The sequence below is a fragment of the Amycolatopsis australiensis genome, assembly GCF_900119165.1.
GTDB classification, from domain to species: Bacteria; Actinomycetota; Actinomycetes; order Mycobacteriales; family Pseudonocardiaceae; genus Amycolatopsis; species Amycolatopsis australiensis.
The window spans coordinates 4,506,288-4,563,958 of sequence record NZ_FPJG01000006.1; the positions used below are offsets into that span (position 1 = coordinate 4,506,288).

The window sequence follows — 57,671 nt, forward strand, 5'->3', positions numbered from 1 at the left end:
CGGCCAGAGCGATGTTGCGGCCCAGCTCGGCGCAGCGGTCGGTGCGGGGGAGTGGCGCGGCGAAGACGTTGACCACCAACGGAACGACGGGCACCGCGAGGTCGTCGAGGAGGTACTGGATCGCGTGGGTCTGGCCGTGGTCGATCTGCAGGCGCGCCGAGATCGCCACCTCGGTGCCGCGCTCGACGAGGTCCTCGGCGAGCCGCTGCGCGAACTCCGGCGCGACCTTCTGCGGCCCCGAAGGCGTTTTCGCCTCACCCGAGCCGATGACTTCGCCGACGCCGAGGGTGAACGGCGGGATCATGTCCAGCCAGAACCCGCGGAAGTGGTTGGAGCCCACGATGATCGCGAGGTCGGGCTCGGCCGCGGCGATCTCGTCCCGCGCTTCGCGCAACGCGTCGCGGAAGCGCTCCGCGCGGTCGGTGTGCACGACCTTGTCCCAGTGGGTGTTCATCAACGTCGAGTGGGACGCCCCGACGCCGAGCACCACGCGCGCCATCAGTCCGACTCCGGGACCGGGACGGTGACGCCCTGCGCGGCCAGGCGCTCGACCCGCTCCTCGGAGGTGTCCTCGGCGAGCTTGCGCCACTTGAGCAGCGAGTCGTCGGGCCGGTAGAGCTTCTCCGGCGGGGCGTCGGTCACCTCGACCATCCACTTGTCCTGCCCGGAGAACTGGCCGTGGAACAGCCACCGGACGAACCCGAGGTACTTGGCGTAGAACGGCAACGCCTTCCAGCCGCGCTGGAAGCTCGCCAGCACGCCGACGTAGAGGTGGTTGTCCGCGTCGACCGGGACGTAGAACTCGTAGTGGATGAACGTCGGGTAGACGATCCGCAGCACGCCGGGCATGCTCACCGACGCGAAGCCCGGGAACTCCTGCGCCGCGATCACCGGATTCGTTTCGCGGTGCGTGCCGGTGTTGCCGACGTTGCCGACTTCCTTCGGCGGCTTCAGCTTGAACCACGCCTGGTTGTCCCACTTGCCGAGGCCGGGGAAGTCCGCCGTCCAGTACTGCTTGTCCTGGACGCGGTAGATCCACCGGCCGCGCTGGACGATCCGGGTCTCGTTCCACACCGGCATCGCCTTGAACAGCCGCCACAGGGCAGTGCGGTGCAGGTACTTCGCGTGGCCCTCGTCGTAGCCGTTCTCGCAGGCGAAGCGCCAGTTGCCTTCACGCGGCTGGATCCGGGAGCCGACGATGGCCTCGTTGCGCACCAGTTCCTCGGGCAGCTGCTCGTCGATCGGCGGGGCCTCTTCGCCGTCGCCGACGAACACCCACACCATGCCCAGGCGCTCCTCGACCGCGTACGTGGGCTGCTTCACCTTGCCGCAGATCGGCGACGCCGGGCCATCGGTGATCGCGGCCTTGAGGTCGCCGGTCTTCAGGTCGAACGTCCAGCCGTGGTACGGGCACGAGATCGTGCCCGGGAACTGCTGGTTGCCCTCCGACAGCGGCACGCCGCGGTGCGGGCAGCGGTCCTTCAGCGCGTACACCTCGCCGCCGTCGCGGACCAGCACGATCTTCTGCCCGAGCAGCGTGATCTGCCGGGGCTTGCCGGTGAACCGCGACGAGTACCCCACCGGGTACCAGTAGCCGCGGAACCCGGCCGCCGCGGCCTGGTAGTGCGGCCAGCTCGACCAGTCCTGCCGGCCCGGGAGCCTCGCCGGTCGCCGGCTCCGCCGGGCCGGGGTGGGGGCCGTCTCCCCGTTCTGCACGCTCATGACCGCTCCAAGTTCGTTGTGCCGAAGCCGACGCGAGTCCACCACCGCGCCGGCCGGCGGCCAACGCCTCCGGTCCGCTCACCGAACCCCGGTCCGGAATCCGGGCCACGGTCCGCTCACCGGTCCGGGATCCGGGTCCGCGCGGCGGGGCCCGCCTACTGTCCGGCGCTGTCCACTTTCGACGTCATCACGGAGGCCGACCCATGTCCCTCGACACCGACATCCTCCTGGTCGGCGCCGGACCGACCGGGCTCTACGGCGCCTACTGCGCGGGGTTCCGCGGGCTGCGCACCGTCGTGGTCGACGGGCTGCCGCAGCCCGGCGGCCAGATCACCGCCCTGTACCCCGAGAAGGAGATCCTCGACGTCGCGGGCCTGCCGCGCGTCCGGGGCCGCGACTTCGTGGCCGCCCTGCTCGACCAGGCCGGCCGTTACGAGCCTGAGTACCTGCTGGGCCGCCAAGCCGTGGCACTCGGCCGCGCCGGCGACGGCCGGCCCGAGGTCACGCTTTCCGACGGCCTGGTGGTCCGCGCCGGAGCGGTGATCCTGACGGCCGGGATCGGCACGTTCACCCCGCGCAAGCTGCCCGCCGGGGAGGACTTCCTCGGCCGGGGCCTGAGCTACTTCGTCACCGACCCGGACGCGCACACCGGCCAGAACGTCCTCGTGGTGGGCGGCGGCGACAGCGCGGTCGACTGGGCACTGGCCCTGGAACCGATCGCGAAGTCCGTCACCCTCGTGCACCGCCGGTCGGCTTTCCGCGCGCACGCGGCGAGCGTCACGGCCGTCACCGAGGGCGGCACGCGGATCGTCACGGACGCCGAAGTCGAAGCGCTCACCGGGGAAGGCACGCTGAAGCTCGCGCACGTCCGGGTGCGTGGTGAAGAGCGGCCCCGGGTGTTCGAAGTGGACAGTGTGATCGCCGCCCTCGGGTTCGTGAGCAACCTCGGCCCGCTCGCCGGGTGGGGGATGCGCCTGCGCGGCCGGTCGATCCTCGTCGACTCGCGGATGCGCACCAGCCTCGACCGCGTCTACGCCGCCGGGGACGTGACCGAGTACGAGGGCAAGGTCCGCCTGATGTCCGTCGGCTTCGGCGAAGTCGCGACGGCGGTGAACAACGCCGCGGTCGCGCTCGACCCGGAGCTGTCCCTCTTCCCCGGCCACTCGACCGAAAACTCCTGACCCGGAAGGAAAACCATGGCCTACGTCATCGGCGCCAACTGCATCGACGTCACCGACCGCGCCTGCCTGGACGTCTGCCCCGTCGACTGCATCTACGTCGGCGAGCGCAAGAGCTACATCAACACGAACGAATGCATCGAATGCGGCGCCTGCGAACCGGAGTGCCCGGTCGACGCGATCTTCGTCGACCGCAAGGCCCGCGGCGACGAGAGCAAGGCGGTGTTCGTCACCGACTCGATCGCCTTCTTCGAGCAGACGCTCCCCGGCCGGGACGCCCCGCTGGGCGACCCCGGCGGCGCCGGCACGGTCGGCGACCTCGGCGTGGACACCCCCATGGTCGCCCGGTACTGAACAGGTCGTGAGTGAGAAACAGCGTTCCAACCCTGTTTCTCACTCACGACCGCTCAGCGGCCGGTGAACCGCGGTGGGCGCTTGTCCAGGAACGCCTGCAGCCCCTCGGCGGCGTCCGCGGTCCGGGTCAGCTCCCGCACGCCCGTTTCCTCGCGCAGCAGTGCTTCCTCGATCGGCAAGCCGTGCCCCTCGTCGACGACCCGCTTCAGGATGCCGATCGCGGCGGTCGGCTTGGCGGCGAGCAGCCGGGCCTCCTCGGCGACGGCGGCGTCGAACAGCCCGGGGTCGACCACGCGATCCACCAGCCCGTGCTCCAGGGCCTGCTGGGCGGTGAGCCGGGTGCCCTCGATCATCAGCCGCTTCGCCCGGTGCGGCCCGACGAGCCGGGGCAGCCGCTGGCTGCCGCCGGCCCCGGGGAACAGGCCGAGGGCGATCTCGGGGAACCCGAAGCTCGCCGTGGCCGAAAGGATCCGCAGGTCACAGGCCAGCGACAGCTCGGCGCCACCGCCCAGCGCGTGGCCGTTCATGGCGGCGACCACCGGTTTCGGTGCCCGCTCCAGGAGCCGCTGGACCTCGATCCAGCCGCGCATCTCGGCCTGGTTCGCGTCGGACAGGTCCCGCATGACCGCGATGTCGGCGCCGGCGACGAAGAACTTCCCGGTGCCGGTGACGACGAGGCACCGCACGCCGGGGTCCTCGGCCAGCGGCGGCAGCACCTCGAGGAACTCCGCGATCAGGGCCGGGTTCACGGCGTTGGCCGGCGGCCGGTCGATCCGGATCGTCGCGACTCCCGCGTCCCGGGTGGTGGTCAGGACCGGCATGCGTGTTCCTCTCATTCGGTGATCCCGGCGGCGCGCAGGGCCGCCAGGCGGTCGTCGTCGAAGCCCAGCAGCTCGCGCAGGACCGGTTCGGTGTGCTGGCCCAGCAGGGGCGCGGGCGAGGTGAGCGCGCCCGGTGTCGCCGTCAGCCGCGCGACGATCCCCTCGTGCAGCACCGGCCCCGCGATCGGGTGGTCCAGGCGCTCGTAGAAGCCGCGCGCGGCCAGGTGCCGGTCCTCGACGAGGTCGCGGCCGGTCGCCACGACGGCGGCGGCGACCCCGGCGGCCTGCAGGCGGTCCGCGAGTTCGCCGGCGTCCTGTTCCCGGGTCCACGCGGCGAGGGCGGCGTCGATTTCGTCCTCGGCCCGGCGCCGATCCTCGTAGGACGGCAAGCCCGTCAGGTCCCGGAGCGCGGCCCACTGGCTGTCGTCCCGGGCGGTGATGGCGACCCACCGGTCGGCTCCGGCCGCCGGGTAGACGCCGTGCGGCACGGCGTGCCGCGACCGGTTCGGGTGCTCGGCGGTGCGCGGGTCGCCGGTTCCCGGGTCGAGCACCGCGGGACCCATCGTGGCGGCCATCGCCTCCAGCTGGGACAGTTCGACGTGCCCGCCGTGCCCGCGGATCAGCAGGTCCAGCGCGCCGAGCACCGCGGCGTTCGCGGCGACCATGTCGCCCAGGCCGAACGCCAGGCCCTGCGGTGGCCCGCCCGGATCGGCCGTTTCGGCGGACAGCCCGGCCATCGCGGCGAGCGTGTCGGCGAAGGTGACGGCCGTCCGCCACGGCCCGGTGTGCCCGACCCCGGACATCGACACGAGGATCGCGCGCGGGTTGATCTCGCGCAGCGACGCGTAGTCCAGGCCCCACTTCGCCAGCACGCCCGGACTGAAGTTCTCGACGATGACGTCGCAGCGGGCGGCCAGCTCCCGCAGGACGGCCTGCCCTTCCTCGGTGCGGAGGTTGAGGGCGATGCTGCGCTTGCCGCGGTTGAAGTTCAGGAAGTAACCCGAGTCGTCCGGCCCGGCGTCCGGGCGCAGCCGCATGGACGGCGAGAAGCGGGTCGGGTCGTGCCGGTGCTTCGACTCGACCTTGATGACGTCGGCGCCGTGCTCGGCCAGGATCTTGGTCGCGTACGGCCCGGCCAGCACCCAGGTCAGGTCCAGCACCCGGACGCCGTCGAGGGCCCGGGGCTTCGCGGGCCGCCGTCCACTCCGGACACCGCGCCACCGGCCTTCCGTGAGCGGGGACAGCGTCACCGGCCGGGGCAGGCCCGGTGCGTCCCAGGGGAAACCGGCGTCTTCGGTGCCGCCGACCGACACGAAGAACTGCCGGTCGCGCAGCTGCGGATTGCGGGTCAGCTCCGCCGGCGAGGTCACCTCGGCCCAGGGCAGGGCGCGGGCGCGGCCCTGCTCGGCGACCTCCGACGCCGGGCGCTTGGCGACGAACCGGGCGATCACGTCGTCGACGTGCGGCCGCTCGGCCCAGCGCACCACCTGGTCGGCGAACCGCTCGTCGAGCAGGTCACCGGCCTCGCCCGCCTCGGCCAGCCAGCTCAGCAGGCCGGTCCACATGCGCTCGCTGCCCGAGTAGCCGCCCGCGACGTACCCGTCGGCGGCCGCGAAGATCCGGTGCGCGACGTGCTCGTAGACGCCGCCGGTGCGGACCGGGAACCGGCCGGCGTGGATCCAGGAGATCGCGCCCGTCTCCAGCGTCGCGGCGACCGCTTCCTGGGCCGAGACGTCGATCAGCTGCCCGGTCCCGGCGAGGACGCCGAGCAGGGCGGCGATGGCGCCGTGCGCTCCGGCGAGCTGGCAGGCCTGTTCGCGCGGCGGCGGTTGCGGCTGGCCGCCCGGCTTCCCGCCGAGCCAGGTCATGCCGCCGGCGGAGGCGAGCACGAGGTCGCCGCCGAGCCAGCCGCGGCGCGGGCCGGTGAGCCCGAAGGGCGTCACGACCACGTGGACCGCGTGCGGCCAGCGCGAGGTCCCGTCGGCGTGCAGCCCGCGCAGCTTGGCGACCGGACCGCTTTCCAGGACGACATCGGCCTCCCGGGCCAGTGCGTCGAGGCCGGCCGGCGTGGCCAGGGTTTTCCCGGCGTGCCAATGGATCCGCTCGTGCCGGGGCAGGTCGTCGTCGGGGTCGACGCGCACGACGTCGGCGCCGAGCCCGACCAGCAGCCGGGCGCCCTGCCGGGCCAGTTCGTCGGTGAGGTCGAGTACGCGCAACGGTGCCCTCCTGCGGAACGGGGATGTCGTGGCGACCGTAGGCAGCGCCGGCACCCGCGCGGTCGGCCGCGGTTCACTGGGCGGACCGGGCCTCGGCGTCCCAGGTCGACTCGTCCACGGTGGACGGCAGCAGCGACTTGACGACCTTGCCGCTGCCGTTGCGCGGCAGCTCGCGGGCGATGCGCACGTACCGCGGCTGGGCGTGCCGCGGCAGCCGGGTGCGGCACCAGTCCCGGACCGCCGGTCCGTCGAGGGCGTGGTCGGCGGTGGCGAGCACGACGAGGAGTTCCTGCTCGGTGAGGTCCGACTCGACCCCGACGACGGCCGCGTCCACCACGCCGGGCAGGGCCCGCAGCACCTGCTCGACCTCCCAGGTCGCGATGTTCTCGCCCCGCCGCCGGACCACGTCGCCGCGTCGCCCGGCGAAGGTCAGGTAGCCGTCGGCGTCGAGACGGCCGCGGTCACCGGTGCGGAACCAGCCGTCCCGCAGCACCGCGGCGGTGGCGGCGGGGTCGCCGGCGTAGCCGCGGAACCGCATGTCCGGCAGCTTCGCCCGCGCGGCGATCTGCCCGGTCTCGCCGCGAGGCAGCGGCCGTCCGGTGTCGTCGAGGATCGCGACCTCGTACTCGGGCACCACGCGGCCCGCCGTGCCCGGCCGCCAGTCGTCCGGGGTGTTCGCGGCGACGTCCCCGAGCTCGGTGCTCGCGTACGCCTCGAGGGCTTTCACGCCGAAACGGCGGAGGAACCGGGCCGCCAGTTCGGCGGGCGCCGGGGCGCCGTAGGCCAGCCGGACGGCGTGGTCGTGGTCGGTGCCCGGCCGCCGGTCCAGGATGGCCAGCATCGCGCCCATGAAGTTGAACGCCGTGACGCCTTCGCCGCGGCAGACGTCCCAGAAGCGGGACGCCGAGAACCGGCGGTGCGCGACCAGCCGTGCCCCGGTCAGCAGCGCGGGCAGCAGAGCGGTGTGCCGGACGTTGACGTGGTTCCACGGGAACACGTTGAGCAGCACGTCCCCGGGGCCGTAGCCCATCGTCGCCGCCACCCGGCGCGCGTGTCGCACGGCCGCGAAGTGCGGCAGCTCCGCGGCCTTGGGCCGGCCGGTGGTGCCGGAAGTCGAGAGCACCACGAGCACGTCACCGGGCGCCGGGCGGTGCTCCCGGACCCCCGTCACGGGCAGCTCGTCGAGGAGCGGGTGGCCCGGGGGCGCGGGATCGTCCTCGGGGACCAGCACCACGCGTCCGACCCGGTCCAGCAGGGTGGCCAGGGCCGGGTTGCCGGTCAACGCCGACGTCCCGGCGACCAGCACGGTGGCGCCGGTGGACCGCCGGACCGACTCGGCGGCCGGGAACGTGACGTCGAGGGCCAGCGGCACCTCCACCGCCCCTTGCCGCGCGAGGCCGAAGAGCAGGTCCACGGCGCTACGGCCGGGCCGCACGCAGGTCAGCACGCGCGTGCCGGGCGGGACCGGCAGGCGTGCGGCGAGCGCCCGGGAGCCCTCGTCGGCGTCCCCGACCCGCATCCGGGTGCCGTCGTCGAACCGGACCAGCTCGCGGTCCGGATCCGTTCGTGACCGGCTGGTCAGCAGGTCGACCGGGGTGCCCGGCTGAGGTTCGCTCACCCGGGTGATCGTCGGACCGGCTCCGGACCGGGCCCAAGCGGGCGGTCCGTTGAGCGGACCGGTCAGGTTCCATCAGGTTCCCGTGTGGTCGTGAGTGGGAAACAGTGCTCCAACCCGGTTCCACTCACGACGGCCGCGGCGGACTGGTCAGCCGGCTGCCCGTTTCACCGGGGCGGCGGCGAAGGGCTCGTTGCGCACCTCGGAGGCGGTCAGCAGCGCGCGGTCGAGCGCCCGCGCGATGGTGGCCGCGGCCGTGCGCAGCTCCGGCAGCAGGCGCCGGGGGACCAGGCGGGCCACCGGGGCGGTCGTCGACACCGCCGCGTGGACCGTGCCGTCCGCGCCGGTCACGGGCACCGCGAGGCTGCCGACGCCCGGCATCGTCTCCTCGATCTCCAGCGCGAAGCCCTTGGCCCGCACCACCGTCAGCTGCTTGCGCAGGTCGTCCACGGAGGACACCGTGCGCGAGGTCAGGTGGGTCAGCCCGGCCTCGCGCAGGCGGGCCAGGCGCTCGTCGGGGTCGGGGGCCGTCGCCAGCAGCACCTTGCCCGTCGCCGTCCCCGGCGCGGGCAGCCGCCCGCCGATCCGCGAGTGCGAGTGGATGTTCGCCTCGCCGGCGACCTTCTCCAGGAAGAGCACGTGCACGCCGTCGAGCACGGCCAGGTGGATCGTCGCGCGGGTGGCGGCGAACAGGTCGGCCAGCGCGGGCCGGGCGACCGCCCGCAGCACCGCGGAAGCGGGCACCCGCTGCCCGAGCTCGAACATCCGCAGGCCGAGCTGGTAGCACTCGCCGCGGCGTTCCAGCAGTCCCCACTCGACCAGCTCCTGCGCCAGCCGGTAGGCCGACGCCTTCGGCACGCCGGACCGGCGGCTCAGCTCGGTGAGCCCCAGCTGGTAGGCGCCGGATTCGAAGGCGCCGAGCAGGAGCTGCGCCTTGCCGAGCACCGAGCTGGGGCGGCCCGCCTCCTCTGCTGACACAGCGCCTCCTCACCGGCCGGGAACGAGCCGTGATTATCACCATCCGGCAAGATCCAAGTCCAGCCGGCGCCACCGTCCGTTACCTGCGTGTTTCCGGCCGTCGTGGTCGGAAACGGTCCGGTGACGCGGTTCGCTGGGCGGACCGCGGGCGTAGGCCGATCGGCCGTGAGGGCGAACACTCCCGGCACGTCCCACCGACCACGCGAGGAGCCGCATGACCACGATGGAGTACGGCTACGTCAGGGTTCCCGGCGGCCAGGTGCACTACGCGGAGCAGGGGAGCGGCCCGGCCGTCCTCCTGCTCCACCAGACCCCGCGCTCGCTCGACGAGTTCCGGGAGCTGCAGCCGCTCCTGGCCGCCGGCCACCGCGTGCTCGCCCTCGACATGCCGGGCTTCGGCAACAGCATGGCGTTACCCGCTCCGCAGCGCATCGAGGACTACGTCCGCGGCACGCTGGCGGCGCTGGACGCGCTCGGGATCGGCCGCACGGCGGTGCTCGGCCACCACACCGGCGGCGTGGTGGCGGTCGAGCTGGCCGCCGCGGCGCCCGGCCGCGTCACGGCGGCGGTGCTGTCGTCGACACCGTGGGCCGGCCCGGCGTACCGGGCGTCGCATGCGGCGGGTCCCGGGGTGGACGACGCCGTCCGCGAGCCCGGTGGCGGCCACCTGCTCGCGTGGTGGGCGCAGCGGCGGCCCCACTACCCGCGCGGGGCGACCGGCCTGCTGGACCGGTTCGTCCGGGACGCCTTGGCTCCCGGCGTCGACCCGCGCGAAGGCCATCTGGCGTGCGCGCGGTACGAAATGGAACGGCGGATCGGGCACGTACGCGCCCCGGTCCTGCTCCTCGCCGGGGCCGGCGACCCGTTCGCGCTGCCCGCACTGGAGCCCTTGGCGCGGCACCTGACCGCGGCCGCCGTCGTGGAGCGGGCCGTGATCGACGGCGGGACCGTCGCGCTCATGGAGGACAAGGCCGCCGACGTCGCCGGCGTGGTGGTGCCGTTCCTGCGCCGCTTCGCCCGATGACCGCGGTCCGCTGATCGAACCCCGGCGTTGCCGGCGTCCCGGCACGCAGACGAAAGTACCGCAACTCAACCGGCTCTTCCGGAGGCAGCTATGTCCGCTGGTACACGACCACATCGGCAACAGGCCAGGGCCGCGTTGGCCGGGTGGTTCGGCACCACCGTCGAATTCTACGACTTCTTCGTCTACGGCCTGGCGGCGTCGCTGCTGTTCCCGAAGGTCTTCTTCCCCGCCGCCGATCCGGTGGTGGGCACGCTGATCTCCCTTTCCAGCTTCGGGGTCGGCTACGTCGCGCGGCCGTTCGGCGCCCTGCTGTTCGGGCACCTCGGCGACCGGATGGGCCGCAAGTCCATCCTCGTCACCACCCTGATGATGATGGGCGTCGCGACCACCGCGATCGGGCTGCTCCCGTCGTACGGCACCTGGGGCATCACCGCGCCGGTGCTGCTGGTCGCGCTCAGGATCGTGCAGGGCGTGTCCCTCGGCGGTGAGTCCAGCGGCGCCGTCCTGCTCACCGTCGAGCACGCCGAGAAGCGCCGGCGCGGGTTCTTCGGCGGCATCCTCAACACCGGCACGGCGGTCGGGACCATCCTGGCCAACGCGATGTTCCTGCTGGTGGCGCGGCTGCCCGAGGCGGACCTGCTCGCCTGGGGCTGGCGGATCCCGTTCCTGGTGAGCGTGCTGCTCGTCGTCGCCGGGCTGGTGATCCGGCTCGGCCTGCGGGAGAGCCCGGAGTTCGCGGACGTCAAGGGCAGCGGCGCGGTGCACCGGCTGCCGCTCGTGGACGTCCTGCGCAGGTGCGGCGGCACGGTCGCCCTGGTGACGCTGGCGACCCTCGGGGCCGGCGTCATGATCACGGTGACGTCGGTGTACGTGCTGACGTACGGCAAGACCGCGCTGGGCCTGAGCACGTCGGCGATGCTCGACGTCCTGCTGCCCGGCCTGGTCGTGGTCGTGATCGGCGCGCCGCTGTTCGGCAGGCTGGCCGACCGGATCGGGCCGCGGGCGGTCTTCGTGGCCACCGCCGCGTCGATGGTCGTGCTCCCGTTCGTCTGGTTCCCGTTGCTGAACACGAAGAACCCGTGGCTGATGCTGCTCGGCTTCGCCGTGCTGTACATCGGCTACGCGGGCAACTTCGCGATGTTCCCGGTCTACTTTTCGCAGGCGTTCCCGGTTTCGCTGCGGTTCAGCGGGATGGCGATCGGGTTCACCTTCGGGACGATCTTCGGCAACGCCTTCGCGCCGGCGATCAGCGCGTCCCTGCTGGCGTCGACCGGCACCTGGGTGCCCATCGCCGGGTACATGGCCGCGGCCTCGGCGGTGAGCCTGGTCGCCGGGCTGCTGCTGCGGGAAGCACGGTCCGGGCAGCCGGAGGTCCTGCGCGAGGAGACCGGGGCACCGGCGGCATGAGGATCGGGGTCCGGGTCCCGCCGTGCGTTCCCGTGCCGGAGGTGGTGGCCTTCGTCCGCGAGGCCGAGCGCCTCGGCTTCGACGACGTGTGGTTCCCGGACTCGCAGCTGCTGTGGCGAGACGTCTTCGCCACCGCGGCCGCGGCCGCGGCCGGCACGTCGAGGATCGGCCTGGGCACGGCAGTCACGAACGTGGTGACCCGGCACCCGTCGGTGGTGGCGGGGGCGGCGCGGACCGTGGCGGAACTCGCGCCCGGCCGGTTCGTGCTCGGTGTCGGCGTGGGCAACAGCTCGGTCGTCCCGGCCGGGCTCGCCCCGTCGACCCGCACCGGGCTCCGCGCCGGGCTGGACGTGATCCGGTCGCTGCTGGCCGGCGCGGAGGTCGAGTTCGGCGGCGTGCGGTCGCGGCTGCGCGACCCGGTGGCCGTGCCCCTCCACCTGGCGGCGAGCGGTCCGCGGAACCTCCGCCTGGCCGGCGAGGCCGCGGACGGCGCGATCCTGCTGTCCGGCGTGGCGCCCGAGCCCCTGCAAGCCGCGCTGCGGCAGGTGGCGGCGGGTGCGGCCGGACGCGATCCGGTGCCGATCACGGTGTCGGCGTTCTGCCGCGTCACGGACTCGGTGCGACGGGACGCGCGGGAGCTCAAGCCGGTGTGCTCGAGCATCGCGGCCAACGGCGGCGCGGCGTTCCTCGCGGAAGCCGGGATCCGGGTGCGCGTGCCCGAGCGGTGGCCGGAGCTTCGCCCGGATCTGCTGCACGCCGAGTCGTGGGAAGCCGCGATCCGGGCCTGCGAGTCCGGTGTGGACGACGACGCGGCCGAGGCGTTCGCCCGCCGGTTCTGCCTGTTCGGCACCGCGGACGAGATCGCGGCGCGGCTGACCGAGCTGAGCCGGTCCGGCGTGTCGGCGGTGCTGCTGCAGCACGTCGGTTCCTACGACCTGCCACGGCAGCTGATCACCGACTTCGCCGGCCGGGTCCTGCCCGTGCTGAGGCGCTAGGACCGGTCAGGCGCGCGAACCGGCGCCCGACCGTCCTCCGCCACGCCGGCGATCCACCCGCGGTCCGGTCAGAAGACCGCGATCCGGTTTCGGGACTGCGTACGGTCGCGCCTGCCATTCGGGAGAGGCTCCTGCAGAAGACTCAAAACACCCGGCCCGGGGTGCCAACGACCAGAAGCAGCAGCACACCTAGGAGCTGTCCTGTGAGTCATCGGAGCCAGAGCACGATGGCGGCGATGGTGAGTTCTGCCTGGTAGCAGGCGGCGCGTTTGGCGTAGCGGGTGGCCAGGTCTCGAAACTGCCTGAGGTGGTCGAAGCAGCGTTCGACCACGTTGCGCTGCGTGTAGACCTCGGGATCGAACGCGGGTGGCCGCCCGCCGCAGGAGCCGTTGGCCGCGCGGCGGGCGATCTGGTCATCCCGTTCAGGACTGACGAAGGTGATCTGCCGGTCCCGCATCGCCCGACGGGTCGAGGGGTGCGAATACGCCTAGTCCGCGATCACCGTCTCCGGCCGGCATCGCGGACGACCTCGCCCGAGGCGGGCGAGGCTGATGCCGTCCAGCAGCGGAACCAGCCGCGGATTGTCGCCCGCCTGCCCCGGGTGTGAGCAGAAACCGCATCGGCAGGCCTCGCCCGTCGACAGCGAGTGGATCTTGGTGCATAGCCCGCCGCGGGATCGCCCGAGTCCTTCGCCGTCGCAGGCGAGGGCTTCGGCTCCGTCGCTGCATCCCCCTTTTTCCGGCACCAGCCGATTGCTGATGGGCCCGGACCACGCTGGAATCCACCGAGATGATCCATTCGAGGTCGCCGACGGCGTTCGGGCAGGTCACGCCACGGTGCGCCGGTGCGGAGTTTCCACAAGGTCGCGTTAATGACTTGGCGGTGATCACGCCACCACCGCCCACCGCCTTGCCGCGGTGGCAGCAGCGGCTCGATCACCGCCCATGCCCTATCCGTCGACTCACCACGACCTACCACGTCCGCATCCAACCGGACCGCAGCCAGATCACTTCCAGGACACGCCCTGACCCGCGAGGTCGAGCGCGATGTCGGTGATCATGTCCTCCTGGCCGCCGACCATGCCGCGGCGGCCGGCTTCGACGAGGATCGCGCGGGTGTCCAGCCCGTACGTCGAGGCGGCCGCCTCGGCGTGGCGCAGGAAGCTCGAATACACCCCCGCGTACCCGAGGCTCAGGGTTTCGCGGTCGACGCGGACCTCGCGGTCCTGCAACGGACGCACGAGGTCGTCCGCCGCGTCCATCAGCGGGAACAGCTCGCAGCCGTGGTCCCAGCCCATCAGGTCGGCCACCGCGATGAACGCTTCCAGCGGGCAGTTGCCCGCGCCGGCGCCTTGGCCGGCCAGGGAGGCGTCGACCCGCACCACGCCGTTCTCCACCGCCACCACGCTGTTGGCCACGCCGAGGGCGAGGTTGTGGTGGGCGTGGATGCCGATCTGCGTGTCCGGCTCGAGGACGTCCCGGTAGGCGCGGACCCGGTCCCGCACGCCGTCCATGGTCAGGCGGCCGCCGGAGTCGGTGACGTAGACGCACGCCGCGCCGTAGGACTCCATCAGTTTCGCCTGCCCGGCCAGCTCTTCCGGCCCGGCCATGTGCGACATCATCAGGAACCCGGCGACGTCCATGCCGAGCTCGCGGGCGGCGCCGATGTGCTGGGCGGCGATGTCGGCCTCGGTGCAGTGCGTCGCGATCCGGACCGAACGGACGCCGAGCCGGTGCGCCTGGCGCAGGTCGTGCAGCGTGCCGATCCCGGGCAGCAGCAGGGTGGTGGGGACGGCGTGGCGGGTGACGTCGCAGACTGCCTCGATCCATTCCCAGTCGGTGTGCGCGCCGACGCCGTAGTTGATGCTGGACCCGGACAGCCCGTCGCCGTGGGCGATTTCGACGGCGGCGACGCCGGCCGCGTCGAGCGCGCCGGCGATGGCCCGGGCCTGCTCGACGGTGTAGCGGTGCCGGATGGCGTGCATGCCGTCCCGCAGGGTGACGTCCTGGACGTACAGGTCGGTCATCGGACTGCCTCCTGGTGCGCGGCCATGCGTTCGGCGGTCCGCAGCGCCGCCGAGGTCATGATGTCGAGGTTCCCGGCGTAGGCCGGCAGGTAGTGCGCGGCGCCCTCGACCTCGAGGAACACCGAGACCTTGACCGCGTCGCCCGCCGGGACCAGCCGGTGCAGGGGATCGTCGGCGGCGACGCGGGCGAACTGGACCTTCTGCTTGAGCCGGTAACCGGGAACGTAGGCCTGCACCCGCCCGACCATCTCTTCGATCGACGCGGTGACAGCGCCGGTGTCCAGAGCGTCCATGTCGGACACCAGGCAGTGCACGGTGTCGCGCATGATCAGCGGCGGTTCGGCGGGGTTGAGGATGATGATGGCCTTGCCGCGGGCGGCACCGCCGACCTGCTCGATCGCGGCCGCGGTGGTTTCGGTGAATTCGTCGATGTTGGCGCGCGTTCCCGGGCCGGCCGAGCGGGAGGAGATGGACGCGATGATCTCGCCGTAGTGCACGGGGGTCACCGCGCCGACGGCGGCCACGATCGGGATGGTGGCCTGGCCGCCGCAGGTGACCATGTTGACGTTGGCGGCGCCGAGGTGCGCGCCGAGGTTGACCGGCGGCACGACGTACGGTCCCAGTGCCGCGGGCGTGAGGTCGACGACCGTGCGGCCGAGGGCACGCAGGACCTCGTCGTGGCGGCGGTGCGCGCCCGCGGACGTGGCGTCGAAGACGTACCGGACGTCGGCGAACTCGTCGAGCCGGACGAGCCCGTCGACGCCGTCGTGGGTGGTGGCGACCTTGAGGCGGCGGGCGCGGGCGAGGCCGTCGGAATCGGGGTCGATCCCGGCCATGGCCACGACGTCGAGGTGGTCCGACAGCCGCAGCAGCTTGATCATCAGGTCGGTGCCGATGTTGCCGGAGCCGATGATCGCGACTTTCGTGCTCATGCGGCTGCCCCTTCGAAGCTGACCGTGACGTCGCCGAGCCCGGAGATCCGGGCGGTGAAGACGTCGCCGGGGACGGCGGCGACCATGGGGCCCAGCGCGCCGGTGAGGACGATGTCGCCGGCGCGCAGCGGTTCGCCGCGGCGGGCCAGTGCCGAGGCGAGCCAGGCCGCGGCGTTCAGCGGGTCACCCAGGCAGTCCCGGCCGGTGCCTTGCGAGACGAGTTCGTCCCCGCGCAGCAGCCGCATCTCGACGTCGGCCGGCTCGACGGCGTCGGGCGACTCGCGGGTGTCGCCGAGGACGAACAGCCCGGAGGAAGCGTTGTCGGCGACCGTGTCGACGATGGTGATGTCCCAGCCGGCGATCCGGCTGTCGACGATCTCCAGCGCGGGGGCGAGAAACGCCGTGGCCGCGCGGACGTCGGCGGCCGAGCAGTCCGGACCCGGCAGGCCGGCGCCGAGGACCAGCGCGATCTCCGCCTCCACCTTGGGCTGCAGCACCCTTCCGGCCGGGACGGTGCCGCCGTCGCCGAGCGCCATGTCGGCGAACAATGCCCCGAAGTCGGGCTGGTCGACACCCAGCTGCCGTTGCACGGCCGGCGAGGTCAGGCCGATCTTGCGCCCGACGAGCCGGTGCCCGGCCGCGAGCCGGCGTTGCGTGGCGAGCCGCTGCACGGCGTAGGCGGCGTCGATGTCGCCGTCGGCGAACAGATCACGGATCGGCGGGCACGGCGTGGCGCGGGCGGCCGCGGCCGCCAGCGCCTCCGCGGCTCGGGGGACGGCGTCGTTCATCGGGACCTCCGCAGCAGGGATTGTGACCTGCCAGGTATAGGTCCCGCCGCGACGGTGTGCCAAAGTTCGTACCGTGACACGGAACAGCCAGAGCGGCAACATGCTCGACAAAGCGGCTGCCGTCCTGGATGTCTACCGGCCGGACGGCGGTTCGTTCCGTCTGACGGAACTCGCGGCGCGGGCGGGGCTGACCAAGACGACGGCGTTCCGCCTGGTGGGCGACCTCGTCCGGCTGGGCCTCCTGGAACGCGCGGGGGAGCGGTACCGGCTGGGCGGCACGCTGTTCGAGCTGGGTTCCCTCGTGCCCCGCCGGCACGACCTCCGCGAGGCCGCGCTGCCGTTCCTGCAGGACCTGTTCGAGAGCACCCGCCAGACCGTCCATTTCGGAATCCGGGACGACCGCGAAGTCGTGTACCTGGAACGGATCCACGGCCACGACGCGGTGCCGCTGCCCTCCCGCATCGGCGGCAGGCTCCCGCTCACGTGCACGGCGATCGGCAAGGCGCTGCTGGCGTTCTCCGAGCCCGGGCTGGCGGCGGCGATCCTCGCGGACCCGCTGCCGCGGCTGACGCCGTCCTCGATCACCGACCCGGTCCGGCTGCGCACGGCTCTGGAGCAGACGCAGGTGTCCGGCCTGGCGTACGAGGAGCAGGAGGCCACGCCCGGCGTGAGCTGCATCGCCGCACCGGTGTTCAGCGGCGCGGTCGCCGTGGCGGCGTTGTCGGTGGCGGTCCCGCGCGAGCAGTTCCGCCCGGCGCACCTGGCCCCGGCGGTCCGGACGGCCGCGCTGGGCCTGTCGCGGACGCTGCGCCGCACCGCCGAGCCGGCCTGAACGAAGACCGTTCGCCCCGGTCGTCTCCGCCGCGGCCACCGCTGGTGCCGTCGCCCCGGCACTACGCCGCCAACAGCCTGCCCAGCGGGCACCCGGCCATCGCGCTGACCGCCCTGCTGGTGGCGTCCCACCGCCGGCGGGGCGTGGTCCTCTTCCTCCTGCTGTCCGGACGTCGCTCCGCGGCGCGGGCGCGATCACCGGCCGGGCCGTGGCGGTGGCCTGGGTGACGCCCGCCTGGCGGCCCCGGTCAGGGTTCGGTGCCCCAGCTGAGGGTGCCGGACTGGTAGGCCGTGGCGGTGGCGAGGTCGGTGAACGACGCCGCCGTGCGGTAGCTGTAGTCGTCGGCCTGGTTGAACGCCGACCAGTCGGCCTTGGCGACCCGGATCTGGACTTCGCCGGTGCCGGCGCCGGCGGCCAGAGACCCGCCGCTGAAGCCGACCTCGACGTAGGCGTCCGCTCCCGGGCGCGGCGTACTCAGCTTCACCACGCGCACGGTGACGTTCCCGCAGCCGGGAACCGCGTAGTCGCACCAAACCTGGTAGCCCGGGTTGGTGGCGTCGCCGGTGAACCAGTAGCGCGCGGTGACGGTGTTCAGCGCGACGGACGTGCTGCCGCGGTTGACGATCTGCAGGCTGGTGCGGATCTGGTTGTCGGTGACGCCGCTGCCGGCGCGCTGCTGCACGGCGAGCGAGCCGGTGCCGGTGGTGCCGCCGCCGGTCGTCGTGGTGACCGACACCGGGCTGCTGGCGGGCGACTGGTTGCCGGCGGCGTCCCGGGCGCGGACCGAGAACGTGTACGCGGTGCCGGGGGTGAGGCCGGTGACCTGGTAGCTGGTGCTCGTGGTGCTGCCGACCGTCGCGCCGGCCGAGTTCAGCACGTCGTACCCGGCGACGCCGACGTCGTCGGTGGCCGCGGTCCAGGTGAGACCGACGCTGGTGCTGCCGGCCGCCGCGGTGACGCCCGTCGGCGGGGTCGGCGGGGTCGTGTCCCCTGTGGACTGTCCCGGCTGGCTGCCCCACAGCACCGCGGACCCCTGCGTGAGCACGAGTTTCGCGTCGTCGGCGGGCGCGGTCCCGGCGGGGGCGAGGCCGGTGTGCGACCAGTCGTTCGCCGGGTCCCAGGTTCCGGTGCTGGTGATCCGGAACTGCACTTCCTTGCGGTAGCGGGACTGGCCGCCGGGGGCGACACCGCCGGAGCACGGCACCTCGACGTAGTAGACCGGCCCGGAGAACTGGTGCAGGGCCGGCGCGTCACACTGGTTGTACGCCGAGGTGACCGAGATCTGGCCGGGCGTGGTCGCGCCGTCGAGCGTGAAGTAGTAGCGCAGCGAGCCGGTGAACGTGCGCGCCGGCCACGCCGACTTGTTGATGACGTACGCCTTCACCTCGGTGAACGTCCCGCCGTCCGGCTGGTTGAGCGCGCCCTGCGCCAGGATCTCCGGGCCGTCCGGGGTTTCCCGCGGAGGGAAGCTCGCCAGCGGCGTGCCGCCGTACTCGCCGTAGAGGCGGGCCAGCGCACCGGTGAAGCCGGCGTTGTAGTCGAGGGCCACCTCGTTCATGGTGTAGTTGGTGCGGTCGTCGGTGTAGGCGTCGTTGGTCGTGGTGGGCCCGCCGACGAGCGCGCCGTACAGGATGTGCCGGCTCTGCGCGGGCTCGTTGATGTTGTCGGCCCAGGAGCCGTGCGCGGTGCGGTGGTGCGGGTTGCGGGGCGGGTTGACGCCGAGCCCGACCTCGAAGCTCGCGCCGCGCGGGTTGTCGCCGAGCGCGTAGTTGATCTGCCGCACGGCGAAGTCGTGGTAGGTGGCCGCGCGGGCGGGATCGTTGGTGCGTAACCAGTCCGCGTAGGTGAGGGCCACGAACGCGGTGTTCGCCGCGTACCGCAGCGAGCCCCACTGGTCGAGCACGGCCTGGCCGCCGGGGGAGTAGGGCACGTGCTGGCCGTTGACGCCGGTGGTCCACCAGTCCAGCCAGCGGTTGGCGTCGGTGACGTACTCGGGGTCGCCGGTGAGCTGGGCGAGCAGGACGTAGGTGCCGTAGGACTTGTCGTCCCAGGCGAGCGTCCAGCGGTAGGAGCGGGTGGTGGTCTGCGGTTCGGTGGACAGCTTCTCGTACTCGGCGCGCGCCTTGGTCAGGTAGCTGCTGTCGCCGGTGGCCTTGTAGAGCCAGATCGCGCCCCACACCAGCTCGTCCTGGTAGCCGCTCCAGGACTTGTAGAAGTTCTGGGCGTCGGTGATGCAGTTGGAGTAGACGCCGCGGTGGTTGTCGGCGAAGGAGTACAGCTGCTTGGCGTGGGTGAGCAGGGTGGCCGCGTAGGCGGGATCGCCGGACTGGAACACCATCGAGCCGGCGGCCATCTGCGCGGCGGCCTCGCCGGCGAGGTCGGAACCCGGGCAGGAGTCGTCGATGCGGTAGGCGGGCCGGGCCATGGCCATCGTCTCGGCCGGGCCCCACCACTTGTGGTCGTCGTCGCCCTTGCCGACCTGGCCGTAGAGCACGTCGGGCTGCGGGTGCGCCTTGATCAGCCAGTCGTCGCCCCAGCGCAGGTTGGACAGCAGGTACTGCCACTGCCCGGAACTCTGGTAAGCGGCGCGGTTCTCCAGCGCGCCCCAGGCGAGCATGGTCATGCTGAACTCGAAGGGCAGCCCGAACTTGACGTGGTCACCGGCGTCGTAGAACCCACCGGTGAGGTCGAGCCCGGCGTCCTTGCCGTCGTCCAGCGCGGACGGCCCGCGCCAGGAAACCCGGTTGTCGGCGGGCAGGGCGCCGGAGCGCTGCGCGTCGTAGAACCAGACGGCCTTCTGCAGCGCCTCGCCGTAGTTGAACTTCCCGGTGGCGGCGCCGGCCCTGGCGGACAGCGCCGGGACCACGAGGGCCAGCCCGAGCACGAGCAGCGCCACGACCGCCCGGGACATCGCGTTCGTCGTTGAACCGCGCACGCCGCCTCCTCGATTCTGGGAGCGCTTCCAGGGTGGAAGAGTAAGGACGGCCATGGGTCATGTAAAGGATCGACATTTTCGCTAGCCGGTTTGGCGGCGCTTGCCGAGGCCGTCCGTCGTAACCCGCCGGGACGGACTGGACAGAGCTGTTGGGAGCGCTCTCAGGATAGGCTGCCGCCGCGAGGTACTGCGGCGTGTCCGGCCCGGGCTGCTCCGACCGGGTGTACCGCCGTGTCAGACTGCCGGGCGATGCACACCCCAGCCGATCTCGCCGACCTGCTCGAATGCGAACACCGCAGCCTGCTCAACCTGGCCGCGGACCTGCCGGGCGCGCCGCGGCCCGCGCCCGACCCCGCCGCCGGCCGGCGCCGGCGCGCCGCCGCCCGGGTCATGCTCGCCCGCCTGCGCCGGGAAGGCCACGACGTCTTCGAGATCGACACCCGGGACCGCGTCGCCGCCGCCGAGGCCACCGCGGCGGCGCTGTGGTCGGGCGCGGCCGTGATCCACCCGGCCGTCCTCCACGACGAGGATTTCTCCGGCGTCGCGGACTTCCTGATCCAAGACGGCGAAGGCCGCTACGAGGTCCACGACGCGGAACCGGCCCGGCAGGCCAAGCCCGCGGCGGTGGTCCGCCTGATCGCGTTCGCCGACGCGCTGCGCCGGGCGGGCTGGCCGACCGGCCCGCACGTGTACCTGCGCCTGGGTGACGGCAGTGCCCGCACCTTCCGCAGCGAGGACTTCCGGCCCCTGGTGGACCGGCTGCGAGCCCGGCTGCGCGGCCGCACACCGGCGTTGCCGGCGCCGTTGTGGGCCGACGAACGCCCGGCCTGCGCCGGCTGCGGGTACGCCCGCCACTGCGCGTCGGGCCGGGAAGCCGACCGCGACCTCATGCTCGTCGCCGGGATGCGCGGCGACCAGCGCCGCAAGCTCGTCGCCGCGGGGCTGGGCTCCGTCGAGGCGCTCGCGGCGGCCACGCCGGGCGACCGGCCGCGGGACCTGTCCGTCACCGCGTTCACCGCCCTGCGCGCGCAGGCCGCACTGCAGCTGCGGCAGGACACCACGGGCGAGGTCAGCTACGAGATCGTCGATCCTGACGCGCTGGCCGCCCTGCCGGCCCCCGCGCCGGGCGACGTCTTCGCCGATCTCGCCGGTGACCCGCACGCGCTGGCGGGCGAAGGGCTGGAGTTCCTCTTCGGCGCCCTGACCCCGGGCGGTGACCAGCGGTTCACGCCGTTCTGGGCGCACAGCCGCGCCGAGGAGAAGCGCGCCTTCGAGCAGTTCGTCGACTTCGCCGCCGCGCGGGTCGCCGAGCACCCCGGCTCGCACGTCTACCACTACGGGCCGTACGAAGTCACGGCGATCAAGCGGCTCGCCGCCGTGCACGGCACCCGCGAGGAAACCGTCGACCAGCTGCTGCGCGGGGGCGCGCTGGTGGATCTGCACACGGTGGTCCGCAAGGCGTTGCGGGTCTCGCAGCGGTCGTATTCGATCCGCCACCTCGAGCCGCTCTACCGGCCGGGCACCCGCGAAGGCGACGCGAAGACCGCGCTCTCGGACGTCGAGGCCTACGAGGAGTACCTGCTGGTCACGCGGTCCGCCGAGCCGGACCGCGCGGAGGAGGTCCTGCGCGGCATCGTCGGGGACAGCGAGGAGGACTGCGTCTCGGCGCTGCGGCTGTTCGAGTTCCTGCACCAGGTCCGGGCCGACGCCGGCATCGAGCCCGGGTCCGCGGCGGAGGAGCCGCCCGAGGACGCGCTGCTGCGCGCGGCGGAGGAGGACGTCGCCGCCGAGCGCCGGGCCGAACGCGCCGCGCGGCTGGCCGCGCTCGTCGACCCGCTGCTCGACGGCCTGCCGGACGACCCGGACGAGTTCACCGCCGACGAGCGGGCCCGCGCGCTGCTCGCGGCGGCGGTCGGCTACCACCGCCGCGAGACCAACCCCGCGTGGTGGGAGTACTTCCGCCAGCTGGCCGCCCCGCTCGGCGACCTCGAGGTCGACACGTCGTGCACCGTGCCGGTGTCGGTCGAGGCGGGGGAATGGGTCCCGCCGGCCGGGCGTGTCCGCACCGCGAAGCGGACGCTGGTCCTGGCGTGCGACCCGGACCGGCCGCACCCGTTCGCGTCCGGCGACGAAGTCCGGCTGCGCTACGACGGCGTCACCCGCGACGCGAAGGTCGCGGCCGCGTCGGCGGTGGAGCTGACCTTGGAGGAGAGCAGCCCGCCCGACGCCACCTCGGCCGACCGGCCGTCCGCCGTGCTGCCGGGCAGCCCGGTGCGGCCCTCGCCCAAGGACGACGCGGTCGCCGACCTGGCGCAGCTGGTCGTCGACGCGCTCCCCGCGCTGCCGCGGCACCCCGGCGTCGACCTGCTCCGGCGGACGCCGCCGCGGCTGCGCGGTGGAGCGCCCCTGCCCGAGCCGGGGACCGACTTGATCGCCACGGTGATCGACGCGGTCGAAGCCCTCGACGGCTCGACGCTCGCGGTGCAGGGACCGCCGGGGGCGGGCAAGACGTTCCTGGCCGGGAAGCTGATCGCCCGCCTCGTGCGAGCCGGGCGCACCGTCGCCGTCACCTCCACCAGCCACAAGGCCGTGGAAAACGTCCTGAGCGCGGCGAAGAAGAGCGCGCCGGAACTGCCCTGCGCCAAGCGGGCGAAGCGGGCGCCGGACCCGGACGCGCCGTGGGAGCAGCCGAAGAGCAATCCGGCGCTGGTGAAGTGGCGGCAGGAGCACGACACGGGCCACCTGGTCGGCGGCACGGCGTGGACGTTCGCCAACGCCGCGGTCCGCGAGGAGCCCTTCGATCTGCTGATCATCGACGAGGCGGGCCAGTTCGCCCTGGCCGACGCGCTCGCCGTGTCGACGTGCGCGAAGAACCTGCTGCTGCTGGGCGACCCGCAGCAGCTGCCGCAGGTGGTGCAGGGAACCCACCCGGCGGGCGCGGAGGCGTCGGCGCTGGGCCACCTGATCGGCGAGGCCGACATCATGCCGGCGGCGCTGGGCTACTTCCTCGACGAGACGCGGCGCATGCACCCCGCGGTGTGCGAGCCGGTGTCGAAGCTGTCCTACGCGGGACGCCTGCGCGCGCACCCGTCGGCCGCCGAGCGCGTCCTTTCCGGCGTCCCCGCCGGGCTCTACCTGGCCGAGGTCGACCACCACGGCAACACGACGCGTTCGGTGGAGGAAGCCGCGGCGGTCGTCGACGTCGTGGCGGCGCTGATCGGTCGCATGTGGACGGACCACGGCCCGGCCCGCCCCTTGGCCGACACGGACGTCCTCGTGGTGGCCCCGTACAACCTGCAGGCGCGGACGGTGACGCGGGCGCTGGCGGACGCCGGCTTCCCGGGCGTGCGGGTGGGCACGGTCGACCGCTTCCAGGGCCAGGAAGCCCCGGTGGTGATCACCACGATGACGTCGTCCTCGGCGGTCGACCTGCCTCGCGGCCTCGACTTCCTGTTGTCCCGCAACCGGTTGAACGTCGCCCTGTCGCGGGCCCAGGTCCTGGCGGTCCTGGTGTGCTCGGCCAAGCTGGTGGAGGCCGACATCCGCACGGTGGACCAGATGCGCCTGGTGGCGGGCATGATCGGCTTGCTGGGCGAGGCCCGGCGCTGGCCTCCCGCGTAGCGGGGCCAGCCGTCCGTGGGGGCCGGCGCAGCGCCGCCACTGGTCGCTGCCGCGGACGCCGGTCGTCGCGTGGATCGGCGTCCGCGATGTGGGAAGACCGGTCCCGGCCGTCGGAGCGGCTTACGCTGCAACGCCGTGCGGCACTACCGGATCGGTGTCAGTCCTGCGGGATGTACCCGATGAGGTGAATGTCGTCGCAACCGCTGAGGTCCAGGGACGTCGCGTCGTAGTTCTGCTCGCCCTCGTCCGGGGTGCGCAGTGTCACGACGCGGGCCTTGCTGTGGGCCGTCGAATGCCGCTTCCACAACGAGCGGAACGTCCAGTCGCGGCTCAGCCTGCTCACCAGGTCGGCCAGTTCGGCGTCGTCCGGCTCGGTTCCGGCGCGGATGCGCAGGCTGCCGACGAAGCATTCGGCGACCTCGTCCCAGTTCACGTAGATGTCGCGATAACGCCGGTCCAGGAAGAACAGTTCCAGGAAGTTCTCCGAGTCCTCGTCCAGCCGGATGATCCGGGCGGCCGGCGGGTTCGCGTACAGGATGTCCCAGTACTTGTCGACGATGAACGCCGGATGGCGTACCGCCCGCGCGAAGTGCTCGAGCACGCGTCGCTCGCTTTCCGTCGCGGAGAATTCGATCTTCGGTGGATTCATCTCAGCCAGGTTGTAGAGGTGGACCCGATCGACCGGGTCGAGCGCGAGCGCCGAGGAAATCGAGTCGAGTACCGCTGCCGAAACGCGGATGTTACGTCCCTGTTCGAGCCAGGTGTACCAGGAGGCGCTTACTCCGGCCAGTAATGCGACTTCTTCCCGGCGCAGGCCGGGAGTATTGCGGCGCCCTCCTTCGGGGAGGCCGACGTCCGCCGGTTTCACCCGCGCCCGCCTTGCCCTGAGGAATTCGCTGAGCTGTTCCCTGCGGTCCGCAACACGCTGTTTCGACGTCATCAAGGCCCCCGGTTGATGTCCATGCCGAACTCGGGCAAGACAACATCGGAGGCTAGCGGCCGTTTGCGGAGAACGTCAACCGACCAATGGATCGGCTTTGATCCGAACTTCGCAAAACGGGTCGCCTTGTTTGTGAAAAGCGTCACCGTCTCACTGTCGCAATCGCGGCTTCCACACCGTGCGCCAGGCGCAGACCGCACCCAGCAGGTAGGCGATGGTGATCGCGGCGAATGCGACCGAGGCGCGTGCGTACCAATCGTGGTTCACGCTGATCGCGACGCCCATCGCGGCGATGCCGAACAGAGAACCGAACTGGCGGTTGGCGTTCAGCACCGAACCTGCTATGGCGGCGTGTTCGACCCCGGCCGCGTCGACGAGAACGGCGGTCATCGCCGGGGAAATGATGCCCGCCCCGATGTTCGCCAGGCCCATCGCCAGCGCCAGCTGCCAATACGACGTCGCGGGCGAGATGAACACCAGGCTGACCGTCGAAGCCGCGGCGATGCCGAGGAAAACCGTCAGCAGTAGTCCGTTGGAGTACCGGCCGGAGATCTTCGAGTAAACGATGTTCGAAATGGGGAAGAACACCGTCATCGGCAGCAGCTGCAGCCCGGCCGTGAACGGCGCGACGCCGCGCGCTTGCTGCAGGAACAACCCGAGGACGAAAATCCCGCCGAAAAGCGCGAAGTTGAACAGGAACCCGATCACGTTGCCGCCGGCGAACGGCGGCAGCCGGAACAGCTCCCACGGGATGACGTGCGACGACGTCTTCCGCTCCCGCAGTACCAGCGCCGCGGCGGAGGCGATCGCGACCGCGTAGGCGATGAGGACGGCCGGGGCGAGCCAACCCTGCTCGGGGCCTTCGATGAGCGCGAAGCACATCGCGGCGACCATGGCGATGGCCAGCGCGTGCCCGCCGAACGGTACCGGAGCGCCCTTGCGTGCCGTGGGCGTGATGTACCGCCACGTCAGCACCGCGCCGAGCAGCCCGATCGGCAGGTTGATCAGGAAGATGCTCGGCCAGCCGAACGCCGAGACCATGAGGCCGCCGACCGTCGGGCCGATGCCCGACGCCGTGGCGACGATGGCCGACCACAGGCCCAGGATCCGGGTCCGCTGCCGCGTGTCGGGGAACGACCGCACGAGCAACGCGAGCGAGCTGGGCATGAACAGGGCGGCGCCGGCGCCCTGCACCAGCCGCGCGCCGATCAGGAACGCGCCGTCCGGCGCCACCGCGCAGGCGAGGGACGCGGCGACGAACACGGCCATGCCCCACATGTAGACGCGCAGGCTGCCCAGCCGGTTCGCCATGCCGCCGGCGAGCAGCAGCAGGGCGGCGAAGGTCAGCACGTACCCGTCCACAATCCAGGTCAGCTCGGTGACCGACACGGCCAGGTCCTGCTGGATGCGCGCACCGGCGACGTTCACGACGGTGGTGTCGAGCGAAGCCATGACGAAGCCGGCGGCCAGCGCGGCGATCTTCACCGCGGTCCGGCCGGCCGCGGCGGGCGCCGCCAGATCCGACGTCACGGGACTGCCCATTTCGATGAAACCCCCTGGGAGCTCGGTGGTCCGTACCGGACCGGCGTGCCCGCTCAGGAGACCACATACGTTGATGGCTGTCAAACGATGATGGTGATCAACGTATGATCGGCATCGAAATTTGACGGCGATCAAAGTACGATGGCGGTGGTAGCATCGTGCGGGGAAGGAGCCGACTGTGCAGATCGCCACCGAGGAGCGCGTCACCGACCACATCGAGGTGGACGAGATCACCGCGCAAGGCTTGCTCGACGCTCTCGTCGACCCGGTCCGGCGCAGCATCGTCCGCCAGCTGTTCGCCTCCGACACGGACATCGCGTGCGGCCACTTCGACATCAACGTCAGCCGATCCACCGGCACGCACCACTTCAAGGTGCTCCGGCAGGCCGGCGTCATCCGCCAGTACTACGTCGGCACGTCGAAGATGAACACCCTGCGGCGAGCGGATCTGGAGTCCGTCGCCCCCGGCCTGATCGAAGCGATCATGGCCATGCCGGAGACCGCCCGCCGGCCGGCCGGGGCGGACTCCGGCCGGCACTGACTGTCGTGCCCACTGAGGTTGCCGGCGCGGGGCACGGGCGGCAGCCGGTGTGGGCTCGGTGCTGTGAACCGGCGAAAGGCTCCGCGAAGGCTCATTCTCCGGCGAGGGTGCGGTCGAAGCGTTCGCCGGTGCCGACTGTCTGCGGCCGATAACGGCGGGTGAAGCGGGCTTCGGCGGGCTGCGGCCGGGCATTGGGTGGGGAAAACGAAGACCTCCGTTGTGTTCGGTGCCGGCGTCGGGCACCAGCACCACACACGGAGGTCTTCGCCGTGATCGACCCGGCGCGCCGCTCAATCGCCGGCAACGTCCATGGTCCACACAACCATCGCCGCCGCGGCGGGTCAGCCCGCCGGGCGCGACCGGATCGGGAACACCAGCGGGTTCACGTCGTCGTGACTCGTCGAGGTCAGGACGGGCAGCGTGACCAGCCAGTGGTCGCCGACCTCGCTCGTGGTGCCCAGCCGGCACCGGTAGTGCAGCGCGGCGCCGAGCACGTGCACCGCGGTTCCGTCGGCCGCCACGACGACCGGGATGTCGTTGAGCCGTTCCGCGGCCGGCCGCCGGGCGATCCGGAAAGCCACGTCGTCCTGCAGGTCGGACAGCACGCTGACGCCCACCGTCTCCGCCGTGCGCAGCAGCGGCCACGTCGTCGATTCCTTGCGGATCGCCACCGACATGATCGGTGGCGACAGCGACACCGCGTTCAGGGACGTGCACACCATCGCCTGCCCGGTCCCGCCGACCACCGCGGCGACCACCGCCACCGCGGCCGGGTGCCGGGCGTAGCAGTGCCTGGTCACCTCGGCCGCGGCCGGTGCGCTGGTCATGTCCCGGCCTCCGCCCCGGCGGTTTCGCCGAGCTGCCGGACCGCCATCGCCAGGCGTTGCGACCGGTCGCCCTTGACGCGGATCACCGGCACGCCGAGGTTCCCGGCCACCGACAGCATCCGGCTGTCGAGCAGTTCCCGGAACGCCTCGCTGATGGGCGGCGGCTCGTCCGCGAGCGGGCGTTCGTTCGGCACGTGGACGAAGGCGTGATACGTCTGCGCCGCATACCGGCCGGCCTCCACCGAAACACGCTCGATGATCTCAGCTTCCCTGGGCAGCTCGGGCCGCGCCTCGGCATCCACCGAACGCGGATGCAAGCCATGACGGAACCGCGTTGCCGCGTAGACGAATTCGTGCAGCACCGAGCCGTCGGAGACGAAGCCGTCGCCGGCCGCGGCCTCCGCGCCGACCCGTTCGACGAGCCGTCGCGCGACCAGCTGGACCAGCTCGAGGTCCGTGCATTCTTCGAGCGAGGTGCGCAGCGCGCCCTCCTGCAGGGCCATCGGGGTGGCGTGCACGCGCGGCACCCCGAGTTCCGCCGACAACGACTCGGACAGCGTCGACTTGCCGTTCCCGTAGGCCCCGATCACCGCGATCTTCACGAGGCACCGCCCGGGTTCGCCGGTTGCGGCACGACCGAGCTGTCCGTGACGGAGGCGGCGATGTGCGCGCCCGCGGCCCCGACCGTTCCCCATTCGGCGAGCTGCGCGTCGGTGACCACGACCCGCAGCTCGCGCTCGACCAGCAGGGCGAGCTCGACGAGGTTGATGGAGTCCAGGCCCAGGTCTTCGAACGCGCTGTCGCCCGTGACCGGGTCCGCGGGCAGGTCGACGTTCTCCAGCCGGGTGGTGATCGCCTCGACGAGGTAGCCGACGACCGCTTGTGTCGCTTGATCGTTCATCACAGTTCCTGTCCGTTGGTCAGGTCGGGATCAGATCGGCGGGCTCGGCCTTCACCTCGGGCCACACCAAGGTGGCCGACCCCCAGGTCGTGCCGCCGCCGAACGCGGTGAGCAGCAGCCGGTCGCCGCCGGCGAGCAGGCCCGACGTGACGGCGTCGAGCAAGGCGAGCGGAATCGAGGCGGCCGAGGTGTTGCCCACCCGGTCGAGGTTCATGATCAGCTTCGACCGGTCGGCCGCCAGCCGATCGGCGACCGCGCCGAGGATCCGCTCGTTCGCCTGGTGCCCGACGATCCAGTCGAGGTCCGCGGTCGTCCACCCCGATCGCCGCAGCACCGCTTCCGAGGACTGGGCCATCCGGGTCACCGCGGTGCGGAACACCTCCCGGCCGAGCATCGCGAAGCGGGTGCTGCGGTCGGCGCCGGGATGGGTGCGCTCGTACGAACCCCCGCCGGGAACCCAGACCAGCTGCCGGTCCTCGCCGTTGCTGCCCAGGTCGATGTGCTCCAGGGACGCCGGGGTGCCCGGCTCGGCCGCGCACAGCACGACGGCGCCCGCGCCGTCGCCGAAGATCACCGCCGTGGACCGGTCCTCGCGGTCGAGGATGGTCGAGTACGTCTCGGCGCCGATCACCAGCGCGGACCGCGCGAGCCCACCGGCGAGGAAACCCTTCGCCACCGCGAGCGCGTAGACGAAGCCACTGCACACCGCGGCGACGTCGAACGCCCCGACCGGCCCGAGGCCCAGCCGGGCGGCCACCGCGGGCGCGGTGGCCGGGCAGGGGTGGTCGGGCGTGGTGGTGGCGAGCACGACCAGGTCGACCTCGTCGCGCTGGGCCGAGTCGAGGGCGCGCCGCCCGGCGGCCACCGCCAGGTCGCCGGTGGAGGTCGTGCGCGACCAGTACCGGCCGGCGATGCCGGTCCGGCCGCGGATCCACTCGTCCGAGGTGTCCATCAGCCCGGCGAGATCGGCGTTGCTGACGTGGTTGTCGGGCAGTGCTCCGCCGATCCCGGTGAGCACCACCCCGGTCATCGCACCGCCCCGGCCGGGGCCCGCTGCGCTTCCGGGGTCGTGTCGATCCGCGCGTAGTCGGCCTGGGCCCGCTCGATGGCTTCGTCGATCGACATCCGCGGGGCGAACCCGTAGATGTCGAGGATCTTCTGCAGCCGCTGCGGGATGGTCCCGCCGACGATGTGCACCGGAATACCGAGCTCTTCGAGGTTTTCCAGCAGCATCCGGTCGGCCAGCGCGCGGAACCGTTCGTTGACCGGCCGGTGGCCGTCCTCGACGAGCGGGAACTCGATGGGCAGGTGCACGAACGAGTCGTAGGACTGCTTGGCGTGCTGCTTCGCCGGCACTCCGATCTGCCGCATCACCTCGGCGTAGAAGGACAGCTCGTCGGTCAGCTCGACGTTCTCCAGGTCGACCGACTCGTTGGGGTTGATCCCGACCAGGACGCGCACGGTGCCGTAGCACCACTCGTGCAGCGACGAGCCGTCCGAGACGAACCCGTCCGGCAGGTGGCTCTCGTTGACCGCGCGGCCCTGGTTGCGGCGGGTGATCAGCATGATGATCTCCGCCGCGGTGCACTCCTCGAGCGTCTTGCCCGGTACCGAGATCGGCAGCAGCTCGCGCATGGTGAGCGCCGCGCTGCGCGGCAGCCCGGTCAGGTGCGAAACCGCCATCGTGGTGAGGGTCTTGCCGACGGAATAGGTGCCCGAAATCGCCAGTCGCATGAGGACTCCTTGCTGAGTGCTGGGGGAACGCGGGTCAGGGAACGAGGTGAGCGATCGCGCAGTGGACGGCGACGCCGTAGACGTCGCCGCGGATGTCGGCCACCCGCCAGCGGCCGGTGCCCCGGTCGAGCAGCCGCGGGCGGACGAGCCGGGTCGTCGCGGCCGGGAGGCCGGCCACGTCCCGGGGCCGGGTGGGCCACCGGATCTCCGTCTGCCGCATCCACAGCGTGTTGCTGTCGGCGCGGTCGAACCGGTCCAGCTCGTAGAGCAGGATCTGGCCGAGCTGCAGGGTCACGACGAACGCGTCGACGACCAGGTCCTGCGGACGGACCGGGCCGGACGGCGCCGGGCCGAACCGCGCCCGTGCCGACGCGGTCAGGGTGTCGCGGTCGACGACCACGTCGGACGCGGTGTTGGCACGCTCCGCCCAGCCGGTCGCGAATGGACGCCGTCCGCTCGGCGGCCCGGTCACGTCCGGTACCGGGGCCGTCGTGTCCCGCCGCTCGCCCGGGGGATGCCGCAGGGAAACGACCAGGCGGAGATTGGCGATGGCGCAGTCGAATGTGGTGCACACGACCGACGGCGTGCCGAGGTCCATTGTGGACGCCGCCCGCGCCTCGACCCGGAAGCCGGCCAGCTCTTCTTCGACCGGGGACGATCCGGCGGAGATCCGGATCGTCCCCAGCGCCTCGACGCGCGGGTCGCCGGCGGAAACACCGAACGCCGCCTGCAGGTACAGCGCGGCAAGCCGTTCGCCGAGCACGATGACGTCGACGGTGCTCAAGTGCGGCGGCTGGTCGGCCGTTCCCTTGCGGGACCAGTCTTTCGGGTATTCGACGGCCGCGACGCCCGAGATGACGCCGGTGCCGTCCGGGTGCGCGGTGACCGAAACCGCGGAAAGGGAGTGCCGGGGGCGCCGGTAGCCCGCGCCGAAGAAGCGCTTGTCCGCCGGTCCGAGGTATTCGTCGAGCGACGGCAACAACAGTCTCGTGGATTCTGCCATGACGACCTCGATTCGTCCGGGTCAGTGCAACGCGTGCAGCATGGCCGCGTCGAAGGGGCGGGTCGGGTGGCCGCTGCGGATGCGGCGCGGCCAGTCGGGATCGGCGATCAGGGCACGCCCGACCGCGACCAGGTCGAACTCGCCCGCGGCGAGCCGGGCGCACACCTCGTCGACGTCGGCGGTGGCGGCGCCCTTGCCTTCGAGGTAGCCGAGGAAGTCGCTGTCGGCCAGGCCGACCGAGCCGACGGTGATGGCCGGCCTGCCGGTGAGCTTCTTCGCCCAGCCGGCCAGGTTGAGGCGCGACCCCGCGAACTCGGGCCGCCAGAACCGCCGCTGCGAGCAGTGGAAGACGTCGGCGCCGGCCTCGGCGAGCGGTTCCAGGAGCTCGGCCAGCTCCGCCGGGTCGTCCGCGAGGCGGGCCTGGTAGTGCCCGACCTTCCACTGGGAAAGGCGGACCACGACCGGGAAATCCGGTCCGGTCGCTTCCCGGCAGGCGGTGACGACGTCGGCGGCGAAGCGCGCCCGGTCCCGGATCGCCGGGCCGCCGTACCGGTCGGTCCGGCGGTTCGTCGTCTTCCACAGGAACTGGTCGATCAGGTAGCCGTGCGCCGCGTGCAGTTCGATGCCGTCGAACCCGATCCGGCGGGCGGACCGTGCGGCGCCGGCGAACGCGGCGATCACATCTCCGATGTCCGCGAGCGTCATCGGCGGAACCCGGTTCCCGCTGTCCGGGTCGATGCCGGACGGGCTGCTCGGGGCGGGCCGGGGCGGCCCGTCCGCGTCCCGTCCCCAGTGCAGCGGGTCCCAGCCGACGTGCCACAGCTGCGGGATGATCGCGGCTCCCTCGGCGTGCACCGCCTCGGCGACCGCCTGCCAGCCGGCGAGAGCGTCACCGTGGAAGCGGGGGATGTCGTCCCGGCTGCTCGAAGTGGGGTGATCGACGACGGTGCCCTCGGTGACGATCAGGCCGACCCCGCCGGCGGCACGGCGCGCGTAGTACGCGGCGACGTCCGGACCGGGGATCCCGCCCGGCGACATGGCACGGGTCATCGGCGCCATGACGATCCGGTTGCGCAGGTGCAGGCCCGCGCCGTCGAACCGGCTGTGCAACGGCGCGGTTCTCGCCGCCGGCGCGAGCTCCTGCCGCGTCGCCCCGGTCACCGGGCGGCCACCGGTGTCCGGGCGCCGACGGCTCGGGCGAGGTCGGCGGGGGTGAACATGTGCGGGAACAGCACGCCGCCGGGGTCGAGGGGCCGGGACTCGGCGAGCGACCCGATGTCGACCGGCGTGAACCCGGCGTCGCGGACCAGTGCGGCGACGGTGTCCTTGCTCCGGGGGTCGTCCCCGGCGAGTGCCATGCCCCAGAAGTGCCGCTGGCCGGTACCGCGTGGCCACAGCAGTTCCTCCATGACGTGGCTGAACGCTCGCACGACGTGGCTGTGCGGCAACCGTTTCGCCGTCGCTTCCCCCGAAGTGAGGGCGGTGCCGAGGGTGGAGATGATGTGGCCTTCCTCGGACAGGCCCATGGGGTTGGTCGCGTCGATGACGATCTTGCCGGCCAGGGCGGGACCGACCTGATCGAGCACCTCGTCCAGTGCGGGGTAGGGGACGGCGAGCAGCACGACGTCGGCCGCGGCGGCGGCCTCGACGAGCGTGGTCACCTCACCCGTGATCCGGTGCGGCGCGATCCGCGCGCGGAGCCGTCCGGGCTCGCGCGAGCCGAGCGCGATCTCGTGTCCCGCCGCGGACCAGAGGCGGGCGATGGGCACGCCGATCCCGCCCACCCCGAGGATGGCCGGTACCGGCGAACTCGGCGGCTGCACGGTGTTTCCCCTTTCCCCGGTCATCGCAGATCCCGGATGTTGCGGTTGCCGTCGGCCCACAGCAGCTTCATCGTGAGGCCGTCGATCAGCCAGGTGCCGTCCGCGTCGACGAACGAGTAGGCGTATTCGCCGCCGAGCGTCCAGAGCGGCCCGCCCTGGTCGTTGGGCAGCAGGTGGGTGGCCTGGAACATCGCGGTGGCGACCGCGGTGGTTTCCCCGGTCCGCGTGACCAGGTGGTTGCCGAGGAGGTGCTGGGTGGCTTTCAGCGGAGTCCGGTTGGTGCGCCACTTCGCGATCATGTCGGCGCGCGGAACGAGCGTGGGTGCGCCGCCGTTGAGGCTGGTGTAGTCGAGCAGCACCCGCTCGGTGAAGAGCTCCGGCAGTTCGTCCCACTGCTCGTGGTCGAGGTGCCAGGCCAGCGAAACGGTGAGGTCGACCAGTTCCTGCCGGGTTTCGGCGGTCAGCTTCGGGATGGTCGGGGTGGTCGTCATTCGCGTCTCCGTGAGGTTTTCCGCGGGGTCAGGGGGTGAGCTGGCCGAAGGTGTGCCGGTTCTCCTTGAACCACTCGATCGACTCGGTCAGCCGCCGGGTCGAGCCGGTGAAGTGCGGCGCGACGTACCGGGCGAGCCGCTCGTAGCTGCGCTTGGTCTTGTCCCAGTCGGCCCAGTCCTGCGCGTAGACCAGCAGCGTGCCGAAACCGCCGGTGACCTCCTGCAGGTGGCGGATGCCGGCCACGACGTCCTCGACGGACCCGACGAGCACCCCGCCGAGGTCGATCGAGCGGTCGAGCAGCCGGTCGTCGGGCACGCCGTCGACGCTGATGTCCAGCCCGCGCACGTCGCGCCAGTACTCCTGCGTCCAGCGGTCGTAGCCGGCGCGGACGTCCTCGATGGCCTGACGGCGGGTTTCGCCCACGTACACCGGCAGCGTGATCCGCCACCGGCGGCGGTCCATCGTGTTGCCGTGCTCCGCCGCGGACTCCTCCGCGTACGCCCACTGCTTGCGCAGATCCACCGGCGGGTGGCCGGGCCGCGGCGCGCCGAAGGACACCACGCTGGTTCCGTACCGGCCGGCCAGGCGCATGCTGTTCGGCGAGCCGACGCTGGCCGCGACGATCTCGATCGGGTCGCGGTAGGGCGCGAGCTGCATGCGCGCGTCGTTGAGCGTGAACCACGAAGTCTTCTTCGTGACCCGCTCTTCGCTGTTGATCAGCCGCACGACCGCGTCGAGCGACTCGCCCATCATGGACCGGATGTCGCTCATCTCGACCCCGAGTGTCCGGGCGTCGACCGGGATGGACCCGGCGCCGACACCGAGGACGAACCGCCCGCGGGTGAGGTGGTCGAGGTGCAGGGCCCGGCTGGCCACCATGAAGGGGTGGTGATAGGGCAGCGTGGCCACGCCGGTGGCCAGCGTCAGCCGCGAGGTGCGCTGCGCCGCGGCGGCGATGAGCAGTTCCGGCGCGCCGATGGTGTTCCAGCCCATGGAATGGTGCTCGCCGAGCCAGTATTCGCGGTAACCGAGCCGGTCGAGCAGTTCGGCCAGCTCGAGGTCGCGTTCGTAAAGAAGTGTGAGATCTTCGCCGACCGGGTGCATCGGCGACATGAAGACGCCGAAATCGATACGATCAGGTTTCATCTACTTTCGACCCTTTCTCGGTGAACCGCAGAAGAACAGGTGCGTCGATGGTTATCGCGCCAGAGCCGCGGGCTCAGCGAAGAATTCGGTGATCCGGCGGACGAATCCGGGATCCCGGTGGAAGTAATGGTCGCCGTCGACGGTCTCGGCGGTGCAGATGTCCGTGGTGTACCGGCTCCATCGCTGCGCGGCGGCCGGATGGCACAGCGGATCGCGGGTTCCCGTGAAGACGTGGATCGGGAAGCCGGCCGGTTCCCGCAAAACGCGGACGCAGTAGCGCCGCAGGGCATCCAGTATCCGCAGGTCGTCGGTGAGCCGCCGCCGGTTCAGCTCGGCGACCGACGAGCCGGCCGCCGGCCGGCCGGAACCGGCGATGAGCCGCACGATCGAGCCGTCGATCGGTGCATCCGGTGCCGCGGCCGCGCCCACCAGCAGCTCCCGGGGCGCGGTCAGGCCGTGGCCGAGCCGGTACAGGCTGACGGCCAGCCCGACGGTGGCCCCCATGCTGTGCCCGTAGACGCTGTACGGCGCCGAAGTCAACGGTCCGATTTGTGCACTGATCCGGGAAACGAGGAGTTCGGTTTCCTCGTCGGTCCGGCACGCGTATCCGGAATGGCGTGGCCAGGTCGCCGGCACCAATCGAACCAGCGGGGCGAGCGCTTTCCGCCAGGGAAGAAACGTCGCCGCCGAGCCGCCGGCGTGGTGAAAGGCGATCAGGGTGTGCGGGCTGCGCGAATGCATGGACGTGAACCCCCAGGCGGCTGGCCGGCGAAGTCGGATGGAGCTTGGCCTTCGGCGGCGCTGCCTGACTGCACACTACGGCCGAGCTGATCCGGACCGGAAGTGAGAAGCTGACCTAGGAGCATTACCACCAGTCGCGCGGTGGCGTCACGGCTAGCTCGCGGCGGCGGTCAGGCTCGCTCGGTGGGCGCGGTTGACGGCGATGAGCTCGTCGAGCGAGTCGCGGGTGCGGATCAGTTCGGCGATGTGGCGGGTGAGCCGGTCGCGTTCCCGCAGCATCCGCTCCTCGGCCGCATCGGAGGTTTCCCTGCCGGGCGAATCGACGCAGGGGAGCAGCTCGGCGATGGTGCGACTGGTGAGGCCGGCGGCGAACATGCGCTGGATGAACCCGACGCGTTCGACCTCGCTCTCGGTGTAGGTCCGTTGCCCGCCGGCGCTGCGGGTGCTGGTGAGCAGGCCTTGCTGCTCGTAGTAGCGCAGCGACCGGACGCTCGCCCCGGTCCGGGCCGCCAGTTCGCCGATCCGCACGTGACCTCCCTGTGAGCCGTGCCACGAACGCTTTCCTCTGACACTGATGTCAGATTTTAGCGTGGTGGCGTGCCCGGTGCGGGCGCATCCGCTGACGAAGGAGCTCGACGTGACTTCCCTTTTCGACCGCCACGAGGTCGGCGGCCTGGTCCTGCCCAACCGCGTGGTGATGGCCCCGATGACCCGGGTCCGCGCCGCCGCCGGCGGGCTCGCGACGCCGTCGATGGCGACCTACTACGCCCAGCGCGCGACGGCAGGCCTGATCGTCACCGAGGGAGTGCAGCCGAGTCTCGTCGGGCAGTCCAACCCGGGCACGCCGGGCCTGTACACCGACGAGCAGGTCGCGTCCTGGCGTCCGGTGACGGCCGCGGTGCACGCCAACGGCGGGCGGCTCTTCGCGCAGATCATGCACGGCGGCCGGGTTTCGCACCCCGGCACGACCGGCCTGCAGCCGGTCGGCCCGTCGGCCGTGCCGGCGACCGGGGACGTGTTCACCCCGGCCGGGCCGCAGCCCGCGCCGGTGCCGCGGGCCCTGGAGACCGCCGAGGTCCCGGAGCACGCGCGGTCCTACGCCGACGCCGCCCGCCGGGCCGTCGACGCCGGGTTCGACGGCGTGGAACTACACGGCGCCAACGGATATCTCATTTCGCAGTTCCTGTCGTCGAACGCGAACCTGCGCACCGACCGCTACGGCGGTTCGGTGGCCAACCGGGTCCGGTTCGCCGTCGAGGCGGCCGCGGCGACGGCGGAAGCCATCGGCGGCCGCCGGACCGGCATCCGGCTCTCCCCCGGTGCCACCTTCTGGGGCGTCGAGGAGACCGACGTCCTCGAGCTGTACACGACGCTGCTGGGTGAACTGGCCCGGCTCGAGCTCGCCTACGTCCACCTCGAGGCCACTGTGGACGAAGACGTCCTGCTGCGGCTGCGCCGGACCTGGCCGGGCACGCTGATCGTCAACCCGACGCTGCCGATGGGGCCGAAGCAGACCGGCCGCAGCGAGGCCGACCACTGGCTCGCGCTCGGCGCGGACCTCATCAGCTTCGGCCGCGCGTACATCGCCAACCCCGACCTCGTCGAGCGGCTGCGGACCGGGCTGCCGCTGGCCCCGGTCGACGAGGCGACGTACTACCAGGGTGGCGACGCCGGCTACCTCACCTACCCGGCGTATCAGCACACCGCGTGACGGGTCACGGGCGCGGGCTCCTCCGGGTAAGTTTCACCCGGGGGATCCCGCCGGTGAACTTTGCGTGACAACCCGGAATGTTAGCGCTAACTTGAGTCTTCCTTGCATGCTCGAGGGAAGGAAGATCCCGGTGTCCCCATCCTTCACCCGCCGTCGGCTGCTGCAAGCCGCCGGAGCCACCGCCCTCGCCTCCGCCGCCGGCCCCGTCCTCGGCCGGCTGCCCGCCGACGCGGCCACCGCCCCGGTCCGCGGCGAGGCCGGGGTGTCCGCGTTCCCCTTCGACCTCGGCCAAGTCCGGCTGACCGCGAGCCGGTGGCTGGACAACCAGAACCGGACGCAGAACTACCTGCGGTTCGTCGACCCCGACCGGCTGCTGTACGTCTTCCGGGCCAACCACCGGCTCTCCACCAGCGGCGCCGCGGCCAACGGCGGCTGGGACGCGCCGGACTTCCCGTTCCGCAGCCACGTCCAGGGCCACTTCCTCACGGCGTGGGCGCAGCTGTGGGCGGTCGCCGGGGACACGACGTGCCGGGACAAGGCCACGTACCTGGTGGCCGAGCTGGCCAAGTGCCAGGCCAACAACGGCGCGGCCGGGTTCGCCGCCGGCTACCTGTCCGGCTTCCCGGAGTCGGACTTCGACAACCTCGAGGCCGGGCGGCTGTCCAACGGCAACGTGCCGTACTACTGCGTCCACAAGACGCTGGCCGGCCTGCTCGACGTCTGGCGGTACATCGGCAGCACCCAGGCCCGTGACGTGCTGCTGAACCTCGCCGGGTGGGTCGACCGGCGGACCGCCCGGCTCAGCGCCACGCAGATGCAGTCGGTGCTGAACACCGAGTTCGGCGGCATGAACGCGGTGCTGACCGACCTCTACCAGTACACCGGCGACGCGCGCTGGCTGACCGCCGCGCAGCGGTTCGACCACGCCGCCGTGTTCGACCCGCTGGCGGCGAACCGGGACCAGCTCGACGGGCTGCACGCCAACACGCAGGTCCCCAAGTGGATCGGCGCCGCGCGCGAGTACAAGGCGACGGGCACCACGCGCTACCGCGACATCGCCACCAACGCGTGGGCCATCACCGTCGGCGCGCACACCTACGCCATCGGCGGCAACAGCCAGGCCGAGCACTTCCGCGCGCCCAACGCCATCGCCGCGTACCTCACCCAGGACACGTGCGAAAGCTGCAACACCTACAACATGCTCAAGCTGACCCGGGAGCTGTTCACGCTGTACCCGGACCGCGCCGACCTGGCCGACTACTACGAGCGGGCGCTGCTCAACCAGATGATCGGGCAGCAGAACCCCGCCGACAGCCACGGCCACGTCACGTACTTCAGCTCGCTCAACCCCGGCGGCCGCCGCGGCCTCGGCCCGGCCTGGGGCGGCGGCACGTGGAGCACGGACTACGGCTCGTTCTGGTGCTGCCAGGGCACCGGCCTGGAAACCCAGACGAAACTGGCGGATTCGATCTACTTCCGCAGCGACACGACGCTGATCGTGAACCTGTTCCTGCCTTCGGTCCTGAACTGGACCGAGCGCGGCATCACCGTCACCCAGAGCACGGCCTACCCGGCAGGCGACACCACCACGCTGACGGTCACCGGGAACGTGAACGGCACCTGGGCCATGCGCATCCGCATCCCGGGCTGGACGAGCGGGCCGACGGTCAGCGTCAACGGCGTCGCGCAGAACGTCACGGCCGCTCCGGGCAGCTACGCCACCTTGACCCGGTCCTGGGTATCCGGCGACACGGTCACCGTCCGGCTGCCGATGAAGGTGGTGCTGCGGCCGGCCAACGACAACGCGAACGTCTCCGCGGTCACCTACGGGCCGGTCGTCCTGGCCGGCAACTACGGCACCAGCTCGCTGAGCGCGTTGCCCACCCTGGATCCGACCTCGGTCAGCCGGACCAGCACCAGCTCGCTCACCTTCAGCGCGAAGGCCAACGGCTCCTCGGTCGGCCTGGTGCCCTTCTACGACGCGCAGGGCTTCAACTACACCGTCTACTGGAACACCGGCGGGCCGACGTCACGGCTGGTGAACGTGGGCAGCGGGCTGCTGCTGGGCATCGAGAACATGTCCACCGCCGACGGCGGCCGCGCGCTGCAGTGGTCGGACAACGGGACCGCCGACCACAACTGGGAGCTCGTCACCGACGGGACCGCCGTGAAGTTCCGCAACGCCAACAGCGGCAAGGTGCTCGGGGTCCGTGACGTGTCGACCGCCGACAACGCCCAGGTCCTCCAGTGGTCGGACAACGGGACGGCCGACCACCGGTGGACCGTCGCCGACCAGGGCGACGGGACGGTGAAGATCCGCAACGTCAACAGCGGCAAGCTGCTGACCATCGAGAACGGCTCGGCCGCCGCGGGCGCGTTCGCCGTCCAGGGACCCGACAGCGGGGCCGCCGCCACCCGGTGGCGGATCGTGCGCAACGGCTGACGCGCGCTCGTTCCGCCGGCGTTCCCGCCGGCGGGACGAGTGGCCGCGTCAGCCGATGGCGACGGTGAAGATGTGCATCGCCGCCGTTCCGGAGTTCGCGCCGTCGCTGACGTCCGGGAGCGTCAGGGACCGCACGGTTTTGCCCGGCTGCAACGGGATCGGGGCGTAGTACAGGCTCACCGGCTGGGTCAGCTGCCCGCCGCTGTTGTTGAGGTAGGGCAGCGTGGTGAGGATGTCGCCGCCGGTCGCCGCGTTGGCCCACCAGTCCGCGAAGCTGACGGAACGGGACTCGGTGGTGCCGTCGGTGTAGGTGACCGTCGCGGTCCCGCTCGGGCTGCCGTAGTCGCCGGCCCCGATCAGGCCGAGGGTGTGCCCGGAGCCGGAGAGCGTGATGGTCTGGCCGCCGGCCACGCCGCCGGCGACCACGTTGTCCGGGCTGCCGGGCTTGGCGTCCGGCCAGGTGAACGTCAACCCGTCGTGGGTGAAGGTGGCGCCCGGCGTGAGGCTGGGCGTCGCGGCCGCCAGCGCCTGCGCGGAGAAGCTCGCGTTGCCGCCGTCGAAGTTGCCGCCGCCGGGATCGACGTCGTCGCTGATGCCCACGTTGTTGTAGGCGGCGGCCAAGGACGGGTACGGCGGGTGCGGCAGCAGCACGGTCGTCGCGTCCGCGGAAGTGCCCGGCCCGTCGGCCGAGGTGAAGGTGGCCTGCGCCGACACCTCGAACTTCCCGGGCTGCGCCGTGGCCGGCACCCCGACCTGCCAGGTGGTGCCGGCGGTCTGCCCGGCGGCCACGGTGGGGAAGGTGGCCGGCGAGGTCGCCTGCGCGGTCCAGCCGGCGGGCACGCTGAGGCTCAAGGTCACGTCACGCAGCGGCCGCGCCCCGGCCGGGTTGGGCAGCGTGGTCGTCACGGTGTAGGCCGTGCCCGGTGCCACCTGGGCCGGCGCGGTGAGCGTGAACGGCTGCTTGACCACGACCGGCGTCGAGCCGGTGACGCCGTCGACCGTGACGCCGATCGTCGCCACGCCGGGCGCGATCAGCGTCACCCGGCCGGTCCGGCTCACCTGCGCCACGCGCGGATTGCTGCTGTGGTAACCGATCCGCGCGTGCGCGAGGTCGGCGAACGACTGGTCGTCGCGGACCGCCTCGACGACGTGGTCGGCCGGGACGTGCCGGGCGGCCTGCGCGGTGTCGTCGGCGATCCACGGGTTGCGGCCGGTCAGGTCGAGGCTCTGGCCCGGCGCGAACACCACCTGGCCGGGCTGCACGGTGACGTACCGCGTCTTCGGCGCGCGGGCACCGGTGACGGCCACCGTGGCGGCACCGGCGAGGTGGCCGGCGTCGGCGCCGACGCCGAACCGGTAGGGCCCGTCGTACACCACTTCCCGCTGCTTGCCTTCGTCCCAGAGCGCCAGGTCGGCGATCCGGACCGGGATGGCCAGGTGCTGGGTCCGGCCGGGGGCCAGCACGTCGGTCTTCCGGAAGCCGGCCAGCCGTTGCCGCGGCAGCTCGACCCCGGGCACGCCGAACGCCGTCGCGGCGTACAGCTGGGCGACGGTGGCGCCGGGCGTGCGGCCGGTGTTGGTCACGTCGACGTGCACGGTCACCTGCCCGTCCGCGTCGACGGCCTTCGTGTCGGCGGAGACGTGCGAGTAGGCGAACCGGGTGTAGGAGAGGCCGTAGCCGAAGGGGTAGGCCGGGGTGCCGGTGAAGTACTGGTAGGTGCGGCCGATGCCGCCGGTCTGCGACGGCGTCAGGCCGTAGTCCTTGATGCCGGGCAGCTGCGTGTCGCACGCGCGTACCAGGTGAAGTTCAGGTGCCCGCTGGGATTCTGCTTGCCGAAGAGCACGTCGGCGAGCGCGGTGCCCTGGCTTTCCCCGTTGTAGGCGCTGAACACGATGCCCGGGATGGTCCCGGCGTGGCCCAGGGAAACGGCGCCCGCCGCCTGCACGGCCAGCACGGTACGGGGGTTGCCGGCGGCCTTGACCTGGTCGATCAGCGAGTCGTAGTTGCCCGGCATCGCGATGCTGCCGCGATCGCGGCCCTCGGTGGCCACGTTCGTGTCGGTTCCGGCGAACACCACGACCAGGTCGGCCGTCCGGATCGCGGCCAGCGTTTCCGCCGAGCAGCTCGCCGCGGTGGTCGCGCCGGTGGACGTGCCGCACGCGTCGAAGGTGACCGTGGCGTCCGGGCGGGCCGCCTTGACCGCGGCCGTGATGCCCTGCACCGCGTTCACCTGCAGCGCGGGTTCGCCGGAGTAGCCACCGAGAGTGACCTTGCCGGCGAGGTCGCCGACGACGACCACGCGCCCGAGCTTCGCCGGGTCGGCGGGCAGCAGCGGCGCGCCGGCCACCGGGTCGTTCTTCAGCAGCACCAGCGAGTTCGCGGCGACCTTCTCGGCCAGTGCCTGGTGCTCGGTGCTCTGGATCCGGTCCTTGGTGATCTTCGTGTAGGCCACCCGGTCCGGCGGGTCGAACTCGCCGGTCTGCATGCGGATGGTGAACACGTGCACGAGCGCGGTGTCGAGGACGCCTTCGGACAGCACGCCCGCCTCGATGGCCTCCTGGACGCCGGCCACGGTGGCTTCCGAGCCGGTGCAGTTGAGCTGGGTGCCGGCGCGCAGCGCGTACGCCTGGCCGCCGGCGGCGCCGGACACCCGCTGCCCGGTCGCGGTGTTCGTCCACTGCGTCGCTCCGCTGCCGGTGGCGGTGGTCCAGCCCGGTGGCGCCCAGTTGTGGCTGCCGGGCGCGTAGACGTCGCCGACCGCGCCGCAGTCGGAGGTGAGGTAGCCGTCGAAGCCGTAGGTGCGCTGGGCCAGCTCGTTCGCCGTGTAGGTGTCGGCGGGCGACGGCGTGCCGTTGATCGCGTTGTAGGAGGTCATCAGGCCGGACACGTGCGCGTCCTGGATCAGGTGCCGGAACTGCGCGGTGTAATAGTCCCGGATGTTCGCCTCGGTGGTGTCCGAGGAGTCCGCGTGCCGGTCGTTCTCGACGTTGTTGAGCGCGTAGTGCTTGGCGGTGGCCGCGACCTTGAGGTAGGGCGTCAGCGGCCGGCCGTCCGGGGTCTGGCCCTGGTAGCCGTTGACGAACGCGCCGGCCATCTTCGACACCAGGTACGGGTCCTCGCCGAACCCTTCGTCGGTCCGGCCCCACCGGGGGTCGCGGTCCAGGTTCACCGTCGGCGCCCAGTAGGTCAGCGAGCCGTAGCCGGCGCGGTCCGGGCCGATGTTGTTCTGCGCGACGCCCCACAGCGACTTGTCCAGCATGCCGCGGGCTTCGTCGGAGATCGCCGTGGTCTCCTGGTAGATCAGGTCCGGGTCCCACGACATGGTGCTCGCCAGGTTGGTCGGGAAGCTCGTGGCGTGCACCCCGCCGGTCGCCGTGCCGTGGTTCGTGTTCGCGCCGAGCGTGTTGAGGCCGTGCTGGCCCTCGCTCCAGTAGGTGTACTGCTGCACGCCGAGCCGCGGGATGGCGGGCGCGCTGTTGGTGTGCAGCTGCAGCACCTTCTCGGGCAGCGTCATGCGGGAGACGAGGTCGGCGGCCCGCTCGGCGAAGCTGTAGTGGGGGTCGCGGTAGACCGGCAGCGTGTCCGGCGGCGTGGCAGCGGCCGCGCACGGCACGAGCGCGGCCGCGGTCATCGTCGCGGCGAGCAGCGAAACGGCGGTGCGCCGCGCCCGTCGCCGGCCGGGGAGGAGCAAGGACATCGGATCTCCCGCACAGAGGGTCGGGGCTGGCGGTGGCCCAGCCGGAACCGCCATCGTGCGCGGAAACCCGTTGCGTGACAAGCGATCCGCGACGGCGCGCGAGGTCGTCCCTCGTCGGGGCCGGATCGCGGATGTAACTTTCACCGTGACCGGAGATCCGCCAGGAGACCGTCGAGAGCCTGCGTGAGGGCTTCGACGTTGGCCGGGGTGAACCAGGTGGTGCGGATGCGCTCGTTGTTGCCCTGCGGTGTCTCGTGGTCGGCCGCGAGCCGGGCGAGCGAACGCGTCTCGTCGCCCAGGGAGCGGCCGACGCCTTGGAAGAGCCCGCGGACGTAGCGGTCGGCGTCGCCGGGCGAGATGCCGTGGCCGGTGGCCCAGGAGGCGAGCGCGGCGAGGTACGCGTAGTGCGTGGTCAACGTCCCGGTCAGTGCGGAGAGGACGTCGAAGGCGGCCTCGTCGGCAACGGGCAGCGCTCCGCCCAGCCGGGCGAAGAACGCGTCCACCTCCGGATGCGACGGGTGCACCACCGTGACGGAGCGGCGCTCCCGGACGGTGGGCAGCGGGATGGCCCTGACCAGCGTGGTGCCGGCGCCGAGCGTCCGGCGCAGGTCGTCGTGGCCGACGCCGGCCATCACGTTGACCACGATCTTGCCGTCCACGCGCACACCGGCCAGTGCGTCGCGCCAATCCCGGCGGCGCACCGCGAGGATCACCAGCTCGGCCCGGTCCACGACTTCCTGGTTGCCGGCGCACACCTCGACACCCTCGTGACGCTCGGCCAGCTCCGCGGCCGTGCGGGCGCCGCGAGGGGAGAGGAAACACCACCGGCCGTCCCCGTGGCGCAAGCCCGCCACGACGGCCCGGCCGATCTCGCCGACTCCGATGATGCCGACGCTTTCACGGGTGGTGCCTCCTCGGTGCGTGCCGTGTCCGCAGCAGGACGATCGCCAGGGCGAGGCGGGCAACCACCGCGGACGTGGTCGGCCGGCGGGTTCGTGGTGCGCATCCGTCACCCGGCCAGTGCCGCGCGGAGGAACTCGCGGATCTCCGTCCGGGCCGCTTCGGCCTGTGGTTCCACGCCGGGCATGGCGAGGAACGCGTGCCGCGCTTCCGGGTATTCGGTGAGCCGCACCGGCGTCCCGGCCTCGCGCAACCGCTCCGCGTAGCGGCGGCCGTGGTCGGCGATCGCGTCCCGGGCCGGGACCACCACCAACGCGGGTGCGAGCCCGGCCAGATCTTCCGCGTACAGCGGTGAAAACGCGCGCGCGTCGATTCCCGGGGGCACCGCCAGCCGCCGCAGGAGCCGCAGTTGCTCCATGGTGAGTGACGGTTCACCGGCGTGCTCGGTGATGGACGGGTAGCCGGCCATCGCCTCCGTGACGTCGACGACCGGGTTGACCAGCACCTGAGCCGTCAACCGCAGGCCGGCTTCCCGGGCCCGGACAGCCGTCAGCGCGCTGATCAACGCGCCGAAGCTCTCGCCGAAGACGGCCGTGCGCGCCGGGTCGACGCCCCAGTCCGCGGCGTGCTGCGTCACGTGCCGCAGGACGTCCCAGGCGTCGTCGGCGGCGTTCGGGAGCGGGCTGTCCGGGGCGACGAGGCGATGCTCGACCGAGACGACGAGCGCCGGCAGCTGCGCGGCCAGGTGGCTGTTGGCCCAGTCGCACTGCGTCGCCGTGCCCACGAAAGCACCGCCGTGCACATGGACCACCAGGGGGAGGTCGCCGTCGCCGGCCGCGGACGGCCGGTACACCCGGACCGCGAGGTCGCGGTCCGGCAGCGCCGGCTCCCGCCACTCGATGGCCGCCGCCGGGTCCGGTTCCCCGAGGATCGCCCGCGCGGCGCCGGAGGCCCGCCAGTCGTTCTCTGCGTCGCGGTAGGCGATCAGCTCGTCGTTCGTGATCGTCGAAAAGTCCGGCTTCGGTGGCCGTTGCCGCACAGTCATCTGTCCCCGCTCTCTTCCGCTCCAGCGATGCACACACCGTTGCACGCACCGCGTGCATTGGCAAGTGCATAATAGGCTGCGTCCGGACGAGAGGGGTGAGATGGCGGGCCGAAGGCGCTGGTCGGGCGAGGAGATCCTGGACACGGCGGCCGAGCTGCTGCGCACGAGCGACGCCGAGTCCTTCAGCGTGCGCAAGCTCGCCGCGGCGCTCGGGACCGACTCGTCCAGCCTCTACCGGCACTTCCGCACCAAGACGGAGCTGCTGCGCGCGGTCGCCGACCGGGTGCTGGCGGCCGCGATGGACGGCTACCGGCCCGAGGGTGACTGGAAGCAGCGCATCACGGCGACCGCGCTGCGCCTGCGCGCCGCGTTCGGCGAGCACCCGCAGCTCGCCGTGGTCTGGGGACGCTACGCCTCCGGCGGCACAGGCGCCCGGCTGGTCATGGAGGAGATGCTGCAGGCCCTGCGCGCCGCCGGCCTGCCCGACGCGGAGATTCCGCGTCGATACCACCGGATCGTGGTTCTCCTGGCCGCGCTGATCAGCTCCGACGCGGGCATCGGCACCCTCACCGCCGAGGAATACGAACAGGGCGTGGAGCAGTTCCGGGTCGCGGTGCTGGGTGCCGACCCGGACCGGTTCCCCGCCCTGGCGCACTTCGCCCGCGAGGTCCGTCCCCTCGGGGCCGACCGCCGCGCCGCGTTCGAGGAGATCCTCGCCGCCCACCTGGCGCGGCTCGAGGCCGCGATTCCGTGACTCGCCGGGCTTACACGCGGGGCTCGACGAGCGCGAGCGGACGGATGGGTGCCCCGGTGGCGCCGACCACGGGCAGGGGAGCGCCGACGAACACGAACTCCGTGGCCCCCGTCCGCGCCAGTGGCTCGAGGTTCATCACCTCGATGAGGTTGATGCCGTTGTCCTGCAGGAGAATCCGGTGCACGGGCAGGCGGGCCAGGCCGGCCCCGGCGGGAATGTGCTCCAAGGCGATCGTGTCGGCGCCGACCGCGCGGACACCCGCCGCGGCCAGCTGCCGGGCGCCGTCGGCGGCCAGGCCCGGCACGCCGCTGTCGGTACCCACGTAGGCGTCGCGGTCGTGCCACAGCTGGGCCCACCCGGTCCGGATCAGCACGACGTCGCCCGGGCGCACGTCGGCGTCCCGCAGGTCGGCGGTGGTGACGGGGTCGCCCGGCGGCAGGCGGTCGACGCCGCGTCGCGCGGGGACGTCGATCAGCACGCCCCGGCAGACCATGGGCGCCACCTCGTCGATCCCGTGGCTGGCGTAGCGGCCGTCCCGCACGGTGACCGGCGTCCCGCCGTGGAAGCGGCCGTCCACCGCGACGTGCGCCAGTGCGTCCATGTGGGTGCCGACGTGCCCGCCGAGCACGAGCAGCTCGTGCGACCCGGTCATCCCGTCCGGCCTGGCCGTGTCGCCGTGGCGGCGGGTCAGGGCCAGGTGGAACCCGGGGTGCGTGGGTGAGCAGGGCATGCCTTCCCGCAGCGGCTGGGCGAGGTCGACGATCCGGGCGGCTTCGAGCGCGCCGAGCAGGGAAGTGCTCACGTGAGGTCCTTTCCGCGGGTCTCCGGCATCCGGGCGATCACCAGCCCGGACACGAGGAGCAGCAATACCACGTACCCGGTGTAGGCCGAGCGGCCCAGCTCCGCGCCGATCCAGGTCTGCAGGTAGGGCGCCGTCCCGCCGAAGGCCGCCACGGCGATGGAGTACGGGACCGCCAGGCCGACGGCCCGGATGCCGGTCGGGAACATCTCCGCGTACACCGCGGGCAGGATCGCCACCCCGGCGGAGATGAACACCGCGGCGACCACCATGCCCGCGAACAGCTGCCAGGCGTCGTCCCGCACGAGCCACTGCACCGGGTACAGCGCGGCCGCGGAGCCGAGCGCGGAAACCAGCAGGACGGGCTTGCGCCCGATCCGGTCGGAAAGCCGGCCCCAGAACGGCATCGCGGCCATCAGCACGACACTCGACGCCACTCCGGCCCACAGCGCCCCGGACGAGGACACGTGGAGGGAGCTGATGGCGTACGCGGGCGCGGCCACGACCCACGAGTAGTAGACGACGGTGAACCCGACGGACAGGCCGACGACGCGCAGGGCTTCCCCGCGGTGCCGGAGGAGCTCCGGCCACAGCCGGGTCCGCTCGCGGCCGTGCCGGGTGAACGCCTCCGTCTCGGGCATCTTCCGTCGCATGTAGACGGCCACCAACCCGAACACGCCGCCGAGCAGGAACGGGATCCGCCACCCGAACGCGTGCATCGCGCTCGACGAAAGCGTGAGCGTCAGGACGACGCCGAGCAGCACGCCAACGGTGTTGCCGAAGACGCTGGCGATGTAGATCAGGCTGGACCAGAAGCCGCGCTTGCCCGCCGGAGCGATTTCCGAGAGGTAGGTCTGCGCCGACGGCAGCTCGCCACCGCAGGCGAGTCCCTGCACGACGCGGGCTGCCACGAGGATCACCGAAGCCCAGGCGCCGATGACGGTGTAGGTCGGGGAGACGCCGATGGCGAAGCTCGCCGCGGCGATGGTCGCCACGGTCGCGGACATCGCGGTCCGGCGGCCGATGCGGTCGGCCAGCCTGCCGAACACGAACCCGCCGACCGGGCGCGCGACGAACCCCACCGCGAAGACGGCGAGACTCGACAGCACGGCCGAAAGCTGGTCGGCCTGCGGGAAGAACTGGGTGGCGAAGAACGGCACGAAGATCGCGTAGATGCCCCAGTCGTACCACTCCAGGGCATGGCCCACCGCGGTACCGACGAGCTGGGGTGCGCGCTTGGCGGACAGGGACGTGCGGAGCTGCGCTGTCTGGGTCATTCGCGGCCTTTCCGGGTCGGGCGGGCGAGCCGGCGGCGGGCCAGCTCGGTGAACAGGGCGGCGCCGCCGGGCAGGACGGAGTCGTCGAAGACGGCGCGGGGACTGTGGTTGAAGGGCGCCTTGCCCGGATCCGTCCCGGGCGGCAGCGCGCCCAGCGCGACGAAGCATCCCGGCACCTCGGCCAGCACCCGCGCGAAGTCCTCGGCGCCGGTGAACGGGTCGGCCAGCGTCGAGTACCGGTCGTCACCGAACGTTTCGGTGATCACCGCGCGGGTGAACTCGGTCTCGCCGGGGTCGTTGAGCGTGGGCGGGCGGCCCTCGGCGTAGTCCGCTTCGACGTCCACGCCGTGCGCCTGCGCGATGCCGGACACCAGGCGCAGAGCCACTTCCCGGATCCGCCGTCCCGAGGCGGGCGAAAACGTGCGGATGGTGGCTTCGAACGTCGCGGTGTCCGGGATGACGTTGCTGCGCGTGCCCGCGCTCAGCACCCCGACGGTCAGCACCACGGGGTCGAACACGTCGAACCGGCGGGTGACGGCGGCCTGCAGCGCGGTGACCATCTCCGCGAGGACGGGAACCGGATCCTTGGCCTGGTGCGGCGTCGAGCCGTGGCCGCCCTCGCCCCGCACGGTGACCCGCAGCGTCGCGGACGCCGCGAGCATGACGCCAGGACGGCTGGAAAACCGGCCGGCCGGGCCGAGGGTGGAGAACACGTGCAGCGCGTAGGCGGCGTCGGGCCGTCGGCCGGCCGCGTCCAGCACTCCTTCGCGGATCATCGTCCGCGCGCCTTCCCAGCCTTCCTCGCCGGGCTGGAACATGAACACCACGTCGCCGTCGAGCGTGTCGCGTCGCGCGGCGAGGAGGTGGGCGGCGCCGACGAGCATGGCGGTGTGCAGGTCGTGCCCGCACCCGTGCATCGCCCCGGCCGTCCGGGAGGCGAACTCGAGCCCGGTCTCCTCCTGCACGGGCAGCGCGTCCATGTCCGCGCGCAGGAGCACCACGCCGGGGCCCCGGCCCCGGAGCACCGCGGTCACCGAAGTGCAGTCGCGTCCGGTGGTGATCTCCAGCGGCAGCCCGTCGAGCGCGCGCAGCACGCGCTCCTGGGTGCGGGGCAGGTGCAGGCCGATCTCGGGCTCCTGGTGCATCGCGCGCCGGAGGCGGACGAGGTCGTCCGCCAGCTCCCGCGCGTCCGCGACCAGCGACATCGTGGCTCTCCCTTCGTTGGGCGAAGTTGCCGCGTAGTGTCGTTGTCAGTGCGGTGAACACGGCGGAAAACGCTCGGTTCGTGCATCAAGACGCTGGCTGAGGAGGTTTTCGTGCATTCCGGCGGGGTGACGGAGTTCGATCTCGAGCTGTTGCACGGCCTGCAGATCGCGCCCCGCGTGAGCTGGGCCGAAGCGGCCCGGATCCTCGGCTCGACGCCCACGACGCTCGCCGCGCGCTGGGCCCGCCTGCGGCGCGAGGGACTGGCCTGGGTCACCGCGCACCGGGGTGGCGACCAGCGCCGTCCGGTGCTGGCGCTGGTCGAGGTCGACTGCCTGCCCGGCACGCGCGCCGACGTCGTCCGCGCGATCTGCGCCGACCGCCGGGCGGTCACGGTGGAGGAGTCGACGCGGGGCCGGGACCTGCTCGTCACGACCCTCACCCACGACCTCGACGGCCTGACGGAGTTCGTGCTCGACGACCTGCTGGCGGTGCCCGGGGTCGCGCGGCAGCGCACGTCCGTGATCACCACGCTGCACCGGCACGGCGGCGACTGGCGGCTGGGCGCGCTCGACCGGTGGCAGGAAGCGGCGTTCGAAGCGGCGGCGAAGGCGACGCGGCCGGTGCGCGGCACGGCACCGCCGGAGGACGCCGGCCCGCTGCTCGACGTGCTGGCGGCCGACGGCAGGGCGAGCGCGGCCGACTGCGCGCGGGCGACGGGACGCAACCCGGCCACGGTGCGCCGTCAGCTGGGCCGCCTGCTGGCGTCCGGGACGCTGTCGTTCCGCTGCGAGGTGGCGCAGGTGGTTTCCGGGCGTCCGATCAGCAGCACGTGGCTGGTGTCGGTGTCCCCGGCGGATCAGGAGCGCACGATCGCGGCGCTGGCAACGCTCTCGGAGCTGCGCATGTGCGCGTCGATCACCGGAGACGCCACGATCGCGTTCACGGTGTGGACGAGTTCGCTGGCGGACATCACCCGCCTGGAACGGCTCATCGGCGAGCGGCTGCCATGGCTTTCGGTCCGCGACAGCGGGATCAACCTGCGAACACCGAAACGCATGGGCTGGCTGCTGGACCCGGCTGGCCGGGCGACAGGGGAAGTGGTCCCGCCGGTGTGACGACGGTTCCTCGGGTCGGCGTGTGTCAACGGGCTTGTCAGCGTAGTTCCGACGCAGCCGATCAAGAGCAGGAAAAAGCAATGGGTCCGCAGTCTCTTCGAATCCTCGGTACCGCAACTGTGTCGGCGGGCGCCCTCCTGGTAGGCGTTTGACGGCCGGATGCGCGCCGCAGTCCGCCGCTCCGGCGACCTCGGTGACCTCGGCGGTTCCGCGACCTGCGACGGTCACGGTCACGGCCGAAGCGCCCGCGCCGCAGGCGAAACAGAAAGGCGGGTCGCCATTGCCGCCGGGGCCGTCGGATCTGAGCGTGCGGTGCACGAATCAGTACGATTATGCGGGTGATGTCCGTGACAATGCGGAAATCAACTCGATCGGTTTCACGACGCATACGTGCCCGCCGGTACAGGCGCACTGAACGGGTACCGCTTGAAACCCGCAGCCGGTCGGCTGCGGGTCAGACCGAGCGAATCCGCCACGCCGTGCCACGCGGCAGACGATGATGGGCGCATGACGGACGACTTCTCCGCCGCGCCGCCGTCCGGGGGAGCGGCTCGGGTGGTGCACCTCCGGCAGCTCACTCCCGTCGCGATGTGGACGACCGCCGCCGTCATCGCCGTGCTCTCCGCCGGGGCCGTGGTTGCCTTGTGGTGGCCCGGGACCGCCGGGCTCAACGGTGCCGAGCTGGTCACCGCGCGGCTCGAGGCGCTGAAGATCGGGCTCAGCATCGGTGTCGGCAGCGGTGGCGTCGTCGCGCTCTACCTGGCATGGCGGCGCCAGCACGCCACCGAAGCGGCGCTCGCGCACCAGCAGATGGTGGCCGCCGACACCAAGGCCCACCAGGAACGCGTCGCCGAGGACGCGCGTGCCGACGCCACCGCCCGCCGGATCACCGAGCTGTACAGCATGGCTGTCGCACAGCTCGGGTCCGAGGTGGTTCCGGTCCGGCTCGGCGGCCTGTACGCGCTCGAACGCCTGGCCCAGGACAACGAAACCCAGCGCCAGACCATCGTCGACATGCTGTGCGCCTACCTGCGGATGCCCTTCCCGCCGCCGGACACCGGGCAGCCGGAGGAAGCCGAGCGCGCCGCGCAGGAACGTCAGGTCCGCCTGACCGCCCAGACCGTCCTGGCCCGGCACCTGCGTCCCGGCCCCGATCCGGCCGGCCCGCCGGTCACGTTCTGGCCGGACACCGACGTCGACCTGGCCGGCGCCCAGCTGGCCGACTTCGACTTCGCGGGCTGCCGGCTCCGGACCGGGCGGTTCTCCGGTGCCCGGTTCGCCGGGCCCGCCACGTTCGCCGGAGCGCAGTTCGGCGGCGACGCCCTGTTCGCCGGGACTTCGTTCGCCGACGCCGTCCGATTCGACCGCGTCAGCTTCGACGGCGACGCTCCCTTCGAGAAGTCGGAATTCCTCGCCCCGGCCCGGTTCGACGGCGCGCAGTGGGCGCGCGAGACCCGGTTCGAGGAAGCCCGGTTCGCCGCCGGGGTGCGGTTCGGCAAAGCGGTGTTCCGCGGGGCGTCGTTGTTCACCCGAACGAGCGTTTTCGGCGGCGCGGAGTTCGGCGGGGCCGCCTTCGCCGACGAAGCGGTGTTCGAGGAGGCGCGGTTCGACGGCCGGACGTCGTTCTCCGAAGCGAAGTTCGCCGGGAAGGCGGAGTTCGGCAAGGCGGTGTTCGGCGGAGCCGCGACGTTCGCCAAGGCGGTTTTCGACGGTCCCGGCTGGTTCACCCATGCCGGCTTCGGCGGGGCCGACTTCGGCAACGTCCGCTTCGCCGGCGGTGGCTGGTTCCACGACGCGCGGTTCGCCGGCAACGCGTCGTTCGACTCCACCGCCTTCGCAGGCGGTGTGTCGTTCGCCGGGGCGCGGTTCGGCGGCCGGGCGTCCTTCCACCAGGCGAAATTCGAGAGGCCGGTCGAAAACACCTTCGTCCTGGACGACGACGGGCAGCCCCCGTTGTTCGAACGCACCGTGTTCGGCGGCTCCGTCACCTTCGACCGGGCGACGTTCCTGCTGCGGGTCGACGACCTGGCCACGGCATGGGCCCGGCTGGACCGGTTCGGAAAAGAGAACGAGCCGGTGTGGCCGCCGGGCTGGACGCTCCGGCGGGCCGGCGACCGCCCGGACGGTGTCGACGAAGGGATTTGGGGACACCCCGGCTGAGCGGAGAAGGAGAACCGCTTCCGCTCAGCGAAGGGTGGGGGAGACCTGCGAGCGGAAGCGGTGGCTTGACGCCGGTACGGGGGTCGCCTCTCGGCGAACGGCGCAACCCGGCTCCGGGGTGAACCGGTGTTCCGGGAAGGCGGAAGGGGTGAGGCCCGGGGAACTCCGCCGTACCGACACCCGGTACAACGTCGGGCCCGGTGCGGTGTTCCCGCGCGGGGACGTCACGGGGCGTGACGTGCATCGCTCGCCCGGGGGCGGAGCCGCCGTTTCCGCGGGGCCCGCGCGGGTACCTCCGGCGGATGGCGCCCAAGGGAAGACGTGACGAGCTGCAGCGGATCGCGGCGGAGAAGTTCGGCTGGCCGGAGCTGTCCGGCGAGCAGCTCGAGGCGATGGCGCAGGTGATGGCGGGCCACGACGTGCTCGCCGTGCTGCCCACCGGCGCGGGGAAGTCGGCGATCTACCAGGTCCCCGCCCTGCTGCTGGACGGCCCGACGGTGGTGGTGTCGCCGCTGATCGCCCTGCAGAACGACCAGATCCAGGGCATCGAGGACAGCCGCGCCCCGGAGGCGGTCGCCCTCAACTCCACGCAGCGCGCGGCCGAGCGGGAACACGCGTGGGAGGCGCTGCGGAAGGGACGGGCGGAGTACCTGTTCCTGTCCCCGGAGCAGCTGGCCGGCGACGAGCTGCTCGAGGCCGTCGCCGAGCTCGGCGTTTCGCTGTTCGTGGTGGACGAGGCCCACTGCGTCTCGGCGTGGGGGCACGACTTCCGGCCGGACTACCTGCGGCTCGGCCCGGTGATCGAGCGGCTCGGCCACCCGCGCGTGATCGCGCTGACGGCGACCGCGGCGCTGCCCGTGCGCGCCGACATCGTCGACCGGCTGGGTCTGCGCGACCACCGGGAGGTCCTGGCCAGTTTCGATCGCCCCAACCTGCGTCTCGGGGTGGATCCGCTGACCACCGACGCCGACAAGCGGCAGGCCGTGATCACGCGGACGCGCGCGCTGACCGCGGATGCCGCCACCCGGCCCGGACTCCTGTACGTGAGCAGCCGCAAGGACGCCGAAACCTACGCCGAGGAACTCGCCGCGGCCGGCGTGCGCGTGGCGGCGTACCACGCGGGGATGAAGGCGGCCGACCGCGAAGCGGTCCACGAGCGGTTCCTCGACGACGACCTGGACGCGGTGGTGGCCACCTCCGCGTTCGGCATGGGGATCGACAAGGCGGACCTGCGGTTCGTCCTGCACGCCTCCGCGCCGGAGTCGCTCGACACGTACTACCAGCAGATCGGCCGCGCGGGCCGGGACGGCGAGCCGGCCGAAATCACGCTGTACTACCGGCCGCAGGACCTCGGCCTGCAGAAGTTCCTCACCGCCGCCAAGGCACCCGAGCAGGCGCTGGAGGAGGTCGCCACCACCCTCGAAGGGCACGACGAGCCCCTCAAACCCGCCGAGCTGGGCAAGGAGCTGGACGTCTCCGCCGCCCAGCGCACCCGGGCGGTCAACCTGCTCGAACAGACCGGCGCGGTCGGCGTCACCGAGGACGGGCGCCTCGAATACCGCGATCCGGACCTGGCCCCCGAGCAGGCCGTCGAGCAGGGGGTCGAGGTCGCCGAGACCCACCAGCGGCTGATCCGGTCGCGCATCGAGATGATGCGCGGCTACGCCGAGACCACCGGCTGCCGGCGGCAGTTCCTCCTCGGCTACTTCGGAGAGCAGCTCCCACGGCCCTGCGGCAACTGCGACACCTGCATCGCCGGCACCGCCGAGCAGCAGCCGTCCGGCGACGGCGCGTTCCCGGTCAACACCGCCGTCCGGCACGCGGAGTGGGGTCGCGGCGTCGTGATGTCCGCCGGCGACGACCGGCTGACCGTCCTGTTCGACGAGCACGGCTACAAGACGCTGTCCGCGGCCGCCGTCCGCGAGAACTCCGTGCTCACCGCCGCCGACTGATCCCCGGGCGGCGGAACACCCGCGCCGGCCCGGGAGTTGGGCGTGACATGAGTGAACTCGTGGACCGTACGATCGCCGTCCTCCGCGCCGAGCACGACCGGCTCGCCGGACTCGTGCGCACCCGCACCGACGACCAGCTCGCCGCGACCGGCGGCGCCGCGGAGTGGACCGTGGCCCAGGTCCTTTCCCGCCTGGGCAGCGGCGCGGAGATCGGCCGCGCGCCCATCGCGCGGGCGCTCGGCGAAACCGTGCCGGCCGAAGACAACCCGACGATCTGGGCGCGCTGGGACGCGTCCGCGCCGCGCGTGCAGGCCGAGGGCTTCCTGGAGCACAACGGCCGCTGGCTGGAAACGGTCGAGGCGCTCACGTCCGAGCAGCGTTCGTCGCTCACCGTCGACCTCGGCTTCCTGCCGGAGCCGGTGCCGCTGCTGACCGCGCTGGGCATGCGGCTCAGCGAGGTGGCCAACCACTCGTGGGACGTGCGCGTGGCGTTCGACCCGGACGCCGGGGTGGACGCCGGCTCGGCGGCGGTGCTCGTGGAGCTGCTGACCGGGCCGCTGGGCTTCATGCTGGGCTTCCTCGCGAAGCCGGCGGAACTCGCGCAGCCGGTGTCCGTCGCCGTCCCGGGCGCGGGCCTGGTGATCGACGACGCCGTGACGGTGGTGCCACGGGTGGAGTCGCCGTCCGCGACGTTCACCGGGCCGGCGGAGGCGTTCGTCCGGCTGCTCAGCGGGCGGCTCAAGCCACCGTACGAGGGCGGCGTCACGGTCGAAGGTAGCGTCACGCTCGACGAGCTGCGCCGGGTGTTTCCCGGCTTCTGACCGGGTTCGGCCGTTCGGCCGTTCGGCGTAACCTCGCCCGACCGGGAACCGGCGGCTCGCCGCGCGCGTCAGCATGGGACGAACGAGACGGTGGGGAGAGGTGGCTGGCGACAGTGCCGGAGGGGAATCCGCTGGTCGCGGAGGCGAAGCAGGATCCGAACGGGCCGGGTCCGTTGACGGCGGGCAACGGGGACTACGGCTGGGCGGGCGGGATCGGGATCGCCGAGTCGTCGATGGACGCGTTCAACGGCATCAAGGACGGCGATTGGGTGTCCGGTGGGCTGGGGATGCTCAGCCTGGCGGGCGAGATCGCCGGGGCGGCGGTGGATCCGTTCGGGTACCTGATGTCGTCGGTGGCGTCGTTCTTGATGGAGCACGTGCAGCCGTTGAAGGACATGCTGGATTCGGTGGCGGGCAATCCGCCGGTGATCCAGTCGTACGCGGACACGTGGGGGAACGTGTCGAAGGCGTTGGCCGAGCGGAAGACGGATTTCGACAACGCGGTGAAGAACGGCACCACCGGGTGGAGTGGTGAGGGCGCGGAGGCGTACCGGAAGTTCGCGGCGGAGCACAGTGAGGCGCTCTCGGGTGCGGCGACGGTGGCGGGCGCGATCAGCACGGTGACGATGATCATGGGCCAGGTCGTGTCGTTCGTGCGCGAGACGGTGCGGCAGCTGATCGCGGACCTGGTGGGGAAGCTGATTTCGTGGGTGATGGAGGAGGTGTTTTCCCTCGGCTTCGGCACGCCGGTGGTGGTGGCCCAGGCGTCGGCGGCCATCGCCAAGTGGGGGAAGAAGATCGGTGACCTGCTGAAGAAGCTGACGGACACGATCCGCAAGGTGTCGCCGCTGTTGTCGAAGCTGGTGGACGTCTTCGAGAAGATCGCGAAGGTGTTCGGCAAGGTGCTGGGCAAGGTCAGCGGGCTGGACGGGTTGCACGTGAAGGAGGGCGGGTTCGTCCGGAAGATCCCCAAGGGGGAGGGCGGCGGGGTGCACGCCCGCGCCCATGGCGGGGAGGGTGCAGGCGGGGAGCGTTCCCACGGCGGGGAGCCGGAGGACGGCTCGTCGGGGGCCCGGTCGAGCGATGGTGACGCGCCCGAAGGCGCACCCTCACGTGCCGCGGATGACGCGCCTTCCGGTGCCGGGGACAGTTCACCTTCCCACGCCGGGGAAGGTGCGCCCTCGCGCGCCGGAGAGAGCGCGCCGTCGCGTGCCGGGGACAGCAGTCCCGCCCGCAGCGGGGACGACACTCCCGCCCACGCCGGGGACGGTGCCCCTGCGCACACAGCGGACTCCAGCGGTTCCCACGCAACGAACAGCAGCCCGTCCCGCGCTGCCGACTCCGGTCCCTCGCACGTGGCTGAGTCCGGTCCTTCGCGTGCTGCGGACTCCGGTCCCTCGCACGTGGCTGAGTCCGGTCCTTCGCGCGCCGCGGACTCCAGTCCGTCGCACGTGGCTGAGTCCGGTCCTTCGCGCGCCGCGGACTCCAGTCCGTCGCCGACTCGCGCTGGCGACAGCGCACCCTCCCACGCGGCCGACAGTGCTCCCAGCCGCGCCGGGGACAGCGCGCCTTCGCGTGCCGCAGACAGCCCGGCTACTCGCGCCGGGGACGGCACACCCTCACACGCCACGGACAGCACGCCCACCCGCTCCGGCGATGGCGCGCCCGCCCATGCGGCCGACAGTGCGGCCGCCCGCGCCGGCGACAGCGTGCCTTCGCGCGTAGCGGAGTCCGGCCCCGCGCCCACCCGCGCCGGAGATTCCGGCCCGGGCCCGGGTGGTGGCTCGCCGGGGCATGGCGATGGTGGCGGTCCGGCGCACTCGGCACCGTCCGGGCGGGCCGATGCCCCCGGCCTTCACGCGGACGGCGAAACACCCAGCAGCGCCGCACCCCCGCGCACCGACGGGGCCACCACCGCCAGCGGCACCGCCCCTGCCGCGCCACGGACCGGCGAGCCGGGCACGTTCCCGGCGCCGCGCGGCGCCGACGTCCCCCCGCAGGGCGGCGCCCCGATGATGGGCGGCGGCATGCCACCCGGCGGCACCCCCGCCGGCGGAGGCCTCGGCGGCGGCACCCCACGCACCGGCGGCGGCGCCAGCCGGACCGGCACGCCCGGCGCCCACGCACCGGACACTCCCGGCCGCCCCCGCACCCCCGACACACCCAGCCGCACCGGTGCGTCCGACGGGCGACCCCGCACCGGCGGGCCGGAGACGCCGCGACCGCGCACGCCGGACGCCCCGGCTCCCGCCGCCCGCGGCGGCTACGGGCCGGCGGGCTCCACTCATGCTCCCGACACCCGGCCCGGAGGCCACGGCCCCGGTACCCGGCCCGGCGGTCCCGGGCACACCGGGCCCGGCCGTCCCCACGGCACCGACAGCCCGCACGAAAGCGGCGTCCACAACAACGGCCCGCACGAAAGCGGGGCCCACAACAACGGCCCGCACAGCAACGGCCCGCACCGCAACACGCCCCGCGAAGACGCCGCGCACGAAAACGGCCCGCGCAGCAACACACCCCGCGAAGACGCCGCGCACGAAAACGGCCCGCACAGCAACACACCCCGCGAAAACGCCCCGCACGAAAACGCGCCCCACGACAACCCGTCCCACGAGCACACCCACCACGACCCCGAACCCCTGACCCCCGACGAAAT

The 57,671-nt window shown here is 72.4% G+C and carries 47 protein-coding genes and 1 pseudogene (2 of these 48 cut by a window edge); 16 read left to right on the forward strand and 32 right to left on the reverse strand.

The window, feature by feature from the left end; translation table 11 throughout:
- Both BT341_RS22395 and BT341_RS22400 read right to left on the reverse strand, forming a co-directional pair.
- A protein-coding gene (locus tag BT341_RS22395; protein WP_072478147.1) for a DODA-type extradiol aromatic ring-opening family dioxygenase crosses the window boundary here: on the reverse strand, window positions 1-499 show its 5' portion. The gene continues 434 nt to the left of window position 1, outside the view; only the first 499 of its 933 coding nucleotides appear in the window; the start codon lies at window positions 497-499; its stop codon lies beyond the left edge, outside the window.
- Window positions 499-1,722 (reverse strand): aromatic ring-hydroxylating oxygenase subunit alpha, encoded by a 1,224-nt coding sequence (locus BT341_RS22400; protein ID WP_072478148.1) that lies wholly within the window; start codon window positions 1,720-1,722, stop codon window positions 499-501. The genes BT341_RS22395 and BT341_RS22400 overlap by 1 nt, the downstream gene beginning before the upstream one ends.
- Window positions 1,723-1,925: 203 nt before the next feature.
- Here BT341_RS22400 and BT341_RS22405 point away from each other — a divergent pair, with 203 nt between their 5' ends.
- On the forward strand, window positions 1,926-2,903 hold the full coding sequence (locus tag BT341_RS22405) for an NAD(P)/FAD-dependent oxidoreductase (RefSeq protein WP_072478149.1): 978 nt from the start codon (window positions 1,926-1,928) through the stop codon (window positions 2,901-2,903).
- A 15-nt stretch (window positions 2,904-2,918) separates the two neighbouring features.
- Window positions 2,919-3,254: a ferredoxin family protein gene (locus BT341_RS22410; protein ID WP_072478150.1), complete on the forward strand. Its 336-nt coding sequence runs from the start codon at window positions 2,919-2,921 to the stop codon at window positions 3,252-3,254.
- Window positions 3,255-3,307: 53 nt separating this feature from the next.
- Here the strand turns inward: BT341_RS22410 and BT341_RS22415 are convergent, their stop codons facing one another.
- From BT341_RS22415 to BT341_RS22430, 4 genes are all read right to left on the reverse strand, one after another.
- Window positions 3,308-4,075, reverse strand: coding sequence for an enoyl-CoA hydratase/isomerase family protein (locus tag BT341_RS22415; protein WP_218177755.1), 768 nt, complete (start codon window positions 4,073-4,075; stop codon window positions 3,308-3,310).
- 11 nt (window positions 4,076-4,086) lie between these two features.
- Window positions 4,087-6,291, reverse strand: a complete 2,205-nt coding sequence (locus BT341_RS22420) for a CaiB/BaiF CoA-transferase family protein (protein WP_218177756.1) — start codon at window positions 6,289-6,291, stop codon at window positions 4,087-4,089.
- A gap of 73 nt (window positions 6,292-6,364) precedes the next feature.
- Window positions 6,365-7,909 carry an AMP-binding protein gene (locus tag BT341_RS22425; RefSeq protein ID WP_072478152.1) on the reverse strand — a complete coding sequence of 515 codons (1,545 nt, stop codon included), beginning with the start codon at window positions 7,907-7,909 and terminating at the stop codon, window positions 6,365-6,367.
- A 147-nt stretch (window positions 7,910-8,056) separates the two neighbouring features.
- A complete protein-coding gene (locus BT341_RS22430; RefSeq protein WP_072478153.1) occupies window positions 8,057-8,884 on the reverse strand; it encodes an IclR family transcriptional regulator in 828 nt (275 codons plus the stop codon).
- A gap of 214 nt (window positions 8,885-9,098) precedes the next feature.
- Between BT341_RS22430 and BT341_RS22435 the strand changes: the two genes are divergently transcribed.
- The 3 genes from BT341_RS22435 to BT341_RS22445 all read left to right on the forward strand — a co-directional run bounded on the left by BT341_RS22435 (window position 9,099) and on the right by BT341_RS22445 (window position 12,310).
- Complete coding sequence (locus BT341_RS22435) at window positions 9,099-9,908, forward strand: alpha/beta fold hydrolase (protein WP_072478154.1); 810 nt, start codon at window positions 9,099-9,101, stop codon at window positions 9,906-9,908.
- Window positions 9,909-10,043: 135 nt separating this feature from the next.
- Window positions 10,044-11,315, forward strand: a complete 1,272-nt coding sequence (locus tag BT341_RS22440) for an MFS transporter (RefSeq protein WP_177328880.1) — start codon at window positions 10,044-10,046, stop codon at window positions 11,313-11,315.
- Window positions 11,312-12,310 carry an LLM class flavin-dependent oxidoreductase gene (locus tag BT341_RS22445; protein ID WP_072478156.1) on the forward strand — a complete coding sequence of 333 codons (999 nt, stop codon included), beginning with the start codon at window positions 11,312-11,314 and terminating at the stop codon, window positions 12,308-12,310. Before BT341_RS22440 ends, BT341_RS22445 begins: the two co-directional genes overlap by 4 nt.
- A gap of 208 nt (window positions 12,311-12,518) precedes the next feature.
- On the opposite strand, the pseudogene BT341_RS47670 reads toward BT341_RS22445, so the two are convergent.
- From BT341_RS47670 to BT341_RS22470, 4 genes and pseudogenes are all read right to left on the reverse strand, one after another.
- Window positions 12,519-13,300 (reverse strand): annotated as a pseudogene (locus tag BT341_RS47670) (IS5 family transposase).
- A gap of 16 nt (window positions 13,301-13,316) precedes the next feature.
- Window positions 13,317-14,336, reverse strand: coding sequence for a 4-hydroxy-2-oxovalerate aldolase (gene dmpG, locus BT341_RS22460; RefSeq protein ID WP_072478157.1), 1,020 nt, complete (start codon window positions 14,334-14,336; stop codon window positions 13,317-13,319).
- Window positions 14,333-15,268 (reverse strand): acetaldehyde dehydrogenase (acetylating), encoded by a 936-nt coding sequence (locus BT341_RS22465; RefSeq protein WP_072478158.1) that lies wholly within the window; start codon window positions 15,266-15,268, stop codon window positions 14,333-14,335. Before BT341_RS22465 ends, dmpG begins: the two co-directional genes overlap by 4 nt.
- The gene (locus BT341_RS22470) at window positions 15,265-16,056 is read right to left on the reverse strand and encodes a 2-keto-4-pentenoate hydratase (RefSeq protein WP_072478159.1); all 792 of its coding nucleotides are present in this window, start codon (window positions 16,054-16,056) and stop codon (window positions 15,265-15,267) included. The genes BT341_RS22465 and BT341_RS22470 overlap by 4 nt, the downstream gene beginning before the upstream one ends.
- A gap of 73 nt (window positions 16,057-16,129) precedes the next feature.
- Here BT341_RS22470 and BT341_RS47355 point away from each other — a divergent pair, with 73 nt between their 5' ends.
- Window positions 16,130-16,888, forward strand: a complete 759-nt coding sequence (locus tag BT341_RS47355; protein WP_218177757.1) for an IclR family transcriptional regulator — start codon at window positions 16,130-16,132, stop codon at window positions 16,886-16,888.
- A 247-nt stretch (window positions 16,889-17,135) separates the two neighbouring features.
- Here the strand turns inward: BT341_RS47355 and BT341_RS22480 are convergent, their stop codons facing one another.
- Window positions 17,136-19,823 (reverse strand): glycoside hydrolase family 9 protein, encoded by a 2,688-nt coding sequence (locus tag BT341_RS22480; RefSeq protein WP_072478161.1) that lies wholly within the window; start codon window positions 19,821-19,823, stop codon window positions 17,136-17,138.
- A 249-nt stretch (window positions 19,824-20,072) separates the two neighbouring features.
- On the opposite strand from BT341_RS22480, the gene BT341_RS22485 reads away from it, so the two are divergent.
- Window positions 20,073-23,444: a TM0106 family RecB-like putative nuclease gene (locus BT341_RS22485; RefSeq protein ID WP_072478162.1), complete on the forward strand. Its 3,372-nt coding sequence runs from the start codon at window positions 20,073-20,075 to the stop codon at window positions 23,442-23,444.
- Between the two features lie 157 nt (window positions 23,445-23,601).
- Here the strand turns inward: BT341_RS22485 and BT341_RS22490 are convergent, their stop codons facing one another.
- Window positions 23,602-24,384 carry a helix-turn-helix transcriptional regulator gene (locus BT341_RS22490; RefSeq protein WP_072478163.1) on the reverse strand — a complete coding sequence of 261 codons (783 nt, stop codon included), beginning with the start codon at window positions 24,382-24,384 and terminating at the stop codon, window positions 23,602-23,604.
- A gap of 150 nt (window positions 24,385-24,534) precedes the next feature.
- Window positions 24,535-25,926 carry an MFS transporter gene (locus BT341_RS22495; protein WP_072478164.1) on the reverse strand — a complete coding sequence of 464 codons (1,392 nt, stop codon included), beginning with the start codon at window positions 25,924-25,926 and terminating at the stop codon, window positions 24,535-24,537.
- Window positions 25,927-26,104: 178 nt separating this feature from the next.
- On the opposite strand from BT341_RS22495, the gene BT341_RS22500 reads away from it, so the two are divergent.
- Window positions 26,105-26,467 (forward strand): ArsR/SmtB family transcription factor, encoded by a 363-nt coding sequence (locus BT341_RS22500; RefSeq protein ID WP_072478165.1) that lies wholly within the window; start codon window positions 26,105-26,107, stop codon window positions 26,465-26,467.
- 341 nt (window positions 26,468-26,808) lie between these two features.
- Here the strand turns inward: BT341_RS22500 and BT341_RS22505 are convergent, their stop codons facing one another.
- The 12 genes from BT341_RS22505 to BT341_RS22560 all read right to left on the reverse strand — a co-directional run bounded on the left by BT341_RS22505 (window position 26,809) and on the right by BT341_RS22560 (window position 35,662).
- A complete protein-coding gene (locus BT341_RS22505; RefSeq protein WP_072478166.1) occupies window positions 26,809-27,294 on the reverse strand; it encodes a flavin reductase family protein in 486 nt (161 codons plus the stop codon).
- On the reverse strand, window positions 27,291-27,896 hold the full coding sequence (locus BT341_RS22510) for an AAA family ATPase (protein WP_072478167.1): 606 nt from the start codon (window positions 27,894-27,896) through the stop codon (window positions 27,291-27,293). Before BT341_RS22510 ends, BT341_RS22505 begins: the two co-directional genes overlap by 4 nt.
- Window positions 27,893-28,195: an acyl carrier protein gene (locus BT341_RS22515; protein WP_072478168.1), complete on the reverse strand. Its 303-nt coding sequence runs from the start codon at window positions 28,193-28,195 to the stop codon at window positions 27,893-27,895. Before BT341_RS22515 ends, BT341_RS22510 begins: the two co-directional genes overlap by 4 nt.
- Window positions 28,196-28,214: 19 nt before the next feature.
- Window positions 28,215-29,225: a beta-ketoacyl-ACP synthase III gene (locus BT341_RS22520; RefSeq protein ID WP_072478169.1), complete on the reverse strand. Its 1,011-nt coding sequence runs from the start codon at window positions 29,223-29,225 to the stop codon at window positions 28,215-28,217.
- Window positions 29,222-29,929 carry an AAA family ATPase gene (locus BT341_RS22525; RefSeq protein WP_072478170.1) on the reverse strand — a complete coding sequence of 236 codons (708 nt, stop codon included), beginning with the start codon at window positions 29,927-29,929 and terminating at the stop codon, window positions 29,222-29,224. Before BT341_RS22525 ends, BT341_RS22520 begins: the two co-directional genes overlap by 4 nt.
- Window positions 29,930-29,963: 34 nt before the next feature.
- Complete coding sequence (locus BT341_RS22530) at window positions 29,964-30,932, reverse strand: AvrD family protein (protein ID WP_084742967.1); 969 nt, start codon at window positions 30,930-30,932, stop codon at window positions 29,964-29,966.
- A 21-nt stretch (window positions 30,933-30,953) separates the two neighbouring features.
- Window positions 30,954-32,093 carry an oxidoreductase gene (locus BT341_RS22535; RefSeq protein WP_072478172.1) on the reverse strand — a complete coding sequence of 380 codons (1,140 nt, stop codon included), beginning with the start codon at window positions 32,091-32,093 and terminating at the stop codon, window positions 30,954-30,956.
- Window positions 32,090-32,779, reverse strand: coding sequence for an NADPH-dependent F420 reductase (locus BT341_RS22540; protein WP_072478173.1), 690 nt, complete (start codon window positions 32,777-32,779; stop codon window positions 32,090-32,092). Before BT341_RS22540 ends, BT341_RS22535 begins: the two co-directional genes overlap by 4 nt.
- Window positions 32,776-33,246 carry a nuclear transport factor 2 family protein gene (locus BT341_RS22545; RefSeq protein WP_084742968.1) on the reverse strand — a complete coding sequence of 157 codons (471 nt, stop codon included), beginning with the start codon at window positions 33,244-33,246 and terminating at the stop codon, window positions 32,776-32,778. The genes BT341_RS22540 and BT341_RS22545 overlap by 4 nt, the downstream gene beginning before the upstream one ends.
- 28 nt (window positions 33,247-33,274) lie before the next feature.
- Window positions 33,275-34,393, reverse strand: coding sequence for an LLM class flavin-dependent oxidoreductase (locus BT341_RS22550; RefSeq protein WP_072478174.1), 1,119 nt, complete (start codon window positions 34,391-34,393; stop codon window positions 33,275-33,277).
- Window positions 34,394-34,444: 51 nt separating this feature from the next.
- The gene (locus tag BT341_RS22555) at window positions 34,445-35,134 is read right to left on the reverse strand and encodes a thioesterase II family protein (RefSeq protein WP_072478175.1); all 690 of its coding nucleotides are present in this window, start codon (window positions 35,132-35,134) and stop codon (window positions 34,445-34,447) included.
- Window positions 35,135-35,287: 153 nt separating this feature from the next.
- Window positions 35,288-35,662, reverse strand: a complete 375-nt coding sequence (locus BT341_RS22560; RefSeq protein ID WP_072478176.1) for a MerR family transcriptional regulator — start codon at window positions 35,660-35,662, stop codon at window positions 35,288-35,290.
- A 109-nt stretch (window positions 35,663-35,771) separates the two neighbouring features.
- Between BT341_RS22560 and BT341_RS22565 the strand changes: the two genes are divergently transcribed.
- Both BT341_RS22565 and BT341_RS22570 read left to right on the forward strand, forming a co-directional pair.
- Window positions 35,772-36,845 (forward strand): alkene reductase, encoded by a 1,074-nt coding sequence (locus tag BT341_RS22565; protein ID WP_072482124.1) that lies wholly within the window; start codon window positions 35,772-35,774, stop codon window positions 36,843-36,845.
- A 106-nt stretch (window positions 36,846-36,951) separates the two neighbouring features.
- A complete protein-coding gene (locus BT341_RS22570; protein WP_245805062.1) occupies window positions 36,952-39,288 on the forward strand; it encodes a beta-L-arabinofuranosidase domain-containing protein in 2,337 nt (778 codons plus the stop codon).
- Window positions 39,289-39,336: 48 nt separating this feature from the next.
- On the opposite strand, the gene BT341_RS46610 is transcribed toward BT341_RS22570, so the two are convergent.
- The 4 genes from BT341_RS46610 to BT341_RS22585 all read right to left on the reverse strand — a co-directional run bounded on the left by BT341_RS46610 (window position 39,337) and on the right by BT341_RS22585 (window position 44,931).
- Window positions 39,337-40,890: an NEW3 domain-containing protein gene (locus BT341_RS46610; RefSeq protein WP_245805063.1), complete on the reverse strand. Its 1,554-nt coding sequence runs from the start codon at window positions 40,888-40,890 to the stop codon at window positions 39,337-39,339.
- Window positions 40,891-41,036: 146 nt separating this feature from the next.
- Window positions 41,037-42,986, reverse strand: a complete 1,950-nt coding sequence (locus BT341_RS46615; protein WP_245805064.1) for a glycoside hydrolase family 3 C-terminal domain-containing protein — start codon at window positions 42,984-42,986, stop codon at window positions 41,037-41,039.
- Between the two features lie 140 nt (window positions 42,987-43,126).
- The gene (locus BT341_RS22580) at window positions 43,127-43,999 is read right to left on the reverse strand and encodes an NAD(P)-binding domain-containing protein (protein ID WP_281256000.1); all 873 of its coding nucleotides are present in this window, start codon (window positions 43,997-43,999) and stop codon (window positions 43,127-43,129) included.
- Entirely contained in the window at window positions 43,996-44,931 is a 936-nt protein-coding gene (locus BT341_RS22585) for an alpha/beta hydrolase (protein WP_072478178.1), read from the reverse strand. Before BT341_RS22585 ends, BT341_RS22580 begins: the two co-directional genes overlap by 4 nt.
- A 100-nt stretch (window positions 44,932-45,031) precedes the next feature.
- Between BT341_RS22585 and BT341_RS22590 the strand changes: the two genes are divergently transcribed.
- The gene (locus BT341_RS22590; RefSeq protein ID WP_072478179.1) at window positions 45,032-45,685 is read left to right on the forward strand and encodes a TetR/AcrR family transcriptional regulator; all 654 of its coding nucleotides are present in this window, start codon (window positions 45,032-45,034) and stop codon (window positions 45,683-45,685) included.
- Window positions 45,686-45,695: 10 nt separating this feature from the next.
- Here the strand turns inward: BT341_RS22590 and BT341_RS22595 are convergent, their stop codons facing one another.
- The 3 genes from BT341_RS22595 to BT341_RS22605 are packed head-to-tail and all read right to left on the reverse strand — an operon-like array spanning window position 45,696 to window position 48,966.
- Window positions 45,696-46,487, reverse strand: a complete 792-nt coding sequence (locus BT341_RS22595; protein WP_072478180.1) for a cyclase family protein — start codon at window positions 46,485-46,487, stop codon at window positions 45,696-45,698.
- A complete protein-coding gene (locus BT341_RS22600) occupies window positions 46,484-47,761 on the reverse strand; it encodes an MFS transporter (RefSeq protein ID WP_072478181.1) in 1,278 nt (425 codons plus the stop codon). Before BT341_RS22600 ends, BT341_RS22595 begins: the two co-directional genes overlap by 4 nt.
- On the reverse strand, window positions 47,758-48,966 hold the full coding sequence (locus tag BT341_RS22605; RefSeq protein ID WP_072478182.1) for a M20 metallopeptidase family protein: 1,209 nt from the start codon (window positions 48,964-48,966) through the stop codon (window positions 47,758-47,760). The genes BT341_RS22600 and BT341_RS22605 overlap by 4 nt, the downstream gene beginning before the upstream one ends.
- Before the next feature lie 111 nt (window positions 48,967-49,077).
- Here BT341_RS22605 and BT341_RS22610 point away from each other — a divergent pair, with 111 nt between their 5' ends.
- The 5 genes from BT341_RS22610 to BT341_RS22630 all read left to right on the forward strand — a co-directional run.
- Window positions 49,078-50,082 carry an Lrp/AsnC family transcriptional regulator gene (locus tag BT341_RS22610; protein ID WP_072478183.1) on the forward strand — a complete coding sequence of 335 codons (1,005 nt, stop codon included), beginning with the start codon at window positions 49,078-49,080 and terminating at the stop codon, window positions 50,080-50,082.
- 507 nt (window positions 50,083-50,589) lie between these two features.
- Window positions 50,590-52,242: a pentapeptide repeat-containing protein gene (locus BT341_RS22615; RefSeq protein ID WP_072478184.1), complete on the forward strand. Its 1,653-nt coding sequence runs from the start codon at window positions 50,590-50,592 to the stop codon at window positions 52,240-52,242.
- A gap of 302 nt (window positions 52,243-52,544) precedes the next feature.
- Entirely contained in the window at window positions 52,545-54,194 is a 1,650-nt protein-coding gene (locus BT341_RS22620; protein ID WP_072478185.1) for a RecQ family ATP-dependent DNA helicase, read from the forward strand.
- 47 nt (window positions 54,195-54,241) lie between these two features.
- A complete protein-coding gene (locus BT341_RS22625) occupies window positions 54,242-55,015 on the forward strand; it encodes a maleylpyruvate isomerase family mycothiol-dependent enzyme (protein WP_072478186.1) in 774 nt (257 codons plus the stop codon).
- Between the two features lie 113 nt (window positions 55,016-55,128).
- Window positions 55,129-57,671, forward strand: partial view of a DNA/RNA non-specific endonuclease gene (locus BT341_RS22630; RefSeq protein WP_072478187.1) — the 5' portion only. Its footprint extends 2,197 nt past the window's final position; 2,543 of the gene's 4,740 nt are visible here — the first part of the coding sequence; the start codon lies at window positions 55,129-55,131; the stop codon falls past the right edge of the window.

Coding starts and splice junctions, on each gene's coding strand:
- BT341_RS22605 (WP_072478182.1), bottom strand. CDS start 48,966: ATGTCGCTGGTCGCGGACGCGCGGGAGCTGGCGGACGACCTCGTCCGC.
- BT341_RS22485 (WP_072478162.1), top strand. CDS start 20,073: ATGCACACCCCAGCCGATCTCGCCGACCTGCTCGAATGCGAACACCGC.
- BT341_RS22555 (WP_072478175.1), bottom strand. CDS start 35,134: ATGCATTCGCGCAGCCCGCACACCCTGATCGCCTTTCACCACGCCGGC.
- BT341_RS22470 (WP_072478159.1), bottom strand. CDS start 16,056: ATGAACGACGCCGTCCCCCGAGCCGCGGAGGCGCTGGCGGCCGCGGCC.
- BT341_RS22515 (WP_072478168.1), bottom strand. CDS start 28,195: ATGAACGATCAAGCGACACAAGCGGTCGTCGGCTACCTCGTCGAGGCG.
- BT341_RS22620 (WP_072478185.1), top strand. CDS start 52,545: ATGGCGCCCAAGGGAAGACGTGACGAGCTGCAGCGGATCGCGGCGGAG.
- BT341_RS22615 (WP_072478184.1), top strand. CDS start 50,590: ATGACGGACGACTTCTCCGCCGCGCCGCCGTCCGGGGGAGCGGCTCGG.
- BT341_RS22585 (WP_072478178.1), bottom strand. CDS start 44,931: ATGACTGTGCGGCAACGGCCACCGAAGCCGGACTTTTCGACGATCACG.
- BT341_RS22590 (WP_072478179.1), top strand. CDS start 45,032: ATGGCGGGCCGAAGGCGCTGGTCGGGCGAGGAGATCCTGGACACGGCG.
- BT341_RS22600 (WP_072478181.1), bottom strand. CDS start 47,761: ATGACCCAGACAGCGCAGCTCCGCACGTCCCTGTCCGCCAAGCGCGCA.
- BT341_RS22525 (WP_072478170.1), bottom strand. CDS start 29,929: ATGCGACTGGCGATTTCGGGCACCTATTCCGTCGGCAAGACCCTCACC.
- BT341_RS22435 (WP_072478154.1), top strand. CDS start 9,099: ATGACCACGATGGAGTACGGCTACGTCAGGGTTCCCGGCGGCCAGGTG.
- dmpG (WP_072478157.1), bottom strand. CDS start 14,336: ATGACCGACCTGTACGTCCAGGACGTCACCCTGCGGGACGGCATGCAC.
- BT341_RS22415 (WP_218177755.1), bottom strand. CDS start 4,075: ATGCCGGTCCTGACCACCACCCGGGACGCGGGAGTCGCGACGATCCGG.
- BT341_RS22530 (WP_084742967.1), bottom strand. CDS start 30,932: ATGGCAGAATCCACGAGACTGTTGTTGCCGTCGCTCGACGAATACCTC.
- BT341_RS22445 (WP_072478156.1), top strand. CDS start 11,312: ATGAGGATCGGGGTCCGGGTCCCGCCGTGCGTTCCCGTGCCGGAGGTG.
- BT341_RS22405 (WP_072478149.1), top strand. CDS start 1,926: ATGTCCCTCGACACCGACATCCTCCTGGTCGGCGCCGGACCGACCGGG.
- BT341_RS22545 (WP_084742968.1), bottom strand. CDS start 33,246: ATGACGACCACCCCGACCATCCCGAAGCTGACCGCCGAAACCCGGCAG.
- BT341_RS22550 (WP_072478174.1), bottom strand. CDS start 34,393: ATGAAACCTGATCGTATCGATTTCGGCGTCTTCATGTCGCCGATGCAC.
- BT341_RS22540 (WP_072478173.1), bottom strand. CDS start 32,779: ATGACCGGGGAAAGGGGAAACACCGTGCAGCCGCCGAGTTCGCCGGTA.
- BT341_RS22410 (WP_072478150.1), top strand. CDS start 2,919: ATGGCCTACGTCATCGGCGCCAACTGCATCGACGTCACCGACCGCGCC.
- BT341_RS22495 (WP_072478164.1), bottom strand. CDS start 25,926: ATGGGCAGTCCCGTGACGTCGGATCTGGCGGCGCCCGCCGCGGCCGGC.
- BT341_RS22490 (WP_072478163.1), bottom strand. CDS start 24,384: ATGACGTCGAAACAGCGTGTTGCGGACCGCAGGGAACAGCTCAGCGAA.
- BT341_RS22520 (WP_072478169.1), bottom strand. CDS start 29,225: ATGACCGGGGTGGTGCTCACCGGGATCGGCGGAGCACTGCCCGACAAC.
- BT341_RS22570 (WP_245805062.1), top strand. CDS start 36,952: ATGCTCGAGGGAAGGAAGATCCCGGTGTCCCCATCCTTCACCCGCCGT.
- BT341_RS22400 (WP_072478148.1), bottom strand. CDS start 1,722: ATGAGCGTGCAGAACGGGGAGACGGCCCCCACCCCGGCCCGGCGGAGC.
- BT341_RS46615 (WP_245805064.1), bottom strand. CDS start 42,986: ATGTCCTTGCTCCTCCCCGGCCGGCGACGGGCGCGGCGCACCGCCGTT.
- BT341_RS22505 (WP_072478166.1), bottom strand. CDS start 27,294: ATGACCAGCGCACCGGCCGCGGCCGAGGTGACCAGGCACTGCTACGCC.
- BT341_RS22625 (WP_072478186.1), top strand. CDS start 54,242: ATGAGTGAACTCGTGGACCGTACGATCGCCGTCCTCCGCGCCGAGCAC.
- BT341_RS22465 (WP_072478158.1), bottom strand. CDS start 15,268: ATGAGCACGAAAGTCGCGATCATCGGCTCCGGCAACATCGGCACCGAC.